We start from the raw sequence: 48,375 nt of genomic DNA, 5'->3' as shown, positions 1-48,375 counted from the left end.
GTCGGTGCCGGCATCGTCGTCACCATCAAAGAGTAATTGGACGAAACGGATCTGTCGCGGGCGCGGGCTGCCCGCGCCGCGCCAGAACAAGGAATTGACGCATGAACGGACAGAATATCCGCATCCGCCTTAAGGCGTTTGACCACCGGGTGCTCGACGCCTCGACGCGCGAAATCGTGTCGACCGCCAAGCGCACCGGCGCCAACGTCCGCGGCCCCATTCCGCTGCCGACGCGGATCGAAAAGTTCACGGTCAACCGGTCGCCTCACGTCGACAAGAAGAGCCGCGAGCAGTTCGAGATGCGCACCCACAAGCGGCTGCTCGACATCGTCGATCCGACCCCGCAGACGGTCGATGCTCTGATGAAGCTCGATCTGGCCGCCGGTGTCGACGTCGAGATCAAGCTCTAAGGAACAAGAGGGCGGGGCGACCCGGAACTCTGAAGGAACAAGAGGCGTGGAGGGGCGCTAGCCCCGACAGGGAACTCTAAAGGAATTGAACCGATGCGTTCAGGTGTGATTGCAAAGAAGGTGGGAATGACCCGCATCTACAACGATGCCGGGGAACACGTTCCCGTCACCGTTCTCCAGATGGAGAACTGCCAGGTCGTGGCGCAGCGCACGCAGGAGAAGAACGGCTACACCGCCGTCCAGCTCGGCGTTGGCCTTGCCAAGGTGAAGAACACGTCGAAGGCGATGCGCGGCCATTTCGCTGCCGCCTCCGTCGAGCCGAAGGCGAAGCTCGCCGAGTTCCGCGTCTCCGCCGAGAACATGATCGACGTCGGCGCCGAACTCACCGTCGAGCACTTCGTCGCCGGCCAGAAGGTCGACGTCACCGGCACCTCGACCGGCAAGGGTTTCCAGGGCGTGATCAAGCGGCACAACATGGGTGGTGGCCGCGCCACGCACGGTAACTCGGTGTCGCACCGCACGCACGGCTCGACCGGCCAGCGCCAGGACCCCGGCAAGGTGTTCAAGGGCAAGAAGATGGCCGGCCACATGGGCGACGTCCGCGTCACCACGCAGAATGTCGAGGTCGTCTCGACCGATGCCGACCGCGGCCTGATCCTGATCCGCGGCGCCGTTCCGGGCGTCAAGGGCGCCTGGATCCTGGTTCGCGATGCGGCCAAGGTTGCGCTGCCTGCCAACGCGCCGAAGCCTGCCGCAATCCGCGCCGCCGCTGTCGCCAAGAACGACGCCCCGGCCACTGAGGGAGCTGAATAATGGATCTCAAGATCACAACGCTCGGCGGCAAGGACGCCGGCAAGGTGAAACTCTCCGAGGAGATTTTCGGCCTTGATCCGCGCGAGGACATCCTGCAGCGCGTCGTGCGCTGGCAGCTCGCCAAGAAGCAGCAGGGCACGCACAAGGCCAAGGGCCGCGCCGAGATCGCGCGCACCGGCGCCAAGATGTACAAGCAGAAGGGTACGGGCCGCGCCCGTCACCATTCGGCTCGCGCTCCGCAGTTCCGCGGCGGCGGCAAGGCGCACGGCCCGGTCGTGCGCAGCCACGAGCACGACCTGCCGAAGAAGGTGCGCGCGCTGGGCTTGAAGCATGCTCTCTCGGCCAAGGCCAAGAGCGCTTCGCTGATCATCGTCGACGAACTGAAGCTGGCCGACGCCAAGACCAAGGCGCTGGCAGCTAACCTCGAGACGCTCGGGCTGACCAACGCCCTGGTGATCGGCGGCGCCGAGCTCGACCAGAACTTCAAGCTGGCGGCGACCAACATTCCGAACATCGACGTGCTGCCCATCCAGGGCATCAACGTCTACGACATTCTGCGCCGCGGCACGCTGGTCCTTTCGAAGGCCGCCGTCGAGGCTCTCGAGGAGCGCTTCAAATGACCGACCTTCGTCACTACGACGTGATCGTCTCGCCGGCGATCACTGAAAAGTCGACCATGGCTTCCGAGCAGAACCAGGTCGTCTTCAACGTCGCCAAGAAGGCGTCGAAGCCGGAAATCAAGGCCGCCGTCGAAGCGCTCTTCGGCGTCAAGGTGATGGCCGTGAACACGCTCGTCCGCAAGGGCAAGATCAAGCGCTTCCGCGGCACGGTTGGCCGCCAGGGCGACGTCAAGAAGGCGGTTGTGACGCTGGCCGAGGGCCAGTCGATCGACGTCGCGACGGGTCTCTGAGCAAGGCCGCGAGGACAGGACAATGGCACTCAAGAAATTCAACCCGGTAACGCCGAGCACCCGCCAGCTGGTCATCGTCGACCGCTCGGGCCTCTACAAGGGCAAGCCCGTCAAGGGCCTGACCGAAGGCCTGACCAAGTCGGGCGGCCGCAACAACTACGGCCGCATCACGGCCCGCTTCATCGGCGGCGGTCACAAGCGTTCGTACCGCATCATCGACTTCAAGCGTAAGAAGTACGACGTCGTCGGCACGGTGGAGCGTATCGAATACGATCCGAACCGCACCGCCTTCATCGCGCTGATCAAGTATGACGACGGCGAGCTGTCCTACATCCTGGCGCCGCAGCGCCTGGCTGCCGGCGACAAGATCGTGGCCGGCGAAGCGGTCGACGTGAAGCCGGGCAACGCGATGCCGCTGGCCTCGATGCCGGTCGGCACGATCGTCCACAACATCGAGCTGAAGCCGGGCAAGGGCGGCCAGGTCGCCCGTTCGGCGGGCGGTTACGCCCAGCTCGTCGGCCGCGACCAGGGCATGGCGATCCTGCGCCTCAACTCGGGCGAGCAGCGCGTCGTGCACGGCTCCTGCATGGCCACCGTCGGCGCCGTGTCGAATCCCGACCACGGCAACATCAATGACGGCAAGGCCGGTCGCACCGTGTGGCGCGGCAAGCGCCCGCACAATCGCGGCGTGGCCATGAACCCGGTCGATCATCCGCACGGCGGCGGCGAAGGCCGCACCTCGGGTGGCCGTCATCCGGTTTCGCCCTGGGGCAAGCCGACCAAGGGCAAGAAGACGCGGTCCAACAAGGCGACCGACAAGTTCATCGTGCGCTCGCGCCATCAGCGCAAGAGCTAAGAAGAGGTAACGCCAAGTGACTCGTTCGATTTGGAAAGGCCCCTTCATCGACGGCTACCTTCTCAAGAAGGTGGACAAGGTTCGTGAAGGCGGTCGCAATGAGGTGATCAAGATGTGGAGCCGTCGCTCCACCATCCTGCCGCAGTTCGTCGGCTTCACCTTCGGTGTCTACAACGGCCAGAAGCACGTCCCGGTCTCGGTGAACGAGGACATGGTCGGTCACAAGTTCGGTGAATTCGCTCCGACCCGGACCTATTACGGTCATGGCGCGGATAAGAAGGCGAAGAGGAAATAATCATGGGCAAGGCCAAAGCTCCGCGCAGGCTTGCTGACAACGAAGCGCGCGCCGTTCTGCGCACGATCCGTATCAGCCCGCAGAAGCTGAACCTGGTTGCCGCGCTGATCCGCGGCAAGAAGGTCGCGACAGCGCTTTCCGATCTCGAATTCTCGGCCAAGCGGATTTCCGGCACGGTCAAGAAGACGCTGGAGTCGGCGATCGCCAACGCGGAAAACAACCACGACCTCGACGTCGACGCGCTGATCGTGGCGGAAGCCTATGTCGGCAAGTCGATCGTCATGAAGCGGTTCCATGCTCGTGGCCGCGGTCGCGCCAGCCGTATCGAGAAGCCGTTCTCGCACCTCACGATCGTCGTTCGTGAAGTCGAGGAAAAAGGGGAGGCCGCATAATGGGCCAGAAAGTCAATCCGATCGGGCTGCGTCTCGGCATCAACCGTACCTGGGATTCGCGCTGGTTCGCGAACACCGGCGAGTACGGCCAGCTGCTGCACGAGGACATCAAGATCCGCAAGTATGTTGAGAAGGAACTCAAGCAAGCCGCGATCTCCAAGGTCGTGATCGAACGCCCGCACAAGAAGTGCCGCGTCACCATTCACGCGGCACGTCCGGGCCTGATCATTGGCAAGAAGGGCGCCGACATCGAGAAGCTCCGCAAGAAGCTGATGGAGATGACGAAGTCCGAGACGCACCTCAACATCGTCGAGGTGCGCAAGCCGGAAATCGACGCCACGCTGATCGCCCAGTCGATCGCCCAGCAGCTCGAGCGCCGCATCGCGTTCCGCCGCGCCATGAAGCGTGCCGTTCAGTCGGCGATGCGTCTCGGCGCCGAGGGCATCCGCATCAACTGCTCCGGCCGTCTCGGCGGCGCCGAAATCGCGCGCATGGAGTGGTACCGCGAAGGCCGGGTGCCGCTGCACACGCTGCGCGCCGATGTCGATTACGGCACAGCCGAGGCGAACACGGCCTACGGCATCTGCGGCGTCAAGGTGTGGGTGTTCAAGGGCGAGATCCTCGAGCACGACCCGATGGCCTCCGAGCGTCGCGCCACCGAAGGCGATCACGGCGGTGCGGCCGGCGGCGAGCGCGAGCGCGGTCGTCGTCGCGAGAACGCCTGAGACATTTGAGAATTTGGAGTTAGAACGATGCTGCAGCCAAAGCGCACAAAGTTCCGCAAGCAGTTCAAGGGCCGTATCCACGGTACCGCCAAGGGCGGCACCAACTTGGATTTCGGCGGTTTCGGGCTGAAGGCGCTTGAGCCGAACCGCGTCACCGCGCGCGAGATCGAGGCGGCCCGCCGCGCGATCACCCGCGAGATGAAGCGCGCCGGCCGCGTCTGGATCCGGGTGTTCCCGGATCTGCCGGTCACCTCGAAGCCGACCGAAGTGCGCATGGGTAAGGGCAAGGGCGCCGTCGACTACTGGGCGGCGCGTGTCAAGCCTGGCCGCATCATGTTCGAGATCGACGGCGTCAGCGAGGAGACCGCGCGTGAGGCGCTGCGCCTCGGTGCCGCCAAGCTCTCGGTCAAGACGCGCTTCGTACAGCGCATCGCAGAATAAGGACGGGCTGAACCATGAAAGCCGAAGACATCCGGACCAAGACCCAGGATCAGCTGACTGACGACCTGGCCAGCCTGAAGAAGGAGCAGTTCAACCTGCGCTTCCAGAAGGCCACCGGCCAGCTCGAGAAGACCGCGCGCGTGAAGCAGGTCCGCAGGGACATCGCGCGCATCAAGACCATCGCCGCGGAAAAAGCCGCGGCCAAGAAGGGTTAAGACCATGCCAAAGCGCATTCTGCAGGGCACCGTCGTCAGCGACAAGAACGAGAAGACGGTCGTCGTCAAGGTCGAACGGCGCTTCACGCATCCCGTGATGAAGAAGACCGTGCGCATGACCAAGAAGTACAAGGCGCACGACGAGAACAACGCCCACAAGGTCGGCGACCAGGTGTTCATCCAGGAATCGAAGCCGATTTCCAAGGACAAGCGCTGGATCGTCGTCACTTCGGACCAGGCGTAAACAAACGAATTTTGGACAGACCGGGGAGGGGCTTCGAGCCCGTCCCGTTAGAAAAGAAGAAGGCGGCCAGTCATGATTCAGATGCAAACAAACCTCGACGTCGCGGACAATTCCGGCGCTCGTCGTGTCATGTGCATCAAGGTGCTGGGCGGTTCGAAGCGGAAGTATGCCTCCGTCGGCGACATCATCGTGGTGTCGATCAAGGAAGCCATCCCGCGCGGCCGCGTTAAGAAGGGCGACGTGATGAAGGCGGTCGTGGTTCGCACGGCCAAGGACATCCGCCGTCCGGACGGCAGCGTGATCCGTTTCGACAAGAACGCGGCCGTTCTCGTCGACAACAAGAAAGAGCCGATCGGCACGCGTATCTTCGGGCCGGTTCCGCGCGAGCTTCGCGCCAAGAACCACATGAAGATCATCTCGCTCGCGCCTGAAGTGCTGTAAGGAGCCGGACCAATGCAGAAGATCAGAAAAGGCGACAAGGTCGTCGTGCTTGCCGGCAAGGACAAGGGCCGTTCGGGCGAAGTCCTGTCGGTGCAGCCGAAGGAAGACACCGCGCTCGTGCGCGGCGTGAACCTCATTCGCCGTCACCAGAAGCAGACCCAGTCCCAAGAGGGCGGGATCATCACCAAGGAAGCGCCGATCCACCTGTCGAACATCGCGCTGGCCGACCCCAAGGACGGCAAGCCGACCCGCGTCGGCTTCACCATCCAGAAGGACGGCAAGAAGGTGCGCGTCGCCAAGCGTTCGGGAGAAGTCATCAATGGCTAAGGCTGAAACCAAGCAGGCGGCTGCCAAGAACGAGCCGCGCCTCAAGAAGGTCTACAACGAGACCATCCGCAAGGCGCTGCAGGAGCAGTTCGGCTACGACAACGACATGCAGGTTCCGCGGATCGACAAGATCGTGCTGAACATGGGCGTCGGCGAGGCGACCGGCGATTCGAAGAAGCCCTCGATCGCGGCCGAGGATCTCGCGCTGATCGCCGGCCAGAAGGCCGTCGTCACCCGCGCCCGCAACTCGATCGCCGGCTTCAAGGTGCGCGAGAACATGCCGATCGGCGCCAAGGTCACGCTGCGCAAGGAACGCATGTACGAGTTCCTCGACCGCCTCGTGAACATCGCGCTGCCGCGCGTCCGCGACTTCCGCGGACTGAACCCGAAGAGCTTTGACGGCCGTGGCAATTACGCCATGGGCATCAAGGAACACATCGTGTTCCCAGAGATCAACTACGACAAGGTTGATCAGGTTTGGGGCATGGACGTCATCGTTTGTACGACGGCGAAGACGGACGACGAGGCCAGGGCGCTGCTCAAGGCCTTCAACTTCCCCTTCCGCCAGTAACGGCAGCGAAAAAGGAAAAATCTGAAATGGCAAAGACCAGCTCAGTCGAGAAGAACAACCGGCGCCGCAAGCTTGCCGGCCAGTACGCCGTCAAGCGCAAGGCGCTCAAGGACATCGTGATGGATCAGTCCAAGCCGATGGAAGAGCGTTTCCGCGCCCAGTTGAAGCTGTCGGCGCTGCCGCGCAACTCGGCCAAGATTCGTATCCGCAACCGCTGCGAAGTCACCGGCCGCCCGCGCGCCTACTATCGCAAGCTCAAGCTTTCGCGTATCGCGCTTCGCGATCTGGGCAACAACGGCCAGATCCCGGGCCTGGTCAAGTCGAGCTGGTAAGGAGACCCTGAGATGTCATTGAGCGATCCTCTCGGCGATATGCTGACCCGCATCCGCAACGCTTACGGCCGCAAGAAGTCGAGCGTCTCGACCCCGGCCTCGCGTCTGCGTGCCCGCGTCCTCGAAGTGCTGAAGTCGGAAGGCTATATCCGCGACTACAGCCAGACCGACTTCGACAACGGCAAGTCGGAAATCGAGATCGAGCTGAAGTATTTCGACGGCGCTCCGGTCGTGCGCGAAATCGAGCGCGTCTCGAAGCCTGGCCGCCGCGTCTATGTCTCGGCCAAGTCGATCCCGCACGTCGCCAACGGCCTCGGCATCGCCATCCTTTCGACGCCGAAGGGCGTCATGGCCGATCACGAAGCGCGCGAGCAGAATGTCGGCGGCGAGATCCTCTGCCAGATCTTCTGATCCGGCGCGAGATTGATGAATGGGCTTCGGTTCTAGGGATCGCGCCCGGGAACTGGAACCTGAAACGAAAGAAGTGACGAGGACAACAAAATGTCTCGTATCGGAAAGAAACCCGTTTCGCTGCCGCAGGGCGTGACCGCGACCGTCAACGGCCAGACCGTGACGGCGAAGGGCCCCAAGGGCGAGCTGAAGTTCGTGGTGAACGACGAAGTGCTGGTCAAGATGGAGGGCAGCGAGATCGCTGTCGAGCCGCGCGACCAGTCGAAAACCGCCCGTTCCAAGTGGGGCATGTCGCGCACGCAGATCGTCAACATACTGCAGGGTGTCAAGGACGGCTTCGAGAAGAAGCTCGAGATCACCGGCGTCGGCTATCGTGCCGCCATGCAGGGCAAGAACCTGCAGCTCGCGCTCGGCTTCAGCCACGACGTGGTCTATGAAACGCCGCAGGGCATTACGATCTCGGTGCCGAAGCCGACCGAAATCACGGTCTCCGGCATCGACAAGCAGCAGGTCGGCCAGGTTGCCGCCGAGATCCGCGAATATCGCGGTCCGGAGCCCTACAAGGGCAAGGGCGTTCGTTATGCCGACGAGCGGATCGTGCGCAAGGAAGGCAAGAAGAAGTAAGACTGCAACGCCGCGGGGTGCGACCGCGGGAGGCTTGGCCTACCGCGCACGGTTGCCCCCGTTTTCTGAAGGCAAGGAACAGACATCATGGCTAGCCCCAAAGAAATCACTCAGCGCCGCGCGCAGCGCGTGCGCCGTCAGCTCAAGAAAGTCGCCGGCGAGCGTCCGCGTCTCTCGGTGCACCGCACCTCGAAGCACATCTACGTCCAGGTTATCGACGACGCGAATGGCCACACGCTGGCCGCTGCCTCGACCTTGGAGAAGGACCTCAAGGGCTCGCTCAAGACCGGCGCCGACACCGCTGCTGCTGCCGCGGTCGGCAAGCTCATCGCCGAGCGTGCCACGAAGGCTGGCGTCAAGGAAGTCGTCTTCGACCGTGGTGCCTACATCTATCATGGCCGCGTCAAGGCGCTGGCCGAGGCCGCCCGCGAAGGTGGGTTGAGCTTCTGATTTTTCACCGCCGGCGACCCAAAAGCGGCGCCGGCATTCAGCAACCGTGCTTCCGGAAAAGAACAAGGAACAGGATATGGCACAGGAACGTAGGGAAGGCGGCCGTGGCCGCGAGCGTGATCGCGAAGAGCGCGACGACGGCATGGTGGACAAGCTCGTCCACATCAACCGCGTCGCCAAGGTGGTGAAGGGCGGCCGTCGCTTCGGCTTTGCCGCGCTCGTCGTCGTCGGCGACCAGAAGGGCCGCGTCGGCTTCGGCCACGGCAAGGCGCGCGAAGTGCCGGAGGCGATCCGCAAGGCGACCGAGTCCGCCAAGCGCGACATGATCTTCGTGCCGCTGCGTTCGGGCCGCACGCTGCATCACGACGTCGAGGGCCGCTGGGGCGCCGGGCGCGTTCTGCTGCGCGCCGCCAAGCAGGGTACCGGCATCATCGCCGGCGGCCCGATGCGCGCCGTCTTCGAGACGCTCGGCATGCATGACGTGGTCGCCAAGTCGATGGGTTCGTCGAACCCCTACAACATGGTTCGCGCCACTTTCGACGCGCTGAAGAGCCAGATGCATCCGAAGGATGTGGCTGCCGCGCGCGGCATCAAGTACTCGACCCTTCAGGCTCGCCGCGGCACCGCCGTCGCGACTGAAGAATAGTCGACGCTGACCAGGGATTTCGACCATGGCCAAGAAAGCTACCAAGACCATCACCGTCGAGCAGATCGGTTCGCCGATCCGCCGGCCGAAGGAGCAGCGCGCGACGCTGGTCGGCCTCGGCCTGAACAAGATGCACAAGCGGCGCACGCTGGAAGATACCCCTTCGGTGCGCGGCATGATCGCCGCCGTCCAGCACCTCGTCCGCGTCGTGGACGAGGCCTGAACGGAAGCGCAGGAGAAGAAACATGAAACTCAACGATCTGCGTGACAAGGACGGCGCCACGCATTCCAAGAAGCGCCTCGGCCGCGGCATCGGCTCCGGCTCTGGCAAGACCGCCGGTCGCGGCGTCAAGGGCCAGAAGGCGCGCTCGGGCGTCGCCATCAACGGCTTCGAGGGCGGCCAGATGCCGCTCTACCGGCGCCTGCCGAAGCGCGGCTTCAACAACCTGTTCGGCAAGAGCTTCACCGTCGTGTCGCTCGCCCGCATCCAGGCTGCTATCGATGCCAAGAAGCTCGACGCCAAGGCGACCGTGACGGCCGAGACCCTGATCGCTGCCGGCGTCATCCGCCGCGCCAAGGACGGCGTGCGCGTGCTCTCCGACGGCGAGCTCAAGGCAAAGCTCTCCTTCGACGTCGCCGGCGCCTCCAAGGCGGCGATCGAGAAGATCGAGAAGGCCGGCGGTTCGGTGAAGCTGCCGGAAGCGGCCGCCGCCGAGTAACGGCGATTTGAAGCGCGGCCGGCGGGAATGGTTTCGTTTTTGCCGGCGAACCGCGTTTCGATCTGATCAATTGGGCGGCCGCGTCAACGCGGCCGCTTGCATGTTGACGGTCCGGAGCTTATCTCGTGAGCTTCGGTGACACGCGCCGCCTGAGCTGCGGGCATCGAGCGTGACCTAGCGGAGAATCAGGCATGGCTTCGGCTGCTGAACAACTAGCCTCCAATCTGAATTTTGCGGCCTTCGCCAAGGCCGAGGACCTGAAGAAGCGCATCTGGTTCACCATCGGCGCGCTGCTCGTCTACCGCCTCGGCACCTATATCCCGCTTCCCGGCATCAATCCCGACGCTTTCGCGCAGGCCTTCTCCTCGCAGAGCAAGGGCGTGCTCGGCATGTTCAACATGTTTGCCGGCGGCGCCGTGCAGCGCATGGCGATCTTCGCGCTCGGCATCATGCCCTACATCTCCGCCTCCATCATCATGCAACTGATGACCTCGGTCATCCCGTCGCTGGAAGCGCTGAAGAAGGAAGGCGAGCAGGGCCGCAAGATCATCAACCAGTACACGCGCTACGGCACCGTGCTGCTCGCCCTGGTGCAGGCCTACGGCATTTCGATCGGCCTCGAAGGCGGCAACGGCATCGTCAACGATCCCGGCATGTTCTTCCGGATCTCGACCGTCGTCACGCTCGTCGGCGGCACCATGTTCCTGATGTGGCTCGGCGAGCAGATCACCGCGCGCGGCATCGGCAACGGCATTTCGCTGATCATCTTTTCCGGCATCGTCGCCGGCCTGCCGCGGGCGATCTCCGGCACGCTGGAACTCGGCCGCACCGGTGCGCTGTCCACCAGCCTCATTCTGGCGATCATCGTGCTCGCCGTCGTCGTCATCGGCGTCATCGTCTTCTTCGAGCGCGCCCAGCGGCGACCTGCTGATCCAGTATCCGAAGCGACAGGTCGGCAACCGCATGTTCCAGGGCGATACCTCGCATCTGCCGCTGAAGCTCAATACCTCGGGCGTCATCCCGCCGATCTTCGCCTCCTCGCTGCTGTTGCTGCCGGCAACGGTCGCCGGCTTCTCGCAGACGACAAACCTGCCGGCCTGGGCAAGCACGGTTCTGGCCTCCCTCGGCCATGGCCAGCCGCTCTACATGGCGTTCTACGCGGCGATGATCATCTTCTTCGCCTTCTTCTACACGGCGATCGTCTTCAACCCGAAGGACACGGCCGACCAGCTCAAGAAGCATTCCGGCTTCATCCCGGGCTATCGGCCGGGCGAGCGCACCGCCGAATATATCGACTATGTTCTGACGCGTATCACCGTCATCGGCGCCATCTACCTGGTGCTGGTGTGTCTGCTGCCTGAGTTCCTGATTTCAGCGACTGGCGTACCTTTCTACCTCGGTGGCACATCGCTTCTGATCGTGGTCAGTGTCACGCTCGACACGGTGGCGCAGATTCAGGGTCACCTGATCGCGCACCAGTATGAGGGCCTGATCAAGAAGTCGAAGTTGCGCGGGGGTAAGAGGAGCAGATGAGGCTGATATTGCTTGGGCCGCCAGGAGCGGGCAAGGGGACGCAAGCACAGAGATTGGCAGACAAACACGGCATACCCCAGCTTTCGACGGGTGACATGCTGCGTGCCGCCGTCCAGGCCGGCACCGAGGTCGGCAAGCGGGCCAAGGCGGTGATGGATGCAGGCGAGCTGGTGTCTGACGCGATCGTCAACGCGATCGTCGCCGAGCGGATCGACCAGCCCGACTGCGCCAGAGGCTTCATCCTCGACGGATACCCGCGCACGCTGGTGCAGGCCGACGCGGTGGAAGCCATGCTTTCAGAGCGCAATATTGCGCTGGACAGCGTCATCGAGCTCGTCGTCGACGACAAAGCGCTGGTCGGGCGGATCGTCAAGCGGGCCGAGGATGCCAAGGCCGCCGGCCAGCCGGTGCGCAAGGACGACAACCCGGCTGTGTTCGAGGAGCGCCTGCGCGAATACTACAAGAAGACGGCGCCGCTGACCGGTTACTACTATGCCAAAGGCAGGCTGAAGACCGTCGACGGCATGGCCAGCATCGATGCCGTGACCGCGGAGATCGAGGGCGTGCTGGCGGCGACGGCGAAGTAGGCCGTTCCGACAAGTAGAGATTGCGCTTGACTGGAAGGAGCCGTTGGGGTATGGCGGCCCGTCTTCCTGTCAGGCATAGAGTTTGCTTGCCCGCAAGGGCAGGGCAGTCGTTTTGAACCAGGAAACTCCCGCAAGGGCCGGCCTCCACCGGACGCGGGGCAACTTAGATCGCGCCGGCTCGTCCGGCCCATATGGAGATGAGAAGAAATGGCTCGTATAGCCGGCGTCAACATTCCGACCAACAAGCGCGTCGTCATTGCGCTTCAGTACATTCACGGCATCGGCAAGAAGTTTGCCCAGGAGATCGTCGACAAGGTCGGCATCCCGGCCGACCGCCGCGTCAACCAGCTGACCGACGCGGAAGTGCTGCAGATCCGCGAGACGATCGACCGCGACTACCAGGTCGAAGGCGACCTGCGTCGCGAAGTCTCGATGAACATCAAGCGGCTCATGGACCTCGGCTGCTATCGCGGCCTGCGTCATCGCCGCTCGCTGCCGGTCCGCGGCCAGCGTACGCATACCAATGCGCGCACCCGCAAGGGCCCGGCCAAGGCGATCGCCGGCAAGAAGAAGTAATTGGTGAATGGTGAAATCGTGAATGGTGAATGGCTTGGTCTATTCACTATTCACAATTCACCCGGTGTAGCCGCTGGCATTACGGCGGTGTAGAGATCAACTGAAAGGACTACCATGGCCAAGGAAGCCGCTCGTGTTCGCCGTCGCGAACGCAAGAACATCTCGTCGGGCGTTGCCCACGTCAATTCGACCTTCAACAACACGATGATCACCATCACCGACGCACAGGGCAATTCGATTGCCTGGTCGTCGGCCGGCGCACAGGGCTTCAAGGGTTCGCGCAAGTCGACCCCGTTCGCCGCCCAGATGGCCGCCGAGGACGTCGCCAAGAAGGCCCAAGAACACGGCATGCGCATGCTCGAGGTCGAGGTCTGCGGACCCGGCTCCGGCCGCGAATCGGCGCTGCGCGCCCTACAGGCAGCTGGCTTCACCATCACCTCGATCCGTGATGTGACGCCGATCCCGCACAATGGCTGCCGCCCGCGCAAGAAGCGCCGCGTCTAATATTTTTGAACGCCGCGTGAGCGCCAAGGCGCTCCTCCGAGGCAATTCCAGGCTGCCCGCCACGATTGGATGGTGGCGGGTCAAAGGAAGGAAGACACCATGATCCAGAAAAATTGGCAGGAACTGATCAAGCCGAACAAGATCGAGTTCTCGTCGAAGAAGAAGACGCTGACCACGCTGGTGGCCGAGCCGCTCGAGCGCGGCTTCGGCCTTACCCTCGGCAACGCGCTGCGGCGCGTGCTTCTGTCTTCGCTGCGCGGCGCGGCCGTCACCGCCGTGCAGATCGACGGCGTGCTGCACGAATTCTCGTCCATCGCCGGCGTGCGCGAGGACGTGACCGACATCGTGCTCAACATCAAGGAAATCGCCATCCGCATGGAAGGCGATGGTCCCAAACGCATGGTCGTGCGCAAGCAGGGCCCGGGCGCCGTGCTCGCCGGCGATATCCAGACCGTCGGCGACGTCGAGATCCTCAACCCCGACCACGTGATCTGCACGCTGGACGAGGGTGCCGAGATCCGCATGGAGTTCACCGTCGACACCGGCAAGGGCTATGTGCCGGCCGAGCGCAACCGCGCCGAGGACGCGCCGATCGGCCTGATCCCGGTCGACAGCCTCTACTCGCCGGTCAAGAAGGTCTCCTACAAGGTCGAGAACACCCGCGAGGGCCAGGTCCTCGACTATGACAAGCTGACCATGACCATCGAGACCGACGGTTCCATCTCGGGCGAGGATGCGGTGGCTTTCGCCGCCCGCATCCTGCAGGACCAGCTCGGCCTGTTCGTCAACTTCGACGAGCCGCAGAAGGAAGTCGCCACCGAAGCCGTCACCGAGCTCGCCTTCAACCCGGCGCTGCTCAAGAAGGTCGACGAGCTCGAGCTTTCGGTGCGTTCGGCCAACTGCCTGAAGAACGACAACATCGTCTATATCGGCGACCTGATCCAGAAGACCGAAGCCGAGATGCTGCGCACCCCGAACTTCGGCCGCAAGTCGCTGAACGAGATCAAGGAAGTGCTGGCGGCGATGGGCCTGCACCTCGGCATGGAAGTGCCGGATTGGCCGCCGGAAAACATCGAAGACCTCGCCAAGCGTTACGAAGATCAGTACTGAGCATGATCCCGAAAAGTTGCAGACTTTTCGGACAAGATCATGCGGCTAACCAATAGGGGCTGAGGCCTCTTGAACCCGGAATGAAGGAGAAGAGCCATGCGCCACGGATTTAAAGGCCGCCGGTTCGCCCGCAGCGTAAGCCATCGCAAGTCGATGTTTGCCAACCTTGCCGTGTCGCTGATCGAGCACGAGCAGATCGTCACCACCCTGCCGAAGGCGAAGGACCTGCGTCCGATCGTCGAGAAGCTGGTGACGCTCGGCAAGCGCGGCGACCTGCACGCCCGCCGCCAGGTGATCGCGCAGATCGGCAATGAAGGCGTCGTCAATCGCCTGTTCGAAACCATCGCACCGCGCTACGCCACCCGCAACGGCGGCTACCTGCGCATCATGAAGGCGGGCTTCCGCCACGGCGACAACGCCGCCATGGCGGTCATCGAGTTCGTCGACCGCGACACCTCGGCCAAGGGCGCCGCCGACCGCGCCCGCCTCGAGGCTGAGGGCGGCAACGAGGAAGCCGCGGCCGCGTAAGGCCTCGGTTTCGGAATTGACCAAGAGGGGCCTGCGGGCCCCTTTTTTATTTTGAGGGCGGAGCGTAGGAGCGGGCGGATTCCCGTTCGCACGCTCACGCTTTTGCGCAACAAGCGTCGTATTTTCCGTGCATTGGCCTTTCATTCTGCACAATCGTCGGGACAATGGCGCCTGATCTGGAGGATTCGGAATGCACCTCAAACGGCTGTTTCTCATTGCAGTTTGCGCGCTTGCCGCTTTCGCCGCGGCACCGGCGGTGAGACAGGCATTGGCTGAGGACGCCGCCAAGCCGGCCGACCCCGGCCTCTCCGACGTGCTGACCGACCTGCTGCATGGCGTCGAAGGTGAGAATGCCACCTCCGGGCCAGACAAGCGTGTGCCGTTCGGTCGCGAGGAGGTGCAGCTTTCCTTCGCGCCGCTGGTCAAGCAGACCGCGCCGGCCGTGGTCAATGTCTATGCCTCGCAGACGGCGAAGGTCACCTCTCCCTTCGAGGGCGATCCCTTCTTCGAGGAGTTCTTCGGCCGCGCCCAGCCGCGCGCGCAGTCCTCATTGGGCTCGGGCGTTCTGGTCGATCCGAGCGGCGTCATCGTCACCAACTACCACGTCATCAAGGATGCCGACGAGGTGAAGGTGGCGACCGCCGACGGGCGCGAGTTCACCAGCAAGGTGATGCTCAAGGACGAGACGCTCGATCTCGCCGTGCTCAAGATCTCGGCCGACAAGCCGTTCCCGGTGATCGCCATCGGCGATTCCGACGCGCTCGAGGTCGGCGACCTGGTGCTGGCGATAGGCAATCCGTTCGGCGTCGGCCAGACCACCACCAGCGGCATCGTTTCAGCGCTTGCCCGCAGCCATATCGGCGTTTCGGATTCGGGCTACTTCATCCAGACCGACGCCGCCATCAATCCCGGCAATTCGGGCGGCGCGCTGATCAACATGGGCGGCCAACTGGTCGGCATCAACACGGCGATCTACAGCCGCAGCGGCGGCTCGATCGGCATCGGCTTCGCCATTCCAGCGAATATGGTCAGGGCCTTCGCGGACGCCGCCAAGGCCGGGCTCGACTTTTTCGAGCGGCCTTATATCGGCGCCGAGTTCGAAGCGGTGACGCCGCAGATCGCGGAGTCGCTCGGCATGGAAAAGCCGACCGGCGCGCTGGTTTCGTCGGTCGATGCGGCGGGACCCGCCGGCAAGTCAGGGCTCAAGCCCGGCGATGTCGTGCTGTCGCTCAACAACACGCCGGTCGAAAGCATCGAGGCGCTGGACTACCGCATGGCGACGCTGTCGATCGGCACCAAGGCGACCTTCGCCGTGCTGAGCAAGGGCCAGCAGGCGACGCTGGAGATTGCGCTGGAGCGCGCGCCGGAAGGCGCCAAGCCGACCGAGGTGACGCTGCATGGCCGCAGTCCCTTCGCCGGCGCCAAGGTGGCGGAACTGTCACCGCGCCTTGCCCAGCGGCTCGGCCTGCGCACCGATTTGAAGGGCGTCACCATGGTCGACATCAACCGCGATTCACCGGCCGCCGATTTCGGCTTTCAGCCGGGCGATATCGTGCGCGAAGTGAATGGCACGAGCGTCGACACGGCAGCGACGCTGGCACAGATTGCTCAGCAGGATACGCGCTGGTGGCGCTTTACCGTCGAGCGTGGCGGGCAGACATTGCGCCAGGTGTTGCGTTATTGAGGCGATCTTCCCATTTCTGAAGATCGCGCTCCAACCAAAAGATAAACATGGCCGATCTGTTCAGTTCCGATGAACCGGAGAAAGCGCCACCCGGCCGGCCGCTGGCCGACCGGTTGCGCCCGAAGAATCTTGGCGAGGTCGTCGGCCAGGAGCATCTGACCGGCCCCGACGGCGCGCTGACGCGGCTGATCGATTCCGGCACGCTCGGCTCGATGATCTTCTGGGGCCCGCCCGGCACCGGCAAGACGACGGTGGCGCGGTTGCTGGCGGGCGAGACCCATCTTGCCTTCGAGCAGATATCGGCAGTGTTTTCCGGCGTCGCCGACCTGAAGAAGGTGTTCGAGGCAGCAAAACTGCGCCGTGGCAATGGCCGTCAGACGCTGCTCTTCGTCGACGAGATCCATCGTTTCAATCGCGCTCAGCAGGACGGTTTTTTGCCCGTGATGGAAGACGGCACCGTGGTGCTGGTCGGTGCCACGACAGAGAACCCGTCCTTCGAACTGAACGCCGCGCTTTTGTCCCGCGCGCGGATATTGGTGTTCCGTTCACTTGGCGAGGAGAGCATCGCCAAGCTTCTGGCGCGCGCGGAGGAAACCGAGGGCAAGGCGCTGCCGCTTGATGACGAGGCGCGAGCCATGCTCATCCGCATGAGCGACGGCGACGGCCGGGCCTCGCTGACGCTGGCCGAGGAAGTCTGGCGTGCCGCCAAGCCCGGCGAGGTGTTCGGGCCGGAGGGACTGCAGCGTGTCATCCAGCGCCGCGCGCCGATCTACGATAAAGGCCAGGACGGCCACTACAATCTGATTTCGGCGCTGCACAAATCGGTGCGCGGTTCGGACCCGGACGCCGCGCTCTATTATCTCGCCCGCATGTTCGACGCCGGCGAGGATCCGCTCTATCTTGGCCGCCGGCTGGTGCGCATGGCGGTGGAAGACATCGGCCTTGCTGATCCGCAGGCGTTGGTCGTCGCAAATGCCGCCAAGGACGCCTATGACTATCTCGGCTCTCCCGAGGGCGAGCTCGCCTTCGCCGAGGCCGCCGTCTATCTCGCCACCGCGCCGAAATCGAACGCTGTCTACACCGCCTTCAAGGCAGCGACCGCAGCGGCCAAGGAGTTCGGCTCGCTGCTGCCGCCCAAGCACATCCTCAACGCGCCGACCAAGCTGATGAAGGAGGAGGATTACGGCGCCGGCTACCGCTACGACCATGACGAGCCGGACGCCTTTTCCGGCCAGGACTATTTCCCGGAAAAGATGGGCCGCCACACCTTCTACGATCCGCCGGAGCGCGGCTTCGAGCGCGATATCCGCAAGCGGCTGGAGTACTGGGCAAAGCTGCGCAAAGAGCGGGAGTAGCTGCTTGCGTGGTCCGGCGGGCCTGACGCCTTGCCGCACGACGATGAAAGTCGGAATGCCGGTGCAATCTTGAGCGGGCAAACCTGACCCAGATTGTGCCCAGTCATGAAAAATCCTATTAAGGCGCACGGCTGGCGGGGGTCGCCGTGATTTGGCTCATGCGAACAGGATCGCGCTACCGCGCGAAAGACTATGACAAAGCAAACCCGTAAGACCCTTCGTCAGGCTGCGATCGCAGTCCCGCTTCTCGCGCTCGGCTTTTATTTCATCCCGATCCTGACGACGATCTGGATCGTCTGCGGTGTGATCGATGTGCTGCGCAACGCAAACAGGGATCTGTCGTTGTTCCGCGGCTATTTCCTCGGCAACGGCATCTTCACCTGGTTGCTGTCCCCCTTCAATCTTTTGGTCGACCTGCTTTGCTACCGAAACCCGGGCGTATGGAAGCTGGAGCAGTTTCCCGCCGACTATCAGCGCGAGGTCAACGAGGTTCTCGACGTCTTCAAGGCTCGCAAGGACGAGATCATCGCCGATATCGACGCCAATTTCGGCACCGGCCGGCGCGGCATGTATGTCTATCAGTGGTACGGCAAGCACAAGATCGACAACGTCGCGGAATTCAACAAGGATTTCAAATACATCAAGACCATCGCGGTCTCGGTCTTCAGGGGCAGGGAATCGACCTCCTGGCATTTCGGGCCGCTGCGGCTCAGCCTGCGCATCCTCTACAACCTGTTGCCGGTGAAGGCCGAGATTTTCGTCGAGTGCAACAACGCCAGGAATTACTGGCACGACAATCCGCTCTACATTTTCGACGATACGCTGCTGCATCGTTCGGTCAACGAGTACGACGGGCGCCGTTACTGCGTATTCATGGATATCATCCGTCCATCGCCATTCCCCGGCCTCATCGCCGGCCTTCTCGCCGTCGTCTCGGTAAGCGTCGAACGCATCAATTCCATGTTCTACAAGAACTGGAAGATGATCGGCTCGTCCAAGCAGAAGAAGGCGCCGGCCAACTGATCCTCAACAAGATCGAAGGCTTAGACCTTCGCTCAAGCCGCGCGCCTTAAACCATCGTCCTATGGCACCGGCGGGCGCCGACCTTTAGAACTCTAGGTGTCGGTTATGTTCTTGGAACATAACGACGGAGCGGAAGGAGGTTCCGCTCACCCGGAGGGATTAGGTTGATCGGACGGCAAGCAGCCGTGCATGCGGATCTGGTCCAGGTCTCGATCGCGAAAAGCGACGCGGCCCATTCGGCGCTGGTCGCCTCATGGCGGCGCTCGCTGCAACTGCATCATCTCGATCCCGCCGAACGCAAGGCACCCAGGCGGCTGACCGAGAGCGAGCTCAGAGAAGCCCGGCAGCGCATGGAGCAAATGATCCGCGCCGCCGAGTCGAGCCTTAACCGGCTCTATCTTGCGGTCGGCGGCATCGGCTGCTGCGTGATGCTGGCGGACCGCGACGGCATTCCGGTCGAGCGCAGAGGCGCCGTCGCCGACGACGAGACGTTCGATGAATGGGGCCTGTGGACCGGCACGGTCTGGAGCGAGGACAGCGAAGGCACCAACGGCATCGGCACATGCATTGCCGACCAGCGGGCGTTGACCATCCACCGCGACCAGCATTTCTTCTCCCGCAACACGCTCCTCAGTTGCACGACGGCGCCGGTCTACGACCACGAAGGCAATCTGGCCGCGGCGCTGGACGTGTCGTCATGCCGGTCGGACCTGACGGAAGGTTTTGTCCAGCTCATCGCTGTCGCGGTGGGGGACGCCGCGCGCCGCATCGAAGCGGAGAATTTCCGCATGGTGTATTCCAACGCCCGCATCCTCCTGGCCCCAGTCGCCGAACGCAGCGCCGGAGCTCTGATTGCCGTCGACGCGGACGACCTGGTGGTCGGCGCAACTCGTACTGCGCGGCTGGCTCTCGGCATTACGCGCGAAGCGCTCGCCAAGGGATTGCTGGCCGCCGACGTCCTCGGCGATCCCGCTAAGGCGGAAGACCTCGACGATGCCGAGCGCGGTGCGCTGCAGCGGGCGATGGCGCGCGCCGGCGGCAATGTCTCTGCAGCGGCCCAAAACCTCGGCATTTCGCGCGCGACGCTGCATCGCAAGCTTGTCCGTTTCGCTATCCGCCGTCCGCATTGATTTCATGGCCCTGATCTGTCGCAGTTCTGCGACACTCGGCGGCCGTGATCGCTCGGCCCCGGGCTGACAAACCGAACCCTATCCGCAACCTTTCCTCCTGACGCGCCGCATCCCGCAGCGCGCTTCTTAGGGAGGAAGTGATGAACAAGGTAGAATTTTCGCGCACGGCCAAGGTTCCTTTCGCCAAGCGTTACGACAACTTTATCGGCGGCAAATGGACGGCGCCGCACTCCGGCAAATACTTCGAGAACATCTCGCCGGTTACGGGCCGTCCGCTGGGCGAGATCGCCCGCTCGGATACGAAGGACGTCGAGGCGGCGCTCGATGCCGCGCACAAGGCGAAGGATGCCTGGGGCAAGACCAGCCCGGCGGAGCGCGCCCTGATCCTCAATCGCATCGCCGACCGCATGGAAGAGAACCTCGATCTGCTGGCGCTTGCCGAAACCTGGGACAACGGCAAGCCGATCCGCGAGACGACCGCGGCGGACCTTCCTTTGGCCATTGACCATTTCCGCTATTTCGCAGGCGTGCTCCGCAGCCAGGAAGGCTCGATCTCTGAGATCGACCACGATACCGTCGCCTACCATTTCCACGAGCCCCTCGGCGTCGTCGGCCAGATCATCCCCTGGAACTTCCCGCTGCTCATGGCCTGCTGGAAGCTGGCGCCTGCGCTTGCCGCCGGAAACTGTGTGGTGCTGAAGCCGGCCGAGCAGACGCCGGCGACGATCATGCTCTGGGCCGACCTCATCGGCGATCTTTTGCCGGAGGGCGTGCTCAACATCGTCAACGGCTTCGGTCTCGAAGCCGGCAAGCCGCTGGCATCCTCGAACCGCATCGCCAAGATCGCCTTCACCGGCGAAACGACGACGGGCCGGCTGATCATGCAATATGCCTCGCAGAACCTCATTCCGGTGACGCTCGAGCTCGGCGGCAAGTCGCCCAACATCTTCTTCCAGGATGTGACGGCGGAGGATGACGACTTCTTCGACAAGGCGATCGAGGGCTTCGTGATGTTCGCCCTTAACCAGGGCGAGGTCTGCACCTGCCCGAGCCGCGCGCTGGTGCATGAGAAGATCTACGACAAGTTCATCGAACGCGCGCTGAAGCGGGTCGAAGCGATCGTTCAGGGCGATCCGCTCGATCCGGCCACCATGATCGGCGCGCAGGCCTCGAGCGAGCAGCTGGAGAAGATTCTTTCCTACTTCGACATTGGCCGCCAGGAAGGGGCCGAAGTGCTGACCGGCGGCGAGCAGAGCCACCTGCCGGGCGACCTTGCCGGCGGCTACTACGTCAAGCCGACCGTGTTCAAGGGCAACAACAAGATGCGCATCTTCCAGGAGGAGATTTTCGGTCCCGTCGTATCGGTGACGACCTTCAGGGACGATGACGAGGCGCTGTCGATCGCCAACGACACGCTCTATGGCCTCGGCGCCGGCATCTGGAGCCGCGACGCGAACCGCTGCTACCGCTTCGGCCGCGCCATCCAGGCGGGCCGCGTCTGGACCAACTGCTACCACGCCTATCCGGCGCATGCCGCCTTCGGCGGCTACAAGCAGTCCGGCATCGGCCGCGAGACGCACAAGATGATGCTCGACCACTATCAGCAGACCAAGAACATGCTGGTCAGCTACAGCCCGAAGAAGCTCGGTTTCTTCTGATCCTCCCGGGCGAAGCGGAGGGAGGGCGCGGAAGCCATGCCCTCCCTTCATCAGAGGAGGATTCCATGGACAAGACTTCATTGGGCAAGGTCTCAGCTACGCCGGAGGCCGAGGCGCTGCTTGCCGAGATCATCGCCGATCACGGTCCGGTGCTATTCCATCAATCCGGCGGCTGCTGCGACGGATCCTCGCCGATGTGCTACCCGCGCGGCGAGTTCATCGTCTGCGATAGTGACGTGAGGTTGGGCGAGATCGGCGACACGCCGGTCTATATCAGCGCCTCTCAATTCGAAGCCTGGAAGCACACGGATCTCATCATCGACGTGGTATCGGGCGGGGGTGGCATGTTCTCGCTCGACAACGGCCGCGAAAAGCGGTTCCTGACGCGCTCGACGGTTTGCGCCGTGCCGGCGCCGTCTTCGAACGGCTGATCGGACTGATCCGTCATCCGCGACGATTTGGGGCAATCGTCGCGCTTTGTTGGGTCTTTGGCTCGCAAGATGCCTGCCTTAGTGCTATGGCGCCGCTTTCGAATGGAAAAGCGAACATGGCAGGCGTTGAACAGATAACGGTGGAGGCCGGCGAGGCGGGCATGCGGCTCGACCGCTGGTTCAAGGTCCACTATCCGGGCCTCGGTTTCGGCCATCTGCAGAAGCTCCTGCGCTCCGGCCAGATCCGCGTCGATGGCGGCCGGGTGAAGGCCGACTCGCGCGTCGAGCCCGGGCAGACCGTGCGCATTCCGCCGCTCGACGTCGACAAGAAGGGCGAAGCCGCGCTCACCGGCCATTCGATCCGCAACCAGGGCGATGCCGACGTGCTGGCCAAGATGTTGTTGCACGAGGACCCGAAAGTCTTCGTCTTCAACAAGCCGGCGGGGCTCGCGGTCCAAGGCGGCTCGGGCGTCACGCGCAATGTCGACGACATGCTGGAGGCCTGGCGCAACCAGAAGGGCGAGAAGCCTCGCCTCGTGCACCGCCTCGACCGTGACACTTCCGGCGTGCTGGTCGTTGCCCGCACCCGCCTTGCCGCCATGAAACTCTCGGAAGCGTTCCGGGCGCGCGAGACGAAGAAGACCTACTGGGCGCTGGTCAAAGGCGTGCCGCCGAAGCGCGAGGACAAGATCTCGACCTGGCTGGTCAAGGAGGCGACGCCGGACGGCGACCGCGTGCGCATCGCCAAGCATGGCGAGAAGGGCGCCGACCACGCGGTGTCTTATTACCGCGTCGTCGAGCAGGCGGCGCAGACGCTGTCCTGGTTGGAGATGGAGCCCTATACCGGCCGCACCCACCAGCTTCGTGTCCATGCCGCCCATATCGGCTGCCCGATCATCGGCGACCCCAAATATTTCGAGGCCGACACCAACTGGGAATTTCCGGGCGGCATCCAGAATCGCCTGCATCTTCACGCGCGCCGCATCGTCATCCCTCATCCCGACCAGGGTGTCATCGACATCACCGCGCCGATGCCGCCGCATATGCGCCAGAGCTGGAACCTGCTCGGCTTCGATGAGCAGAGCGCGGAGGACGACAATTGAGCGGCGCCGCCGATACGTTCGATCGGCGCGATGCGGTCGACATGACCGCGGCCACCATCATGGTGGGGCTGACGCTGTCCTGGGGGCTGAACTACGTCGCCGCCAAGGTCTCCTATGCCGGCTACGACCCGGTGTTCGTGTCGATCGCGCGCTCGATCCTCGGCGGGCTCTGCGTTTTCGGCTGGTGCCGTTTGCGCGGTATCAAGCTGTTTGAAGCGGACGGGACGCTGACCGCAGGCATTGTCGTCGGCGTGCTCTTCGGCGTCGAGTTCCTGTTTCTCTACGTCGGGCTGGAATACACGACCGTCGCCCGCAACACGCTCCTGGTCAATACCATGCCGTTTTGGGTCTTGATCGGCGGCCATTTTCTGCTGCGAGCGCATCAACGCCCGCAAGCTCGGCGGCCTGATGCTTGCCTTCTGCGGCTTGATGGCCGTGTTCTCCGACGGCATCGTTGCCGGCAAGGATGCGACACTCACGGGCGATCTGCTCAGTCTCGGCTCGGGCATCCTCTGGGCGTTGACCAGCATCGTCATCAAGCGTTCGAAGCTGGTCGCGACCAGCGCAGAGAAGCTCTTGCTCTATCAGCTGGCGGGCGCTGCCGTCGTCGGCGTCCTGGTGCTGCCGTTCGCCGGCCCGCTGATCCGTGAGATTGCCGCGCTGCCGACATTGGCTTTGATGTTCCACCTTTCTATGTCGTCGCCTTCACCTATGTGTTGTGGTTCTGGCTGCTCACGCGCTATCCGGCGGCAGGTCTGTCCAGCTTCGCCTTCCTGTCGCCGGTATTCTGCGTTCTGTGCGGCGCTGTGCTTTTGGGCGAGCCGCTGACGATCAGAATTTTCCTGGCGCTCGGCCTGATCGCCGCCGGGCTGATCATCGTCAACCGGCCTGCACGCAGGCAGCCCTTACCCTAAGGAGTTCGAGATGCGCGACATCCTCAACGACCTCGAAGCGGGAAAGCAGCTTTCCGATCCAGATCCGGTGCGCCGCGCCCAGATCCAGATGAAGACGCCGCTGCCGAAACGCTTCTACAAGGCGGCTTCGGTGGTTCCGGTCGAAGACGGTTTTGCCGTCCATCTCGACGGCAAGCCGGTCCGCACGCCGGGAAAGGCGCTGCTGGTGCTGCCGACCGAAAAAGCTGCAACGCTGGTGGCTGACGAGTTTTCCGCGCAGAGCGAGGTCATCGACCCCGTGACCATGCCGGTCATGCGCCTTGCCAACACGGCCATCGATGGCGTCGCCAGCGACCCGCAAGCGGTGCTGGAAGACGTCCTGCGTTTCGCGTCGTCGGACCTGCTCTGCTACCGCGCCGATAGTCCGCAAGGACTGGTCGATCGGCAGAACAGGCTCTGGGACCCGGTCCTCGATTGGGCGAGGAGCAGCCTTGGCGCGCGCTTCAATCTTGCCGAGGGCGTCATCCATGTCGAGCAGCCGCGCGAGACGATCGCCGTCCTTGGCGCCCACCTTGCCCAGCGCGCCGAGCCGCTGCGTCTGGGTGCAATCCATGTCATGACCTCGCTGACCGGTTCGGCTCTGCTGGCGCTCGCCGTCGATTTCGGCGAGCTCGACGGCGAGGAAGCATGGGCCGCCGGCCATGTCGACGAGGACTGGCAGATCGAGCATTGGGGCCAGGATGCCGAAGCCGTCGCGCGCCGCTCCGCCCGCAAGCGCGACATGATGGCGGCGGTCAGCCTTCTCGAGGCGCTGAAAGCCTAAAGCAATTCCAGGAAAAGTGCGCAGCGGTTTTCCGTCCGCAATTGCGTGAAATAAACTCGCAGTGGGTCGGCGATCCGCCGGGCCTGGCCACTCCAAGTGCCACGCTCCGCTTTCGCATTGCACCTAATACGAAAGTCATAATCCCATCGTCGCGGTGCCTTTCGCGGGCGCTTTCTGCCATTTTTTCCTTCGTTGGCTGCGTTTGAGTCCGCGTTCGGAGGAATTGCTGACGATGGCGCGCAGCCATCGAGGACAGACGGGATCCACGGGAGGATATATCAATGGCAATGGCATCGACCGCCGGCGGAACAAGCCGCGGCATGACGCGGGAGGAAAAGAAGGTCATCTTCGCCTCTTCGCTCGGCACCGTTTTCGAATGGTACGATTTCTACCTCTACGGTTCGCTGGCCGCCTTTATCGGCACGACCTTCTTCAGCCCGACCATCCCCGAGGCGACGCGCAACATCTTCGCGCTGCTGGCCTTTGCTGCCGGCTTTCTCGTTCGTCCGTTCGGCGCGCTGGTGTTCGGCCGCATCGGCGACCTCGTCGGCCGCAAATACACCTTCCTGGTCACCATGACGATCATGGGCCTGTCGACCTTCCTGGTCGGCCTGTTGCCCGGCTATGCCAGCTGGGGCATTGCAGCGCCGGTGATCCTGATTGGGCTGCGCATGCTGCAGGGCCTGGCGCTCGGCGGCGAATATGGCGGTGCCGCGACCTATGTCGCCGAGCACGCGCCGGACGACCGCCGCGGCTACTATACGTCCTGGATCCAGACGACGGCGACGCTCGGCCTGTTCCTGTCGCTGATCGTCATCCTGATCGTCCAGGGTTCGCTGAGCAAGGAAACCTACGCTAACTGGGGCTGGCGCATCCCCTTCATCGTCTCCTTTGTGCTGCTCGCCATCTCGATCTGGATCCGGCTGTCACTTTCGGAATCGCCGACCTTCCAGCGCATGAAGGACGAAGGCAAGGGCTCCAAGGCGCCATTGTCTGAAGCTTTCGGCCAGTGGAAGAACGCCAAGATCGCGTTGCTGGCGCTGCTTGGCCTCACCGCCGGCCAGGCCGTGATCTGGTACAACGGCCAGTTCTACGCGCTGTTCTTCCTACAGAACGTGCTGAAGGTCGACCCGCAGTCGGTCAACATCATGATCGCCATCGCGCTTGCCGTCGGCTCGATTTTCTTCGTCGTGTTCGGCTGGCTCTCCGACAAGATCGGCCGCAAGCCGATCATCATGGCTGGCCTGGCATTGGGAATCGTCGGCACCTTCCCGCTGTTCAAGGCACTGACCTGGGCCGCCAATCCGGCGCTCGCTACCGCACAGCAGAACACGCGCGCGACGGTGACGGCAGCCCCCGGCGACTGCAGGTTCCAGTTCAACCCGGTCGGCACGGCTAAGTTCACGACATCCTGCGATATCGCGACCTCGTTCCTGACCAAGAACTCGGTGCCTTACGACGTCGTTACGACGGCAGCGCCTGGCACGGCGGCAACGGTCAAGATCGGCAACGAGACCGTAGAATCCTATGACGCCGTCGCCGCCGGCGATCAGGCCAAGGCCAAGGAGGCCGTCTTCCAGAAGGCAGTCAACAAGTCTCTGCAGGACGGCGGTTATCCGCTGAAGCGCGCTGCAGCCAAGGTGCCGGACCAAAAGCTCGATGCCTTCGTCGCCGCCAATCCGGAACTGAAGCTCGATGCCGCAGCTATCCGTGGCGGCGAGAAGACGACGGTTCCGGCCGACAAGGCGGTCACCGACAAGCTGCTGACCAAGGATGAAGCGGCCGGCGCGCCCGAGGTCACTGTCTACAACATTCCCGGCGGCGGTCCCTTCGCCATGGTCGCCGATCCGGCGGCCATCAACTGGCCAATGACCATCGGCATCCTGTTCATCCTGGTGCTGCTCGTGACCATGGTCTACGGCCCGATCGCCGCGATCCTCGTCGAGATGTTCCCGACTCGCATTCGCTATACCGGCATGTCGCTGCCCTACCATATCGGCAATGGCTGGTTTGGCGGCCTGCTGCCGGCGACGGTGTTCGCGCTTAGCGCCTATAAGGGTGACATCTACTACGGCCTCTGGTACCCGGTGGTGATCGCCGCGATGTCACTCATCATCGGCATGATCTTCGTCAGGGACACGCTCGGCACCGACCTGCACGCCAAGCAGTAGCCGATCGATCGTCTGCAAATGCAAAGCCCGGCGTGATCGCTCACGCCGGGCTTTTTCATGCAAAAGCATTGCAGGGAGGAGATCAGCTCTTGCGCTGGTTTTCTTCCTCGATCGCCGCCTCGTGGTACCAGCCGTCGAAATCGGCGTGCGTATTGCGCAACGAAGCAAGCTCTGCCGCGAATTTGGCCTTTGCGCCTAAATTTGAGGCAGACACTCGGCCCGCAAGCGGGAACATCAGAATCTTTGCCGACGGACGGGACGTGGTGACTTCCATTGGCGGCCTCCTTTCTTTTCCAGGAGCCTGTCGATTCAATCTTTTCCCAAGATAGGTTCTGCGATTCATTTAGGCAATATGCCCACAGAAAGATCAGTATTTGCCTACTATTTATGCAAAAATCGCGCTTGAATGATTGCCGCGCATTGCCGAGGCGGCTCAGCAAAATCAATGCCTTGCGATGACCACTTTGCCGCACCCGGGGCGGGAGGAGTGGCACACGAATTGCATTTTAACGGCCGGCAGGCCGGCCAGCCCGGCCATGCGTCGACGCCGCCCACTTGCGGTGTCCAAGCAACGAGAGGCACTGGAATGACCAAATACAAGCTCGAGTATATCTGGCTCGACGGCTACACCCCAACCCCCAATCTGCGCGGCAAGACCCAGATCAAGGAGTTTGCCGAGTTCCCGACGCTCGAGCAGCTGCCGCTGTGGGGCTTCGACGGTTCTTCGACGAACCAGGCCGAAGGCCGCAGCTCCGACTGCGTTTTGAAGCCGGTTGCGCTCTATCCGGATCCGGCCCGCACCAACGGCGTTCTCGTCATGTGCGAGGTCATGATGCCCGACGGCGTCACCCCGCATGCATCGAACAGCCGCGCGACCATCCTCGACGACGAGGACGCCTGGTTCGGCTTCGAGCAGGAGTATTTCTTCTACAAGGACGGCCGTCCGCTCGGCTTCCCCGAGAGCGGTTATCCGGCGCCGCAGGGTCCGTACTACACCGGCGTCGGCTACAAGAATGTCGGCGATGTCGCGCGCCAGATCGTCGAGGAGCATCTCGACCTCTGCCTCGCCGCCGGCATCAATCATGAAGGCATCAACGCCGAAGTGGCCAAGGGCCAGTGGGAGTTCCAGATTTTCGGCAAGGGCTCCAAGAAGGCCGCCGACCAGATGTGGATGGCGCGCTACCTGCTGTTGCGCCTCACCGAGAAGTACGGCATCGACATCGAGTTCCACTGCAAGCCGCTCGGCGACACCGACTGGAACGGCTCGGGCATGCACTGCAACTTCTCGACCAAGTACATGCGCGAAGCCGGCGGCAAGGCCTATTTCGAGGCGCTGATGGCGCAGTTCGAAAAGAACCTGATGGATCACATCGCCGTCTACGGTCCGGACAACGACAAGCGCCTGACCGGCAAGCACGAGACCGCGCCGTGGAACAAGTTCTCCTACGGTGTCGCCGACCGCGGCGCTTCGATCCGCGTTCCGCACTCCTTCATCAAGAACGACTATAAGGGCTATCTGGAAGACCGCCGCCCGAACTCGCAGGGCGACCCCTACCAGATCGCTTCGCAGGTCCTGAAGACGATCTCGCAGGTTTCGACCGACGCGAAGGTTTCGGCGGCCGCCTGATATCTCTTTCGCGGCGTGGAGTTGCAGGCCCGCGGCGTGACGTGAATGACAAAAAGCCCCGGCGGAAAACGCCGGGGCTTTCTTGCATGGAGATTGCCGGCGAGAAAGTGCCGCCGCGCTGCCGTCAGCTGGCGATGACGCCACGTGATTTCAGCGCCGAGCACTGGGCTCAGATAGCGTCCGGAAGTGCCGCTTGTTTGGCGCGTTCAACTAGTTCAAGGGCCTGACGCCTCCTTGACAAGGTTTCATGATATTCCTGCGCCTCGATGTCCTTGAAGAAGGGTGCGTTGGGAGCAAGGCGTTCGCCGCAGCTTCCACATCGTCAAGAGACGCCCGGAAGACTTCGGCTCGCCGGATCACAATGGAAAAGCCCTTGGAGGGTAATCCTCCAAGGGCTTTAAAATGAAATCCAGTCAGTCGCTTAGACCGAATAGTACATGTCATACTCGACCGGGTGCGGGGTCATTTCGAAGCGCATGACCTCGGCCATCTTCAGCTCGATGTAAGAGTCGATCTGGTCGTCGTCGAAGACGCCGCCGGCCTTCAGGAAGCCGCGGTCCTTGTCGAGGCTCTGCAGCGCTTCGCGCAGCGAGCCGCAGACGGTCGGGATCTTCTTCAGCTCCTTCGGCGGCAGGTCGTAGAGATCCTTGTCCATCGGCTGTCCGGGATGGATCTTGTTCTTGATGCCGTCGAGGCCTGCCATCAGCATGGCGGCGAAGCCGAGATAGGGGTTCGCGCCCGGATCGGGGAAGCGGACCTCGACACGCTTCGACTTCGGCGAGGAGCCGAACGGAATACGGCAGGAGGCCGAGCGGTTGCGCGCCGAATAGGCGAGCAGCACCGGCGCTTCGTAACCCGGCACCAGACGTTTATAGGAGTTGGTCAGCGGGTTGGTGAAGGCGTTGATCGCCTTGGCGTGCTTGATGATGCCGCCGATATAGAACAGGCAGGTTTCCGACAGACCGGCATATTCGTTGCCGGCGAAGGTCGGCTTGCCGCCCTTCCAGATCGATTGGTGGACGTGCATGCCCGAGCCGTTGTCGCCGAACACCGGCTTCGGCATGAAAGTGGCCGTCTTGCCATAGGCGTTGGCGACCTGATGCACGACATACTTATAGATCAGCATCTTGTCGGCGTTGCGCACCAGCGTGTCGAACTTGATGCCGAGCTCGTGCTGGGCGGCGGCGACCTCATGGTGGTGCTTTTCGACACGCACGCCCATCTCGGCGAGCACAGTCAGCATCTCCGAACGCATGTCCTGGGCAGAATCGATCGGCGGCACAGGGAAGTAGCCACCCTTGATCCGCGGCCGATGGCCAAGGTTGCCGGTCTCGTAGTCGGTGTCGTCGTTGGACGGCAGCTCGGTCGAGTCCAGGCGGAAGCCGGTGTTGTAGGGATCGGCCTTGTACTTGACGTCGTCGAACACGAAGAACTCGGCTTCCGGACCGACATAGATGGTGTCGCCGATGCCTTCAGACTTCATGTAGGCCTCGGCCTTCTTGGCAGTGCCGCGCGGGTCGCGGTTGTAGGCCTCGCCCGAGACCGGATCGAGGATGTCGCACAGGATGACCATGGTCGACTGGGCGAAGAACGGATCCATATGGACGGTATCCGTGTCGGGCATCAGCACCATGTCGGACTCGTTGATCGCCTTCCAGCCGGCGATCGAGGAACCGTCGAACATCACGCCGTCGGCGAACATGTCTTCCTCGACCTCGACAACATCCATCGTCACATGCTGCAGCTTGCCTCGCGGATCGGTGAAGCGCAGGTCGACGAACTTAACGTCGTTGTCCTTGATCTGCTTCATGATGTCTTTGGCTGTCGTCATGTCATGTATCCCTGTGTGATGACGTTTTTTTGATGATGACGGTTCAGAAAAGAAGGGGGGCGTCAGACAGCATCCATCCCGGTCTCGCCGGTGCGGATTCGCACGACTTCCTCGATGTTGGAGACGAAGATCTTGCCGTCGCCGATGCGGCCGGTCTGCGCCGCCTTGCGTATGGCTTCGATGGCGCCTTCGACGGCGTCGTCGCCGAGCACGACTTCGATCTTCACCTTGGGCAGGAAGTCGACGACATATTCGGCGCCGCGATAGAGTTCGGTGTGGCCTTTCTGCCGACCGAAACCCTTGGCCTCGGTGACGGTGATGCCCTGCAGTCCGGCCTCCTGAAGCGCTTCCTTCACTTCGTCCAGCTTGAATGGCTTGATGATCGCTTCGATCTTTTTCATGTAGAAAGTGGCCTCCACTGCCAAAGAGACGGGTTGTGTGCCCCGCTTGCGCCTCCATCAAGCACGAAGCGTGCCAATTCCAGGTTGTTGGAGACGGTATCGGGCGATTCAGATGCCATGCCGCACCCGGATGCAAATTCGCGTCATCCGCTGCATTGGATGCGTCATCGACGCCCAAAGCCTATACATCGCTCCTCCATCCGTCTGCGCAAAATTTGAGCAGATAGCGCAATTTGCAGGCAGATTCCCCTCCAGGCGCCGCCGCTTTGGGCGGCGTTCGGTCGTCGCTGTTGGCTTCCAACCGCAAATCGGACAATGCTTGATCGGATGGAGATCGGCAATCCCATGCGCAATGAACTTCTTTCACCGGCCGAGATGGCCGAGGCCGACCGGCTGGCGATCGCGGCGGGTCCGCTCGACGGCTACGGATTGATGCGCCGGGCCGGCGAGGCCGTCGCGGCCGTGGTGTTGGCCCGCTATCCGGCGGCGACACGGGTGCACATGCTGTGCGGTCCCGGCAACAATGGCGGCGACGGCTACATCGTGGCGCGTCTGCTCCAGGAGAGCGGCGTCGACGTCGCGTTGTGGGGTTCGGGTGAGCCGCGGGCAGGCAGCGATGCCGCGTTGGCTGCCGCCGATTGCCCGTTGGACCCCCGGCCGCTATCTGCCTTCGCAGCCGAACCGGGATCGCTGGTGGTCGACGCATTGTACGGAGCGGGGCTCTCGAAAGCACTATCGGGCGACGCCGCCAGGGCGGTCCAGGTCGTGGCGGACCTCGGCTTGCCGGTCGTCGCCATAGATCTGCCTTCGGGCGTTTCCGGGGAAAGCGGGGATATCCTCGGCAGCGCGTTTCGCGCGGCCGTTACCGTGACCTTCGCGCGAAAGAAGCCTGGGCATCTGCTGCTGCCGGGGCGTGAAATGTGCGGCGAGGTCGTGCTTGCCGACATCGGCATCGGCGACGGGACCATCGCTCGAATCGCGCCGCGAAGCTTCGAGAATGCGCCGACACTCTGGCTGCCTGCCTTTCCGGTCCCAGCTGTCGATGCACACAAATACCGGCGTGGCCACGCAAGCATCTTTTCCGGCGGGCCGTCGGCGACCGGTGCCGCGCGGCTGTCGGCACTGGCGGCAGCAAGAAGCGGGGCAGGGGCTGTGACGATCCTGTCGCCGGCGAATGCCATGCAGGTGAACGCCGCGCATCTGACCTCGATCATGCTGCGCAAGGCCGATGCGGTTGCCGATCTCGGCGCGTTCCTCACCGATCGCCGCCCTTCGTCCTTCGTGCTCGGCCCGGGGTTTGGCGTCGGCGAAAAGGCGCGCGATTTTGCCCTCGCGCTGCTCGGCGCAGGCCAAGCGCACTACACCGGCGTTGCAGGGCTGGTGCTCGACGCCGACGGCATCACCTCGTTTCGCGATGAGCCCGAGACACTGTTCCAGGCGGCCCGCAGATCCGGCGCGCCGGCGCTGGTGGTGACGCCGCATGAGGGTGAATTCGGTCGGCTGTTCCCTGGCATTGCGGACGACAAGGTGCTTTCGAAACTCGCCAAGGCGCGTGCGGCGGCTGCACGGGCCAATGCCATCGTCGTCTACAAGGGGGCCGACACGGTGATCGCCGCGCCAGATGGCCGCGCCGCCATCAACAGCAACGGCGCGCCGTGGCTTGCCACCGCCGGTTCCGGCGATGTGCTGGCGGGCATTATCGCCGGGTTCCTGGCGCAGGGCATGCCGGCGTTCGAAGCGGCCTGCGCCGCCGCCTGGATACACGCTGAAGCCGGCAGCCGGTTCGGGCCCGGCCTCATCGCTGAGGATTTGCCTTTGGCCACGGTGCCGGTGCTGCGCGAGTTGGCGGAAAGCGGGATGGCTGTCCGATGATGCGGCTGGCGATCCTCGTCGCGGTCGCCGCCATCACCGTCTTTGGCGTGCGGGCGGCGCATGCCGCCAGTCGTCCAGTCACCATCGTCGACGATCCCCAGGTGCTGGCAAAACTCGACGCCAAGGGCTTCGGCTTCGCCGGTATTTTCGGCGCCGGCGGCAAGGACGACCTGAAAACGCTCTACGACGCGGCGCCGGCCTATCATGCCATTGTCGAGACCGTGGCTGCCGATGTCGCAGCACTCCGCGTCGAGATGAAGGCCGGCGGCCGGCCGCTCTATGAGGTGACCGACGGCAATGTCGGCCGCGTCATCGACTTGCGCTGGCTGAAGACCGACGCCGCGCGCTTCCGGCTGGTCGGCGTCGTCAACCGGCTCGACCGGCGTGACTTCGCAAAGCTCGGCGGGGAAGCGGGCTGCGGCGAGGTGCGTTTCATCTACCGCCTTGCCTATAATTTCAGGAAGAACGGCAAGGTTTTGGCCTCGCGGCTGCCATTCAATTTCAATGCCGTCTACCGCGTCGCTGCGGACGCCGATGGCGACTGTACCGGTGTTGCCGGGCGCTGGACGCCGCAGATTGACGAGGCGGTCGATGCCGGCTGGCTGACCGGCGGACCGCTGGAAAAAGCAGGCCTCTCCTTCAAGCAACTCGAGCTCAACGCCCAAGTGGTGCGCTTTCCTTCCGGCCAGGAAACAGAGTTTGGTGGGCAGGCCGCCTATCTCATGCGGATTTTTAGCATCGACGGGACAGCCGCCAGCGAGAAGCCGCTCGAAAACACGCCCGACACCGTCCGCCTTTCGGACGATGCGCAGTTGAAAGCAAAACTTGCCGACTATGTCCGCGCCAACGCCGCGGCGGTCGATCTCGGCGTCTACGAAATCCCGGATGAATTCCTGGCGAAGGAGGTTATCTCCTGGTCGACCTTCGGCAGTGCCAGGCAGGCCAATCATCCGTTCACGCCGCTGTTCGAGCCCAAGACGTTTGACGGGCTCGACTATTCGAAGTTTTCGCTGGTGCGCACACCGGAAGCCTTGGTCGAGCGGCTCGACAACGGCGCCTGCCAGGGCTGCCACCAGGCAGGCTCGACCGCCGGGTTCCATTTCATCGGCCTCGACGACGGCACGACCTCGCCGCTCAACCGCATCGAGGTCGGTATCTCGCCGCATCTCCATGCCGAGATTCCGCGCCGCGAGGCGTGGCTGCAGGCGATTGCGGAGGGCAAGGAACCCAACCGGTTTCGTCCGTTGTCCTTTGCTCCGCCGGCAGCCTGGGAAGACATCGGCGAGATCGCCTATACGCCGGCCGGGACGGCGATGCCGTGCCTGGTGCCGGAAGACGCCGCCCATTTCGCCAAAACCTGGCAATGCGGAGCCGGCACGGTCTGCACGCCGATCGCGACCGCTGCAGGGGGCAAGACGAAACTCGCTCAATGCCTGCTGCCCAAGGACAGCGAGAAGATCTTTTCCGGCCATCCCTGCCTGACCGGCACCATTACCAGCAACGCGGCGCAGCCTTTCAACGACCGCTACAAGATCACCAGCCAGTTCGCGGCCTTCGCGCCCGCCATTTCGCGCACCGCCTACACCTGCCGTCCGCCCAAGATCGGCGTTCCAGGCGGCTTCGCCTACCGCGGCTGCGACGCCAACGATCTGGCCTTCTCCGCCTTCAAGGCCGGCAAGCCGATGCCGAGCGAGATCTGCGGCCTGGTCGGCGGCAAGAAGTTCGATATCTGCGTAGCGACCAACAATTTCGGCCAATGCCTGGGCGGCGCGGTCAATCGCGGCAACCGCCCGGCCTGTTCGGCCGAGCATTTCTGCCGCGAGGACTACATGTGCCAGTCGCTGCCGTCCGACACGCCGGGCGCAGCCAGGGTCAAAGGCATCGGTTTCTGCTCGCCGACCTATTTCCTGTTCCAGATGCGCATCGACAACCATGCGACGCCATGGGCGAGCGCTGCGCGGGCGAGCATGAGCGCGGGCTTTGGCGCGCCCGAAGAGGAGTAGGCTATCGGCCGGTTCAAGCACCTCGCGGGCGCCGCGCCTGCGCCACCGCTTCCGCCAGCGCTGCAAGCACTCTTTCCTCGCTGACACCGCTCGTGTGCTTAATCCAGCTTGGAGTCGAAATCGGAGGTTCTAGAAACCGGACGTGATCGTTCACTGGTCCGGTTTCGTAGGAGCGGTTCGATCCGAAGATGAGCACGCACGGCCCACCCAAAGCCGCCGCCGCATGGCAGATGCCGCCATCCACGCCGAGGAAGGCGGTCGAGGCAGCGATCTGGCACATGGCGTCCGTGATGTCGGGGGTCGACGTGAAGTCCACCGCCTCCGGAAGCGCCGCTCTAATCTGGGCGGCGGCCTCGCGCTCGCGAGGACCGCCGACGATCCATACCGACCAGCCGCGCTTGGCGTGATCCTTCGCGATCGAAATGAAGCGCTCCGCCGGCCATGAGCGGAAGTTGCTGAACTCCGACGTGTAAAGCGCCAGTGCTGGTCTTGCCGCGTCGATCCCATGCCGGACGCGCCAGGCCGAGAGATCCTCGGGTGAAACCACCATTCGCGGCTGCGGTAACCGCACATCCTCGTCAGGCTGCTCACCCAGCGTGGCAATCGCGCAGACCTGCTCGAACAGCCTTGTCTTGCGCGGGCCGAAAGCCACGAAGGTTTTCAGCCATCCGGCCGGCAGCCGGTTGACGATGCCGAACTGGAACTCGCGCGGATAGCCAATGCGCTCGGCAATGCCCGCCAGCCATGGGACAAGAGCCGCCTTGGTGCTGCTGGTGAGCAGATAGGCTGCCTGATAGTTCTCCCGGCGGAGTTCGCGCGCCAGCCGCGCCCGCTCCCTGAGACCGGGGTTCCAATGCCGTTCGACGGTCCAAGCCTTCCGGACATGCGGCATCAATCGTGCCAGCGGAGCGGCGAGCGGCGAGGTGATGACGTCGATCGGGTGTCCGGGAAACGTCTCGGCTATGATTTGAACTGCCGAATGGCAACGGATGAAGTCGCCGATTGCCGGCAAGCAGAACACGAGAATGGGACGCAACGCGCGATACCTTTTCGATCCGACACAGTCGCCGCCGACGGCAAGCACGCCGGTTCCTTGTCACGGAAGCGCTTCGCCATCAAGAATACGGGCATAGAGTTCCAGATAGGCCTTCGCGGTTTTCGCGATCGGGAATCTGTCGGCGGCCGATTCACGGCATTTGTGTGCGCACAGGTCTGCGATCTCGGCAAGGCCGCGGGCGAACTCCTCGTCGCTCTCGAAGAACCGGCCCGTGTCCTTGTCCACAGTCTCCGGCAAGGCGCCGCGCGGGGTGGTCAGAACGGGCGTGCCGCACAGCATGGCCTCGACCGGCGCATTGCCGAAAGGCTCTTCCCAGGCGATCGGATTGAGGAAAGCCTTCGCTGCGCCGAGCAGGCGCAGCTTGTCGTCGCCGTCGACGACGCCGTTGAAGCGATAACGGCGGGAAAGACTTTTGAAAAAGACGCCCTCACGGCGGGTCTGGCTTCGGCCCAGCAGCTTCCATCGCGAGCCGCCGGCGATATCGAGGGCAACGTCGAATTTCCTGGCAAGGTCGACTGCCCGGTTCAGGCCCTTTCCGGCGCGCGCGATAGCCGCCATGAAGAGGAGGCGATCGTTCTTCGATTTGCCGAGCCGATAGTCATCCACCGGAAATCCGTTGTGGACGAAAGTCTTGCGACCGTGCAGTTGGGCGTGCCGGGCGCTGATGAAGCTCCAATTCGGCTGCGGCCGCGGATAGTCCGGCAAATGGCCGCGCTCGGTGTTGAGGGTCGGGAAGGGAACCTCGATCTTCCACGCATGAAGGTGGACGATCCGGGTCTCCCGGGGTATCGCGGCGCGTAATTCGGCGTCGCTCACCGCATGCCGCACCTCGCATAAAGGATGTGACGATCCAGGGCCCGCCACGAGCACGACACAATGACCCTGACTGACCAGTTCAGTGGCCAGCCAGTCGACCTGGCGCTCTATCCCGCCATAGCCTTTGCACGGAATAACACCCTTCGTTGCAAGGGTTATTAGCATTTTATTACTGCCCATCACATTAATGTGATTAGAGGTTGCTAATTGTCAACCTCCGGCGACGGGTTGGGTGAGGCAAAGTTCCAAGTGCTGGCGGGCCGGCTTGGCCAAACAAGTTCTACCGATCCAGATGGTCGGCGACTCTCGACGTCCATTCGTCATCGAAATGGCGGACTCGTTCGGCAACCGTCTCGCTGCGAAGCAGGGTCAATAGAGCGGTATGTTCGACCGGCTTGATTGTCGGCGGCGAAGCGTAGCGGATGATCAGATTTTTCATCGTCCGGCGCGTCCCAGGCCTTCTGGATATGTTCTTTCAGCGTAGCAGGATCGAAAAGCTCGGAGGCGGCTTTCAGCATTCTTGCCAAAGGCGGTTCGGGTGGCGTCATCGACCCGAGCAGCTCGCGCCGCAGTGGATCGTCGACCCGATCTTTGAACAACGCACTGGCTGCCCCAATCAAAAGCAGCGCCCGCGCGACGCTGTGCGCGTCGCCGGCTCGGGCCGCATGCCTATCCGCTTCTATCTCAGCGCGACGCGAAAGATTTATTTCTTCGCGCTCGAGGGTTTTGGAAAGCGGACTGAGCATCAGATAGAACAAGGTGCCGGAAACAGTCTTGCCCGGCGGCGCATAGTCGAAGATCAACTCGAAGCATTTTTCGAGCTCAGCCAGATTGAGACTGCCATTGGTATCTCTGTTCCTGAGATGCGCGTCCTCGTGGGCAAGGATGGCTGCGAGTGCGGGTTCATCCGTCACCGCAAGCAACGGAATGCCGATGGCCAAAATCGACCATCGACCGAAGAGGCCCAGGAATGGCCGCTCTTCGCCGATGCTGGCATTGAGATGCGGAGTTAGAATAATGGTTGTCCGCGTCGCGCGGCGCGTGCCGGCAATATCCTCCCAGATCTGCCATAGCCTTGGGGCCGACTCCCTCGAAGCCCCCTCGACCTTACTTCGCCGGAAACCCGCGAAGACCATTCCTATCAGCAGGACAAAAGCCAGCATCGCGGCCGGAACGGCGACGGCACCGCCAACAACAAGCACAAGCGGGTGAATGTCGAGAAAGTAAAGCCACACGCCAAGCGGGAAGAAGAGGGGCAAAGCAAAGAAAAGAACAGCGAACCTGCCAAAGTGCTCGCCAGCTAGAAGGACCAGTCGCGACATCGCCGCCTCACAGCGGGATGTTGTCGTGCTTCTTCCAGGGGTTCTGCATGTCCTTGTTGCGCAGCATGCGCAGCGCCCGCGCGACACGGCGGCGGGTTGAGTGCGGCATGATCACCTCGTCGACATAGCCGCGCTCCGCCGCGACGAAGGGCGACAGGAAGCGATCCTCGTAAGCCTTTGTGTGAGCTGCGATCTTTTCCGCGTTGCCGATATCCTTGCGGTAGATGATTTCGACCGCGCCCCTGGCGCCCATCACGGCGATCTGCGCCGTCGGCCAGGCATAGTTCATGTCGCCGCGCAGGTGCTTTGACGCCATGACGTCATAGGCGCCGCCATAGGCCTTGCGGGTGATCACGGTGATCTTCGGCACTGTCGCCTCGGCATAGGCGAAGAGCAGTTTTGCCCCATGCTTGATCAGCCCGCCATATTCCTGCGCGGTGCCGGGCAGGAAGCCCGGAACGTCGACGAAGGTGACGATCGGGATCGAGAAACAATCGCAAAAACGCACGAAGCGCGCCGCCTTGCGGCTGGCGTCGGAATCCAGAACGCCAGCAAGCACCATCGGCTGGTTGGCGACGAAGCCGACGGTTCGACCGTCGACGCGGCCGAATCCGGTCACGATGTTCTTGGCGAAGCTCGCCTGGATCTCGAAGAAGTCGCCCTCGTCGGCGACCTTCAGGATCAGTTCCTTGATGTCGTAGGGCTTGTTGGCATTGTCGGGAATCAGCCGGTCGAGCGACATGTCGTGATCCGTCACCGACTGATAGCATTCGATCTCGGGAATCTCGGCCGTGTTGGACGCCGGCAAGAAATCGACCAGACGCCGCATCTGCAGCAGCGCCTCGACGTCGTTGTCATAGGCGCCGTCAGCGATCGAGGATCTCGTCGTGTGCACTGTGGCGCCGCCGAGGCTTTCGGCCGTCACCGTCTCGTTGGTCACCGTCTTCACCACATCCGGCCCGGTGACGAACATGTACGAGGTGTCGCGCACCATGAAGATGAAGTCGGTCATGGCCGGCGAATAGACGTCGCCGCCGGCACAGGGGCCCATGATCAGCGAAATCTGCGGGATGACGCCGGAGGCGAGCACATTACGCTGGAAAATCTCGGCATAGCCGCCGAGCGCGGCGACGCCTTCCTGGATGCGGGCGCCGCCGGCATCGTAGAGGCCGATGATCGGCGCGCGATTGCGCAGCGCCATCTCCTGAACCTTGACTACCTTCTCGGCATGCGCCTCCGACAGCGAGCCGCCGAACACGGTAAAATCCTTGGCGAAGAGATAGACCGGCCTGCCGTTGACCGTGCCCCAGCCGGTGACGACGCCGTCGCCGGCGATCTTGGTCTTCTCCATGCCGAAATCGGTCGAACGGTGCTCGACATACATGTCGAACTCCTCGAACGAACCCTCGTCGAGGAACACCTCGATGCGCTCGCGGGCGGTCAGCTTACCTTTCTTGTGCTGGGCCTCGATCCGCTCCTTGCCGCCGCCTAAGCGGGCGATCTCGCGGCGGCGTTCGAGTTCCTTCAGCACGTCTTTCATCGCTGCCCCCAAAAAGGAAAGGTGTTTTGTGGTAATGGCGAGGACAGCCAAGCGCAAGCGCCGCTTTTCGGGCGTCGTTTTGCTGCATTGCAACATCGGCCCTTGCATTTCGGGCCGGACTCGGCCATATGCTGCGGCATAGGCGCTTGGGCCGGAACTGTCCGGCTTTCTCCACGAATGAGACTGGTTGCGTCTGTTTTCCCTCTTTCCGGTGGTCGGCCCCCGTCGATCGGCAAGCTGGCGAAAGAGCCCCGGGGCATGAAGCTCGCGGGCACGACAGCGCAGCCGCGCGGACAACCCGTCCGCCGCCTTGTCGTTTCCTGACAATTTTTCGACGGCAGGTTGCGCCCTGCCGCTATCGATGTTTGCGGTCACAGGGCCGCGTGAAAGAAGATTATTTTGACCAACGAAAACCAGGCGGAACCGAACGGTTTCGCCGCCCTCGGAATTACCGGCGCATTGCTCAAAGCCGCCAACACCGCAGGCTTCACCGAACCGAAGCCGATCCAATCCCAAGCGATCCCGCCGCAGCTCGAAGGCCGCGACATTTTCGGCATCGCGCAGACCGGTTCGGGCAAGACGGCGGCCTTCGCGCTGCCGATCCTGTCGAAGATCATCGGACTCGGCACCAAGCGCCGGCCGAAGACGGCACGCGCGCTGATCCTGGCGCCGACGCGCGAGCTTGCCGTGCAAATCGAAGACACGGTCAAGCTGCTCGCCAAGGGCGCGCATGTCTCGACTGCGCTCGTGCTTGGCGGTGTGTCGCGCTACAGCCAGGTAAAGAAGATCGGCCCTGGCGTCGACATCCTGATCGCCACGCCCGGCCGGCTGACCGACCTCGTGCGCGAGGGCGACCTCATCCTTGCCGATACCAAATGGCTGGTGCTCGACGAGGGCGACCGCATGCTCGACATGGGCTTCATCAACGACGTCAAGCGCATCGCCAAGGCGACCGCGCCGGACCGCCAGACCGCGCTGTTCTCGGCCACCATGCCGAACGAGATCGCGGAACTCGCCAAGGGCCTGCTGAAAGACCCCGTCCGCATCGAAGTCTCCCCGCAGAGCACGACGGCGGCCGAGATCGTGCAGAGCGTGGTGCTCGCCCGCACCAAACAGAAGCGCCAGGTGCTGTCGAAAATGCTGGCCGACGAGGCGATGCGCTCCGTGATCGTGTTTTCGCGAACCAAGCATGGTGCAGACCGCGTCACCAAGGACCTTGCCCGCGATGGTTTCAACGCCGCCGTCATCCACGGCAACAAATCGCAGAACGCCCGCCAGAAGGCGCTCAACGATTTCCGCGACGGATCGGTGCGCATCCTGGTCGCCACCGATATCGCCGCGCGCGGCATCGACGTGCCCGGCATCAGTCATGTCGTGAATTTCGACCTGCCGGACGAGGCGGAAAGCTATGTCCACCGCATCGGCCGCACCGGCCGCAACGGCAGGGACGGCATTGCGATCACGCTTTGCGATCCGTCGGAGAACAGCAAGCTGAGGCAGGTCGAGCGCATCATCCGCATGCGGTTGCCGGTTATGGCCGATCATCTCGGCAGCCCCGACCCGCAGCGCGATCCGAAGGAAAGGACCGAGCGTCATTTCGAGCCGGCCAATGACCGCGAGCACCATGGCGGCCGCCGTGACGGCCGTCGCCCCGACAACGGCGACAGCGGCAAGAAGCGTTTCGGAGGCAAGCCCAATGGCGAGCGCCAATTCGCGCCGAAGCCGCAAGGCGAGCGTCCTATGGCCGCCAAGCCGAGTGGCGAGCGTAAGCCTGACGGCTTCAAGCGCTTCAAGGGTAACAACAAGCGCCGCTTCGGCGGCAAGCGGCCGGCGAACCGGGCCGCTTAAGTTCCACCAGGAACGAAGAAAATGAGAAACGGCCGGAGCAGCGATCCGGCCGTTTCTCATTTCACAGGCCTGATTGCTGCTGCATCAACGCCTTCACCCACACCACGATCCGCTCGGTAAGAAAGGCCGTGGTCTGCGGCGACAGCACATCGCCGGCAATGACATGGTTGTCCGGGTCGCCGGTGTCGTCGACCGGCACCAACTCGTGCGCGCCGCCCCAGCGGCCGGCGATCTCGCGCGTGCGGTCGGGCCGCACCACCTTGTCGGCATCCGAGAAGATGAACAGGGCAGGGACTGTCGCCTTCTCGACCGGCGCGCCATAGGCGAGATTGGTGAGCGCGGCCATCGGCAGCGTTGCCGTCATCGGGTATTTGGTGGTCCAGAATTTTTCGTGCAGCGCGTTGCGCGGCGGGAAGCTGCGCTCCTTGCCGCCGACGAGCTCGGCGATCTCTCTGCCCCAGGGCATGGTCAAGATCTCGGCGCCGGAAGCCTTGACGCCGAAATTCGGCGAGATGAATGCGATTGCCGCGACGCCGTCGGAAGCGCCGGGCTGGGTTGCGGCCCATGTCGCCAGCGAGCCCCCGGTCGAGGTGGCGATGACGATCACCTTGTCGCCGATCGCGCGGCCGATCGCCAGCGCCTCCTCATAGTCGTTGATCCAGGCGTTGACGCTGCCTTCGGCCATGGCCGCACCGTCCTGCCCGTGGCCGGTCAGGCGGGTATAGAAAAGGTTGGCGTCGAGTTCGTCGGCGACATCGTCCGGCAGCGGGCGGACCTCCCCTTTCGACGCCGAAAAGCCGTGAATGTAGACGATCGCAAGCTTCGTCTTGGCGTGAACCATCGGGTTCGCCCAGATGATCTCCTTGTCCAGCCCGTCGCGGATATTGGGCACCGCCCCTTCTTCGTGCGCCAGATATGCCTGCGGATCGTCGCCGATCACCGAAGGATCGAAGCGGATCGTGGTGTCGATCGCCACGCGTGGGCCGAGAAAGAAACCTGAGACAAGGATGACGGCGAGACCCAGTACCGCAAGCACGATCCGTCGCCCCATCGCCGACTCCAAGCAACAATTCTCAACCTATGGCGGTGCCTGCAGCGAGGCAATCGCTCTTCGCCGGCTTACGCCGCCTTGTCCGCTGACGGGCCTTTTTCGCTTGGCATCTTGCGGTCGAAATTCAATGGTCGCCCCCGCCAGCTGGTGGTCAGGCCGATCACCAGGCGGCAAATGGGTCGCGGCAGCAGGCCGAGCAGCTTGAGCGGCCAGCTTATGTGATAGGGGAAGGTGACTTCGAAGCCTCCCTTCCGGATGCCGCGCGCCATCCGGCGCGACGCGCGGTGGACAGGCATCAGGCCCGGCATCGGCAGCATGTTCTTCTCGGTCAGCGGCGTGTCAACGAAGCCTGGATTGATCACCTGAATGCGGATGTTCATCTTGTCGAAGTCGTATTTCAGCGATTCCGCCAGGATGTTGATCGCCGCCTTGGTGCCGCCATAAGCCGCGGTGGTCGGCCAGCCGGAGTAGGCCGTGACCGATCCGACCAGGACGACGTGCCCGCGCCCCCGTGCGCGCATATAGTCGACCACAGGCACCAGGCCGTTGACGATGCCGAAATAATTGACGGCGAAGGAGCGATGAAAATCGCGCACCACCAGATGCTCGCCGGGCGTGGCGATGTAGTTGCCGGCGTTGAAGACGGCGAGCACGATCGGCCCCATCTCCTTCTCGATCGCGGCGGCCGTCCGCGCCATGCCTTCTTCGTCGGTCACGTCGCAGGGGAATGATTTCACATGGCCGGTCATCTGGGCCGTCTCGACCAGCAGCGTGTCGGTTGCGTCGCTCGGCAGCGCCGTCACCGCGACGGCATAGCCCTGCCGTGCGAAGTCCTTGGCCAGCGCCCGGCCGAGGCCGCTGCTGCCGCCCGTGATCCAGGCGACACCGTCTTTCGGGTTGGCCCGGTAGAGTGTCATTGAAAACCCTGCGAATTGTCTGGGCTAGTGCTCTAGCGGCGAAGAAATGGGATGAAAAGAGCGCTTTTGGGTGCATCGTTGAAATGATCGCCAGCATTGCAGCGCCCGGAATGCGACTGGACCAGGCAAAATCTTGCCTTGAAACCGCGGCTTCCGGTTTCTAGGGTCTCGCCGCACGCATAAAGGAATCCTCATGCCCCGTAATGTGATCGAAGCGATCGGCAACACCCCCTTGATCCGGCTCAACAAGGCTTCGGACGCAACCGGCTGCGAGATCCTGGGCAAGGCCGAATTCATGAATCCGGGGCAATCGGTCAAGGACCGCGCGGGCCTTTTCATCATCAGGGACGCCGAACAGCGCGGATTGCTGCGGCCGGGTGGCGTCATCGTGGAAGGGACCGCCGGCAACACCGGTATCGGCCTGACGCTGGTCGCCAAGGCGCTCGGCTACCGGACCGTCATCGTCATTCCCGACACGCAAAGCCAGGAAAAGAAGGACACGATCAAGATCCTGGGGGCCGAGCTGATCGAAGTGCCGGCCGTGCCGTACAAGAACCCCAACAATTACGTGAAGCTGTCGGGGCGGCTTGCCGAGCAGCTCGCGCGTTCGGAGCCGAACGGCGCGATCTGGGCGAACCAGTTCGACAATGTCGCCAACCGCGACGGCCATATCCGCACGACGGCGCAGGAGATCTGGACCCAGACCGGCGGCAAGGTTGACGGCTTCGTGTCGGCCGTCGGCTCCGGCGGCACGCTCGCCGGCGTTGCGATCGGACTGAAGCGCAAGAGTAGACAAGTCAAGATCGCGCTCGCCGATCCGCTGGGCGCCGCCCTTTACAGCTTCTACACCAGCGGCGAGCTGAAATCCGACGGCAGTTCGATCACCGAAGGCATCGGTCAGGGCCGCATCACCGCCAATCTCGAAGGGTTCACGCCGGACTTCTCCTACCAGATCCCGGACGAGGAAGCGTTGCCGATCATCTTCGACCTGATCCAGGAAGAGGGACTCTGCGTCGGCGGCTCGACCGGCATCAACATCGCCGGCGCCATCCGGCTGGCGCGCGAGCTTGGCCCCGGCCATACCATCGTGACGATCCTCGCCGACTACGGCACGCGCTATCAGTCGAAGCTGTTCAATCCCGAGTTCCTGCGCGGCAAGAACCTGCCGGTGCCGGGCTGGATGGAAGAAAAGGCCGACATTTCGGTTCCGTTCGAAAAGGTGGCGTGATGGCGCAGAGGACCGAAGCGCTGTTTCGTGCCGACGCCTATCTGAAGACGGCGGATGCGCAAGTCGTCGCCATCAACGATCGCGGAGGCATCCTTCTCGACCGGACCATCTTCTACGCCACGTCGGGCGGGCAGCCCGGCGATACCGGCTTGTTCGAACGCATCGACGGCAGCCGCATCGCGATCGCCGCCACCATCACCGGCGAGACCAAGGACGAGATCATCCATGTGCCGGCGCCTGAACAGGCGATGCCGGCGGTCGGCGAAAAGCTGAAGCTCGCCATCGACTGGGGGCGGCGGCATTTTCTGATGCGCATGCACGCCGCCTGCCATCTGCTCACCGTCGTTTGTCCGTTTCCTATCACCGGGGCAGCGGTCGCCGAGGATGACAGCCGCGTCGACTTCGACATTCCCGATGCCGGCTTCACCAAGGAGGACGTGACGGCGAGATTGATGGAGCTTGTGCGCGCCGACCATCCGATCTTCACGCGACTGATCACCGACGAGGAACTTTCGGCCAATCCCGGGCTTGTGAAATCGAAGAATGTGCGGCCGCCCGTCGGCACCGGAAAGATTCGCCTGGTCTGCATCGGCGAGAACGCCTCGATCGACAGCCAGCCCTGCGGCGGCACTCACGTGAAGAGCACCGGCGAGGTCGGCGAGATCCATATCGGCAAGATCGAGAAGAAGGGCCGCGAGAACCGGCGATTCCGCATCCGCTTCGGGCCGATGCCGACGAATTGACGGGCGAAGTCGGGCAGCGTCGCGAGAGGCGGACAGGAGCAGGAAAATGGCCGAAGACAGCCCTTTCATCGTCGACGCGGACTGGCTCGAGAAGCGGCTGGGAACGCCGGGACTCACCATCATCGACGCCTCCTGGTACCTGCCGGCGCAGCAGCGCAACGCGCACGCCGAATACGTCGCCGCCCATATTCCCGGTGCCCGCTTCCTCGATCAGGACACCGTTTCGGATCCGGATTCCAAGCTGCCGCATACATTGGCGTCGCCCCAATACTTCGCGCAATATGTCGGTTCCATGGGCGTTTCGGCCGACGACACCATCGTCGTCTATGACGGCCCGGGCCTGTTTTCGGCGCCGCGCGCCTGGTGGATGTTCCGCGTCATGGGCGTCTTCCAGGTCTATATCCTGAATGGCGGGTTCGATCGCTGGAAGGCGGAAGGACGGCCGGTGACTGCGGAGCCGACCAAAACGGCCCCTTGCGTCTTTTACGCCGATTTCGATGCAGGGCGGGTCGTCAGCCTCGACGAAATGCGCCGGATCGTTGGAAGCGGAGAAAGCCAGGTCGCCGACGCGCGCTCTCCAGGGCGTTTCGCCGGAACCGATCCGGAGCCGCGTCCCGGCGTCCGTTCCGGCCATATGCCGGGCGCTCACAATGTTCCGGTGGCCGCGCTTACCGAGAACGGCGAGTTGCTGCCTAAAGACCGCTTGCGCAAGGTCATGGAGGAAGCCGGCATCGATCTTGCAAAGCCGGTCGTCGCCTCCTGCGGCTCGGGCATCACCGCGGCGGCGATCACGCTGGCGCTGGAGACGCTTGGCCATACCGACAACAGGCTGTACGACGGCTCATGGACCGAATGGGGTGGGCTGAGCGACACGCCCGTCGTGACGGGCAAGGAATGACGACGATGGAAAATGGTGTGCCGAAGGATATCGACGTCACGGTCACATTCCTCGAAATGCACGCACCGCCGGCCGTATCGCCGCCGCTGCCCTACAACCGGCAGATCGCGCTGCTGAAGACCAAGGACATTCCGCTGCATTTCTACCGCTACCTGATGGATCGCGTCGGGCGCAAATGGCACTGGGTCAATGTGCTCAGGTTGAGCGACGAGGAACTGGCCGCCGGCCTGCATCGTGAGGACCGCGACATCAGGGTGCTCTACCTCGACGGCTCTCCCGCCGGCTTCTTCGACCTCAAGCCGCATTTGCCGGAGGAAGTGGAGCTCGCCTATTTCGGCATGATGGAACATGCGCACGGCCAAGGCATCGGCCGCTGGTTCCTGGGGGCGGCCATCTCCGCTGCATGGTCGTATGGGCCGAAGCGCGTCACGGTGCAGACCTGCACGCTCGACCACCCGGCGGCGCTGCCGCTTTACCAGAAGCTCGGCTTCGCGCCGGTTGCGCAGAAGAAAGAGGTCGTGCATCCGCTGTCCTTCGCCGAGCGCTCGGCAAGCGTCATGCGGCCATAGTTTTTCTAACGCGACCGCTCGATCATTTGAGGAGCCCGGCCTCAGCAAAGCGGGGCTCTTTCCATGTAGCGATCCCCCTGCGGACCGCCTGGCAGGAATCGGGTGGGAGGCGCGACCGCCCGGGCATAATTTCCGGTCAACGACATCGGAGATTTGCCATGAGCATCCAGTTCAAAGCCTTGCCGACCGAAGCCGTGCGCGCCCTGCAGCGGGGAGGACCCGACGCCTACGGCCACACGCCCGAACGACGGATTTCCGACGGCGACGGCGTGCCGTGCCGGCATTGCATGAAGAACGTTGCCGCCGGCGAGGGCTATCTCATCCTTGCCTACCGGCCGTTCCCGGAGCTTCAGCCTTACGCCGAGACCGGGCCGATCTTTCTCCATGCGGATGAATGCGAATGCGCCGCGGAGGCGGATGCGCTGCCCGAAATGCTCGAAGGCAGCGACTACATCGTGCGCGGCTACGGCAAGGACGACCGCATCGTCTACGGCAGCGGCGCCGTCATCCCCACCGATGGTATCGCGGCCCGCGCCGAGACCTTGTTCGAACGCGACGACATCGCCTACATCCACGTCCGCTCGGCGCGGAACAATTGCTACCAGTGCCGCATCGAACGGGCATGAGAAAAAAAGATGCCCGCCGATGGTCTGGCGGGCAGTTGGGAAAAAAAGCCTGCGACAGAAGCCATTGGCGAAATCGCCAAGCAGGCCGGTGGTGTCTAGGCATTTTTCCCGACAGCCGAATGTGAAACGCTTCACACAACGCATATCGGTGGCGGCTGGCGTTTTCGAATCCGGGAGAGTGCTAGTAACGCTGTCGTATTCCCGTCGTATAGCCGCGCTAAAAGGCAGTCGTTGATCGATTGCCGACCGCGGATGGACCGGCGGCACGTCGCAACATCGAGGAAGCGGGGCTCTGGCTCCGCTTTTTTGTTGCCCGAATTTCCCGCGCAAGAACCAGTTTCCTGCACGAGAAAAAACGCCCGCCGGAGGGCCGGCGGGCGCGACAGAAGGAAGCTCTTGTCTAAAGCAATTCCAGGAAAAGTGTGTAGCGGTTTTCCGTCCGGAATTGCGTACAAACAATTGGTATCAGGCGGCGAGAACCGCCTTCGGCTCGACCATTTCGTAGCCGAGCGCCTCGGCGACGGCACGGTTGGTGATCTTGCCCTTGTGGACATTGAGGCCGTTGCGCAGGTGGTGGTCGTCGACCAGCGCCTTCAGGCCCTTGTCGGCGAGCTGCAGGCCATGATGCAGCGTCGCGTTGTTGAGCGCATGCGCCGAAGTGACCGGCACCGCGCCCGGCATGTTGGCGACGCAGTAGTGGATCACGCCATCGACCTCGTAGGTCGGATCGGCATGCGTCGTGGCATGCGAGGTCTCGAAGCAGCCGCCCTGGTCGATGGCGACGTCGACGAGCACCGAGCCCTTCTTCATGCCCGAGAGCATTTCGCGGGTGACCAGCTTCGGCGCCGCGGCGCCTGGGATCAGCACGGCGCCGACGACGATGTCGGCCGAGAAGCATTCCTCCTCCAGCGCCTCGACGGTCGAGTAGCGGGTGTGCACGCGGCCGCCAAAAATGTCGTCGAGCTGGCGCAGGCGCGGGATCGAGCGGTCGATGATGGTGACGTCGGCGCCGAGGCCGGCAGCCATCTTCGCCGCATGCAGGCCGACGACGCCGCCACCGAGCACGGTGACCTTGCCGGGCAGCACGCCGGGCAC

Annotated in this window: 54 protein-coding genes and 2 pseudogenes; 46 read left to right on the top strand and 10 right to left on the bottom strand. The window is 63.3% G+C overall.

What is annotated here, in order from left to right:
• Positions 1-101 precede the first annotated feature (101 nt).
• From rpsJ to DH10_RS05695, 37 genes and pseudogenes are all read left to right on the top strand, one after another.
• Complete coding sequence (rpsJ, locus tag DH10_RS05875) at positions 102-410, top strand: 30S ribosomal protein S10 (protein WP_006205468.1); 309 nt, start codon at positions 102-104, stop codon at positions 408-410.
• 93 nt (positions 411-503) lie between these two features.
• Positions 504-1,223, top strand: a complete 720-nt coding sequence (gene rplC / locus DH10_RS05870) for a 50S ribosomal protein L3 (RefSeq protein ID WP_192244853.1) — start codon at positions 504-506, stop codon at positions 1,221-1,223.
• Complete coding sequence (rplD, locus tag DH10_RS05865) at positions 1,223-1,843, top strand: 50S ribosomal protein L4 (RefSeq protein ID WP_192384437.1); 621 nt, start codon at positions 1,223-1,225, stop codon at positions 1,841-1,843. The genes rplC and rplD overlap by 1 nt, the downstream gene beginning before the upstream one ends.
• Positions 1,840-2,133: a 50S ribosomal protein L23 gene (locus DH10_RS05860; protein WP_126094108.1), complete on the top strand. Its 294-nt coding sequence runs from the start codon at positions 1,840-1,842 to the stop codon at positions 2,131-2,133. The genes rplD and DH10_RS05860 overlap by 4 nt, the downstream gene beginning before the upstream one ends.
• A 22-nt stretch (positions 2,134-2,155) precedes the next feature.
• Entirely contained in the window at positions 2,156-2,989 is an 834-nt protein-coding gene (rplB, locus tag DH10_RS05855) for a 50S ribosomal protein L2 (RefSeq protein ID WP_040970375.1), read from the top strand.
• A 16-nt stretch (positions 2,990-3,005) separates the two neighbouring features.
• Entirely contained in the window at positions 3,006-3,284 is a 279-nt protein-coding gene (gene rpsS / locus DH10_RS05850; protein ID WP_006205463.1) for a 30S ribosomal protein S19, read from the top strand.
• A gap of 2 nt (positions 3,285-3,286) precedes the next feature.
• A complete protein-coding gene (gene rplV / locus DH10_RS05845) occupies positions 3,287-3,676 on the top strand; it encodes a 50S ribosomal protein L22 (protein WP_006205462.1) in 390 nt (129 codons plus the stop codon).
• A complete protein-coding gene (rpsC, locus tag DH10_RS05840; RefSeq protein ID WP_192244857.1) occupies positions 3,676-4,401 on the top strand; it encodes a 30S ribosomal protein S3 in 726 nt (241 codons plus the stop codon). The genes rplV and rpsC overlap by 1 nt, the downstream gene beginning before the upstream one ends.
• A gap of 27 nt (positions 4,402-4,428) precedes the next feature.
• Entirely contained in the window at positions 4,429-4,842 is a 414-nt protein-coding gene (rplP, locus tag DH10_RS05835; RefSeq protein WP_027170364.1) for a 50S ribosomal protein L16, read from the top strand.
• A 14-nt stretch (positions 4,843-4,856) separates the two neighbouring features.
• Positions 4,857-5,057: a 50S ribosomal protein L29 gene (rpmC, locus tag DH10_RS05830; RefSeq protein WP_095807484.1), complete on the top strand. Its 201-nt coding sequence runs from the start codon at positions 4,857-4,859 to the stop codon at positions 5,055-5,057.
• A gap of 4 nt (positions 5,058-5,061) precedes the next feature.
• Complete coding sequence (gene rpsQ, locus DH10_RS05825; protein ID WP_027170362.1) at positions 5,062-5,301, top strand: 30S ribosomal protein S17; 240 nt, start codon at positions 5,062-5,064, stop codon at positions 5,299-5,301.
• Between the two features lie 72 nt (positions 5,302-5,373).
• Positions 5,374-5,742 carry a 50S ribosomal protein L14 gene (rplN, locus tag DH10_RS05820; protein ID WP_006205457.1) on the top strand — a complete coding sequence of 123 codons (369 nt, stop codon included), beginning with the start codon at positions 5,374-5,376 and terminating at the stop codon, positions 5,740-5,742.
• A 12-nt stretch (positions 5,743-5,754) separates the two neighbouring features.
• Positions 5,755-6,069: a 50S ribosomal protein L24 gene (gene rplX, locus DH10_RS05815; RefSeq protein ID WP_126054440.1), complete on the top strand. Its 315-nt coding sequence runs from the start codon at positions 5,755-5,757 to the stop codon at positions 6,067-6,069.
• A complete protein-coding gene (rplE, locus tag DH10_RS05810; protein WP_192244859.1) occupies positions 6,062-6,640 on the top strand; it encodes a 50S ribosomal protein L5 in 579 nt (192 codons plus the stop codon). Before rplX ends, rplE begins: the two co-directional genes overlap by 8 nt.
• 26 nt (positions 6,641-6,666) lie before the next feature.
• Entirely contained in the window at positions 6,667-6,972 is a 306-nt protein-coding gene (rpsN, locus tag DH10_RS05805) for a 30S ribosomal protein S14 (RefSeq protein ID WP_192244861.1), read from the top strand.
• A 12-nt stretch (positions 6,973-6,984) separates the two neighbouring features.
• A complete protein-coding gene (rpsH, locus tag DH10_RS05800) occupies positions 6,985-7,383 on the top strand; it encodes a 30S ribosomal protein S8 (RefSeq protein WP_126084112.1) in 399 nt (132 codons plus the stop codon).
• 90 nt (positions 7,384-7,473) lie between these two features.
• Positions 7,474-8,007 (top strand): 50S ribosomal protein L6, encoded by a 534-nt coding sequence (rplF, locus tag DH10_RS05795; RefSeq protein WP_126084111.1) that lies wholly within the window; start codon positions 7,474-7,476, stop codon positions 8,005-8,007.
• An 87-nt stretch (positions 8,008-8,094) separates the two neighbouring features.
• Positions 8,095-8,457: a 50S ribosomal protein L18 gene (rplR, locus tag DH10_RS05790; RefSeq protein ID WP_192244863.1), complete on the top strand. Its 363-nt coding sequence runs from the start codon at positions 8,095-8,097 to the stop codon at positions 8,455-8,457.
• A 76-nt stretch (positions 8,458-8,533) separates the two neighbouring features.
• Entirely contained in the window at positions 8,534-9,103 is a 570-nt protein-coding gene (gene rpsE / locus DH10_RS05785; RefSeq protein WP_192244865.1) for a 30S ribosomal protein S5, read from the top strand.
• A gap of 25 nt (positions 9,104-9,128) precedes the next feature.
• On the top strand, positions 9,129-9,326 hold the full coding sequence (gene rpmD / locus DH10_RS05780) for a 50S ribosomal protein L30 (RefSeq protein ID WP_027170355.1): 198 nt from the start codon (positions 9,129-9,131) through the stop codon (positions 9,324-9,326).
• Between the two features lie 22 nt (positions 9,327-9,348).
• Positions 9,349-9,822 carry a 50S ribosomal protein L15 gene (gene rplO / locus DH10_RS05775; protein ID WP_192244867.1) on the top strand — a complete coding sequence of 158 codons (474 nt, stop codon included), beginning with the start codon at positions 9,349-9,351 and terminating at the stop codon, positions 9,820-9,822.
• Positions 9,823-10,013: 191 nt separating this feature from the next.
• A pseudogene (secY, locus tag DH10_RS05770) lies at positions 10,014-11,355 on the top strand (preprotein translocase subunit SecY).
• The gene (locus DH10_RS05765) at positions 11,352-11,942 is read left to right on the top strand and encodes an adenylate kinase (RefSeq protein ID WP_192244871.1); all 591 of its coding nucleotides are present in this window, start codon (positions 11,352-11,354) and stop codon (positions 11,940-11,942) included. The pseudogene secY and the gene DH10_RS05765 overlap by 4 nt, the downstream one beginning before the upstream one ends.
• Positions 11,943-12,149: 207 nt before the next feature.
• Positions 12,150-12,518: a 30S ribosomal protein S13 gene (rpsM, locus tag DH10_RS05760; protein WP_027170351.1), complete on the top strand. Its 369-nt coding sequence runs from the start codon at positions 12,150-12,152 to the stop codon at positions 12,516-12,518.
• A 114-nt stretch (positions 12,519-12,632) separates the two neighbouring features.
• A complete protein-coding gene (rpsK, locus tag DH10_RS05755) occupies positions 12,633-13,022 on the top strand; it encodes a 30S ribosomal protein S11 (RefSeq protein ID WP_006205444.1) in 390 nt (129 codons plus the stop codon).
• Between the two features lie 99 nt (positions 13,023-13,121).
• On the top strand, positions 13,122-14,132 hold the full coding sequence (locus DH10_RS05750; protein WP_032933403.1) for a DNA-directed RNA polymerase subunit alpha: 1,011 nt from the start codon (positions 13,122-13,124) through the stop codon (positions 14,130-14,132).
• Between the two features lie 96 nt (positions 14,133-14,228).
• A complete protein-coding gene (gene rplQ / locus DH10_RS05745; protein WP_192244873.1) occupies positions 14,229-14,660 on the top strand; it encodes a 50S ribosomal protein L17 in 432 nt (143 codons plus the stop codon).
• 190 nt (positions 14,661-14,850) lie between these two features.
• Entirely contained in the window at positions 14,851-16,344 is a 1,494-nt protein-coding gene (locus tag DH10_RS05740) for a DegQ family serine endoprotease (protein ID WP_192384436.1), read from the top strand.
• Positions 16,345-16,391: 47 nt separating this feature from the next.
• Entirely contained in the window at positions 16,392-17,699 is a 1,308-nt protein-coding gene (locus DH10_RS05735) for a replication-associated recombination protein A (protein WP_192244877.1), read from the top strand.
• Between the two features lie 192 nt (positions 17,700-17,891).
• On the top strand, positions 17,892-18,722 hold the full coding sequence (locus DH10_RS05730; protein WP_192244879.1) for an aspartyl/asparaginyl beta-hydroxylase domain-containing protein: 831 nt from the start codon (positions 17,892-17,894) through the stop codon (positions 18,720-18,722).
• 164 nt (positions 18,723-18,886) lie between these two features.
• On the top strand, positions 18,887-19,852 hold the full coding sequence (locus DH10_RS05725) for a helix-turn-helix domain-containing protein (protein ID WP_210325007.1): 966 nt from the start codon (positions 18,887-18,889) through the stop codon (positions 19,850-19,852).
• Between the two features lie 140 nt (positions 19,853-19,992).
• The gene (gene adh / locus DH10_RS05720; protein WP_192244882.1) at positions 19,993-21,510 is read left to right on the top strand and encodes an aldehyde dehydrogenase; all 1,518 of its coding nucleotides are present in this window, start codon (positions 19,993-19,995) and stop codon (positions 21,508-21,510) included.
• Positions 21,511-21,575: 65 nt separating this feature from the next.
• The gene (locus DH10_RS05715; protein WP_192244884.1) at positions 21,576-21,941 is read left to right on the top strand and encodes a DUF779 domain-containing protein; all 366 of its coding nucleotides are present in this window, start codon (positions 21,576-21,578) and stop codon (positions 21,939-21,941) included.
• 116 nt (positions 21,942-22,057) lie between these two features.
• Positions 22,058-23,044 carry an RluA family pseudouridine synthase gene (locus DH10_RS05710; RefSeq protein ID WP_192244886.1) on the top strand — a complete coding sequence of 329 codons (987 nt, stop codon included), beginning with the start codon at positions 22,058-22,060 and terminating at the stop codon, positions 23,042-23,044.
• 41 nt (positions 23,045-23,085) lie between these two features.
• Positions 23,086-23,958, top strand: a pseudogene (locus tag DH10_RS05705) (DMT family transporter).
• Positions 23,959-23,968: 10 nt separating this feature from the next.
• Positions 23,969-24,760, top strand: a complete 792-nt coding sequence (locus DH10_RS05700; protein WP_192244888.1) for an ATP12 family chaperone protein — start codon at positions 23,969-23,971, stop codon at positions 24,758-24,760.
• Positions 24,761-25,041: 281 nt separating this feature from the next.
• Positions 25,042-26,931 carry an MFS transporter gene (locus DH10_RS05695; RefSeq protein ID WP_192244890.1) on the top strand — a complete coding sequence of 630 codons (1,890 nt, stop codon included), beginning with the start codon at positions 25,042-25,044 and terminating at the stop codon, positions 26,929-26,931.
• Between the two features lie 82 nt (positions 26,932-27,013).
• On the opposite strand, the gene DH10_RS05690 is transcribed toward DH10_RS05695, so the two are convergent.
• The gene (locus DH10_RS05690) at positions 27,014-27,205 is read right to left on the bottom strand and encodes a DUF2735 domain-containing protein (RefSeq protein ID WP_192244892.1); all 192 of its coding nucleotides are present in this window, start codon (positions 27,203-27,205) and stop codon (positions 27,014-27,016) included.
• A gap of 312 nt (positions 27,206-27,517) precedes the next feature.
• On the opposite strand from DH10_RS05690, the gene DH10_RS05685 reads away from it, so the two are divergent.
• The gene (locus DH10_RS05685) at positions 27,518-28,558 is read left to right on the top strand and encodes a glutamine synthetase beta-grasp domain-containing protein (protein WP_192244894.1); all 1,041 of its coding nucleotides are present in this window, start codon (positions 27,518-27,520) and stop codon (positions 28,556-28,558) included.
• A 421-nt stretch (positions 28,559-28,979) separates the two neighbouring features.
• Here the strand turns inward: DH10_RS05685 and glnA are convergent, their stop codons facing one another.
• Both glnA and DH10_RS05675 read right to left on the bottom strand, forming a co-directional pair.
• Positions 28,980-30,389, bottom strand: a complete 1,410-nt coding sequence (gene glnA / locus DH10_RS05680) for a type I glutamate--ammonia ligase (RefSeq protein WP_192244896.1) — start codon at positions 30,387-30,389, stop codon at positions 28,980-28,982.
• Positions 30,390-30,451: 62 nt separating this feature from the next.
• The gene (locus DH10_RS05675) at positions 30,452-30,790 is read right to left on the bottom strand and encodes a P-II family nitrogen regulator (RefSeq protein ID WP_006205430.1); all 339 of its coding nucleotides are present in this window, start codon (positions 30,788-30,790) and stop codon (positions 30,452-30,454) included.
• Positions 30,791-31,135: 345 nt separating this feature from the next.
• Between DH10_RS05675 and DH10_RS05670 the strand changes: the two genes are divergently transcribed.
• A complete protein-coding gene (locus DH10_RS05670) occupies positions 31,136-32,662 on the top strand; it encodes an NAD(P)H-hydrate dehydratase (protein ID WP_192244898.1) in 1,527 nt (508 codons plus the stop codon).
• Positions 32,659-34,665 (top strand): hypothetical protein, encoded by a 2,007-nt coding sequence (locus tag DH10_RS05665; RefSeq protein WP_192244900.1) that lies wholly within the window; start codon positions 32,659-32,661, stop codon positions 34,663-34,665. The genes DH10_RS05670 and DH10_RS05665 overlap by 4 nt, the downstream gene beginning before the upstream one ends.
• 13 nt (positions 34,666-34,678) lie before the next feature.
• On the opposite strand, the gene waaF is transcribed toward DH10_RS05665, so the two are convergent.
• From waaF to DH10_RS05645, 4 genes are all read right to left on the bottom strand, one after another.
• Positions 34,679-35,749, bottom strand: a complete 1,071-nt coding sequence (gene waaF, locus DH10_RS05660; RefSeq protein ID WP_312891217.1) for a lipopolysaccharide heptosyltransferase II — start codon at positions 35,747-35,749, stop codon at positions 34,679-34,681.
• Positions 35,750-35,761: 12 nt separating this feature from the next.
• The gene (locus DH10_RS05655; protein WP_246505893.1) at positions 35,762-36,718 is read right to left on the bottom strand and encodes a glycosyltransferase; all 957 of its coding nucleotides are present in this window, start codon (positions 36,716-36,718) and stop codon (positions 35,762-35,764) included.
• 140 nt (positions 36,719-36,858) lie between these two features.
• Positions 36,859-37,860 (bottom strand): M48 family metallopeptidase, encoded by a 1,002-nt coding sequence (locus DH10_RS05650; RefSeq protein WP_192244902.1) that lies wholly within the window; start codon positions 37,858-37,860, stop codon positions 36,859-36,861.
• Between the two features lie 7 nt (positions 37,861-37,867).
• A complete protein-coding gene (locus DH10_RS05645; RefSeq protein WP_192244904.1) occupies positions 37,868-39,400 on the bottom strand; it encodes an acyl-CoA carboxylase subunit beta in 1,533 nt (510 codons plus the stop codon).
• Between the two features lie 399 nt (positions 39,401-39,799).
• On the opposite strand from DH10_RS05645, the gene DH10_RS05640 reads away from it, so the two are divergent.
• Positions 39,800-41,248, top strand: a complete 1,449-nt coding sequence (locus tag DH10_RS05640) for a DEAD/DEAH box helicase (RefSeq protein WP_192244906.1) — start codon at positions 39,800-39,802, stop codon at positions 41,246-41,248.
• Between the two features lie 61 nt (positions 41,249-41,309).
• Here the strand turns inward: DH10_RS05640 and DH10_RS05635 are convergent, their stop codons facing one another.
• Together DH10_RS05635 and DH10_RS05630 are read right to left on the bottom strand one after the other, a co-directional pair.
• The gene (locus DH10_RS05635) at positions 41,310-42,299 is read right to left on the bottom strand and encodes an alpha/beta hydrolase (RefSeq protein ID WP_192244908.1); all 990 of its coding nucleotides are present in this window, start codon (positions 42,297-42,299) and stop codon (positions 41,310-41,312) included.
• A 68-nt stretch (positions 42,300-42,367) separates the two neighbouring features.
• Positions 42,368-43,216: an SDR family oxidoreductase gene (locus tag DH10_RS05630; protein ID WP_192244910.1), complete on the bottom strand. Its 849-nt coding sequence runs from the start codon at positions 43,214-43,216 to the stop codon at positions 42,368-42,370.
• Between the two features lie 193 nt (positions 43,217-43,409).
• Here DH10_RS05630 and DH10_RS05625 point away from each other — a divergent pair, with 193 nt between their 5' ends.
• From DH10_RS05625 to DH10_RS05605, 5 genes are all read left to right on the top strand, one after another.
• The gene (locus DH10_RS05625) at positions 43,410-44,444 is read left to right on the top strand and encodes a cysteine synthase A (RefSeq protein WP_192244912.1); all 1,035 of its coding nucleotides are present in this window, start codon (positions 43,410-43,412) and stop codon (positions 44,442-44,444) included.
• Positions 44,444-45,187, top strand: a complete 744-nt coding sequence (locus DH10_RS05620; RefSeq protein WP_192244914.1) for an alanyl-tRNA editing protein — start codon at positions 44,444-44,446, stop codon at positions 45,185-45,187. The genes DH10_RS05625 and DH10_RS05620 overlap by 1 nt, the downstream gene beginning before the upstream one ends.
• 46 nt (positions 45,188-45,233) lie before the next feature.
• Entirely contained in the window at positions 45,234-46,085 is an 852-nt protein-coding gene (gene sseA, locus DH10_RS05615; protein ID WP_192244916.1) for a 3-mercaptopyruvate sulfurtransferase, read from the top strand.
• A gap of 5 nt (positions 46,086-46,090) precedes the next feature.
• On the top strand, positions 46,091-46,654 hold the full coding sequence (locus tag DH10_RS05610) for a GNAT family N-acetyltransferase (RefSeq protein ID WP_192244918.1): 564 nt from the start codon (positions 46,091-46,093) through the stop codon (positions 46,652-46,654).
• Positions 46,655-46,812: 158 nt separating this feature from the next.
• The gene (locus DH10_RS05605; RefSeq protein ID WP_192244920.1) at positions 46,813-47,280 is read left to right on the top strand and encodes a DUF1203 domain-containing protein; all 468 of its coding nucleotides are present in this window, start codon (positions 46,813-46,815) and stop codon (positions 47,278-47,280) included.
• Between the two features lie 465 nt (positions 47,281-47,745).
• Here DH10_RS05605 and DH10_RS05600 read toward each other — a convergent pair.
• Positions 47,746-48,375, bottom strand: a 630-nt coding sequence (locus tag DH10_RS05600; RefSeq protein ID WP_192384434.1) for an alanine dehydrogenase, incomplete at its 5' end; no start/stop codon positions are given.

Origin of the sequence: Mesorhizobium silamurunense (assembly GCF_014843825.1) — a bacterium.
GTDB classification, from domain to species: Bacteria; Pseudomonadota; Alphaproteobacteria; order Rhizobiales; family Rhizobiaceae; genus Mesorhizobium; species Mesorhizobium silamurunense.
This window is presented reverse-complemented; position numbering and strand designations above follow the sequence as displayed.

Excerpts from the sequence above, each read along its gene's own strand:
- DH10_RS05605 (WP_192244920.1), top strand. The coding sequence starts at position 46,813 with ATGAGCATCCAGTTCAAAGCCTTGCCGACCGAAGCCGTGCGCGCCCTG.
- DH10_RS05730 (WP_192244879.1), top strand. The coding sequence starts at position 17,892 with ATGACAAAGCAAACCCGTAAGACCCTTCGTCAGGCTGCGATCGCAGTC.
- DH10_RS05690 (WP_192244892.1), bottom strand. The coding sequence starts at position 27,205 with ATGGAAGTCACCACGTCCCGTCCGTCGGCAAAGATTCTGATGTTCCCG.
- rpsH (WP_126084112.1), top strand. The coding sequence starts at position 6,985 with ATGTCATTGAGCGATCCTCTCGGCGATATGCTGACCCGCATCCGCAAC.
- DH10_RS05710 (WP_192244886.1), top strand. The coding sequence starts at position 22,058 with ATGGCAGGCGTTGAACAGATAACGGTGGAGGCCGGCGAGGCGGGCATG.
- DH10_RS05860 (WP_126094108.1), top strand. The coding sequence starts at position 1,840 with ATGACCGACCTTCGTCACTACGACGTGATCGTCTCGCCGGCGATCACT.
- DH10_RS05625 (WP_192244912.1), top strand. The coding sequence starts at position 43,410 with ATGCCCCGTAATGTGATCGAAGCGATCGGCAACACCCCCTTGATCCGG.
- DH10_RS05670 (WP_192244898.1), top strand. The coding sequence starts at position 31,136 with ATGCGCAATGAACTTCTTTCACCGGCCGAGATGGCCGAGGCCGACCGG.
- DH10_RS05650 (WP_192244902.1), bottom strand. The coding sequence starts at position 37,860 with ATGTCGCGACTGGTCCTTCTAGCTGGCGAGCACTTTGGCAGGTTCGCT.
- rplF (WP_126084111.1), top strand. The coding sequence starts at position 7,474 with ATGTCTCGTATCGGAAAGAAACCCGTTTCGCTGCCGCAGGGCGTGACC.
- DH10_RS05740 (WP_192384436.1), top strand. The coding sequence starts at position 14,851 with ATGCACCTCAAACGGCTGTTTCTCATTGCAGTTTGCGCGCTTGCCGCT.
- rpmD (WP_027170355.1), top strand. The coding sequence starts at position 9,129 with ATGGCCAAGAAAGCTACCAAGACCATCACCGTCGAGCAGATCGGTTCG.
- rpsC (WP_192244857.1), top strand. The coding sequence starts at position 3,676 with ATGGGCCAGAAAGTCAATCCGATCGGGCTGCGTCTCGGCATCAACCGT.
- rplX (WP_126054440.1), top strand. The coding sequence starts at position 5,755 with ATGCAGAAGATCAGAAAAGGCGACAAGGTCGTCGTGCTTGCCGGCAAG.
- DH10_RS05765 (WP_192244871.1), top strand. The coding sequence starts at position 11,352 with ATGAGGCTGATATTGCTTGGGCCGCCAGGAGCGGGCAAGGGGACGCAA.
- rpsN (WP_192244861.1), top strand. The coding sequence starts at position 6,667 with ATGGCAAAGACCAGCTCAGTCGAGAAGAACAACCGGCGCCGCAAGCTT.
- rpsE (WP_192244865.1), top strand. The coding sequence starts at position 8,534 with ATGGCACAGGAACGTAGGGAAGGCGGCCGTGGCCGCGAGCGTGATCGC.
- rplB (WP_040970375.1), top strand. The coding sequence starts at position 2,156 with ATGGCACTCAAGAAATTCAACCCGGTAACGCCGAGCACCCGCCAGCTG.
- rplE (WP_192244859.1), top strand. The coding sequence starts at position 6,062 with ATGGCTAAGGCTGAAACCAAGCAGGCGGCTGCCAAGAACGAGCCGCGC.
- rplD (WP_192384437.1), top strand. The coding sequence starts at position 1,223 with ATGGATCTCAAGATCACAACGCTCGGCGGCAAGGACGCCGGCAAGGTG.
- rplO (WP_192244867.1), top strand. The coding sequence starts at position 9,349 with ATGAAACTCAACGATCTGCGTGACAAGGACGGCGCCACGCATTCCAAG.
- DH10_RS05700 (WP_192244888.1), top strand. The coding sequence starts at position 23,969 with ATGCGCGACATCCTCAACGACCTCGAAGCGGGAAAGCAGCTTTCCGAT.
- rpsK (WP_006205444.1), top strand. The coding sequence starts at position 12,633 with ATGGCCAAGGAAGCCGCTCGTGTTCGCCGTCGCGAACGCAAGAACATC.
- sseA (WP_192244916.1), top strand. The coding sequence starts at position 45,234 with ATGGCCGAAGACAGCCCTTTCATCGTCGACGCGGACTGGCTCGAGAAG.
- glnA (WP_192244896.1), bottom strand. The coding sequence starts at position 30,389 with ATGACGACAGCCAAAGACATCATGAAGCAGATCAAGGACAACGACGTT.
- DH10_RS05635 (WP_192244908.1), bottom strand. The coding sequence starts at position 42,299 with ATGGGGCGACGGATCGTGCTTGCGGTACTGGGTCTCGCCGTCATCCTT.
- DH10_RS05645 (WP_192244904.1), bottom strand. The coding sequence starts at position 39,400 with ATGAAAGACGTGCTGAAGGAACTCGAACGCCGCCGCGAGATCGCCCGC.
- rpsJ (WP_006205468.1), top strand. The coding sequence starts at position 102 with ATGAACGGACAGAATATCCGCATCCGCCTTAAGGCGTTTGACCACCGG.
- DH10_RS05685 (WP_192244894.1), top strand. The coding sequence starts at position 27,518 with ATGACCAAATACAAGCTCGAGTATATCTGGCTCGACGGCTACACCCCA.
- rpsM (WP_027170351.1), top strand. The coding sequence starts at position 12,150 with ATGGCTCGTATAGCCGGCGTCAACATTCCGACCAACAAGCGCGTCGTC.
- DH10_RS05750 (WP_032933403.1), top strand. The coding sequence starts at position 13,122 with ATGATCCAGAAAAATTGGCAGGAACTGATCAAGCCGAACAAGATCGAG.
- rplN (WP_006205457.1), top strand. The coding sequence starts at position 5,374 with ATGATTCAGATGCAAACAAACCTCGACGTCGCGGACAATTCCGGCGCT.
- rpmC (WP_095807484.1), top strand. The coding sequence starts at position 4,857 with ATGAAAGCCGAAGACATCCGGACCAAGACCCAGGATCAGCTGACTGAC.
- DH10_RS05715 (WP_192244884.1), top strand. The coding sequence starts at position 21,576 with ATGGACAAGACTTCATTGGGCAAGGTCTCAGCTACGCCGGAGGCCGAG.
- rplR (WP_192244863.1), top strand. The coding sequence starts at position 8,095 with ATGGCTAGCCCCAAAGAAATCACTCAGCGCCGCGCGCAGCGCGTGCGC.
- DH10_RS05735 (WP_192244877.1), top strand. The coding sequence starts at position 16,392 with ATGGCCGATCTGTTCAGTTCCGATGAACCGGAGAAAGCGCCACCCGGC.
- DH10_RS05655 (WP_246505893.1), bottom strand. The coding sequence starts at position 36,718 with ATGGGCAGTAATAAAATGCTAATAACCCTTGCAACGAAGGGTGTTATT.
- rplP (WP_027170364.1), top strand. The coding sequence starts at position 4,429 with ATGCTGCAGCCAAAGCGCACAAAGTTCCGCAAGCAGTTCAAGGGCCGT.
- DH10_RS05630 (WP_192244910.1), bottom strand. The coding sequence starts at position 43,216 with ATGACACTCTACCGGGCCAACCCGAAAGACGGTGTCGCCTGGATCACG.
- rpsQ (WP_027170362.1), top strand. The coding sequence starts at position 5,062 with ATGCCAAAGCGCATTCTGCAGGGCACCGTCGTCAGCGACAAGAACGAG.
- rplQ (WP_192244873.1), top strand. The coding sequence starts at position 14,229 with ATGCGCCACGGATTTAAAGGCCGCCGGTTCGCCCGCAGCGTAAGCCAT.
- DH10_RS05620 (WP_192244914.1), top strand. The coding sequence starts at position 44,444 with ATGGCGCAGAGGACCGAAGCGCTGTTTCGTGCCGACGCCTATCTGAAG.
- adh (WP_192244882.1), top strand. The coding sequence starts at position 19,993 with ATGAACAAGGTAGAATTTTCGCGCACGGCCAAGGTTCCTTTCGCCAAG.
- DH10_RS05610 (WP_192244918.1), top strand. The coding sequence starts at position 46,091 with ATGGAAAATGGTGTGCCGAAGGATATCGACGTCACGGTCACATTCCTC.
- DH10_RS05675 (WP_006205430.1), bottom strand. The coding sequence starts at position 30,790 with ATGAAAAAGATCGAAGCGATCATCAAGCCATTCAAGCTGGACGAAGTG.
- rplV (WP_006205462.1), top strand. The coding sequence starts at position 3,287 with ATGGGCAAGGCCAAAGCTCCGCGCAGGCTTGCTGACAACGAAGCGCGC.
- DH10_RS05665 (WP_192244900.1), top strand. The coding sequence starts at position 32,659 with ATGATGCGGCTGGCGATCCTCGTCGCGGTCGCCGCCATCACCGTCTTT.
- rplC (WP_192244853.1), top strand. The coding sequence starts at position 504 with ATGCGTTCAGGTGTGATTGCAAAGAAGGTGGGAATGACCCGCATCTAC.
- DH10_RS05695 (WP_192244890.1), top strand. The coding sequence starts at position 25,042 with ATGGCAATGGCATCGACCGCCGGCGGAACAAGCCGCGGCATGACGCGG.